This is a genomic window from Bacillus sp. ZY-1-1, from assembly GCF_003047165.1.
GTDB lineage: Bacteria > Bacillota > Bacilli > Bacillales > Bacillaceae > Bacillus > Bacillus velezensis.
In genome coordinates this window covers 2,923,802-2,980,348 of the sequence record NZ_CP027061.1, presented here as the reverse complement: position 1 = coordinate 2,980,348, position 56,547 = coordinate 2,923,802, and the positions used below count along the sequence as shown (strand labels likewise).

The 56,547-nt window shown below is 47.2% G+C and carries 61 protein-coding genes (1 of these 61 running past the window's edge); 32 read left to right on the top strand and 29 right to left on the bottom strand.

Annotated features, from left to right (window positions below):
- On the top strand, positions 1–407 hold the final stretch of the coding sequence (locus tag C5I45_RS14790) for a SpoVR family protein (RefSeq protein ID WP_014304700.1). Its footprint begins 1,000 nt before the window's first position; 407 of the gene's 1,407 nt are visible here — the last part of the coding sequence; the start codon falls outside the window, past its left edge; the stop codon is at positions 405–407.
- Positions 408–444: 37 nt separating this feature from the next.
- On the opposite strand, the gene C5I45_RS14785 is transcribed toward C5I45_RS14790, so the two are convergent.
- On the bottom strand, positions 445–1,824 hold the full coding sequence (locus C5I45_RS14785) for an alkaline phosphatase PhoA (RefSeq protein WP_024085066.1): 1,380 nt from the start codon (positions 1,822–1,824) through the stop codon (positions 445–447).
- 458 nt (positions 1,825–2,282) lie between these two features.
- Between C5I45_RS14785 and C5I45_RS14780 the strand changes: the two genes are divergently transcribed.
- On the top strand, positions 2,283–3,107 hold the full coding sequence (locus tag C5I45_RS14780; RefSeq protein ID WP_003155321.1) for a C40 family peptidase: 825 nt from the start codon (positions 2,283–2,285) through the stop codon (positions 3,105–3,107).
- A gap of 68 nt (positions 3,108–3,175) precedes the next feature.
- Here the strand turns inward: C5I45_RS14780 and C5I45_RS14775 are convergent, their stop codons facing one another.
- The gene (locus C5I45_RS14775) at positions 3,176–4,051 is read right to left on the bottom strand and encodes a transcriptional regulator CitR (RefSeq protein WP_003155320.1); all 876 of its coding nucleotides are present in this window, start codon (positions 4,049–4,051) and stop codon (positions 3,176–3,178) included.
- A gap of 109 nt (positions 4,052–4,160) precedes the next feature.
- Here C5I45_RS14775 and C5I45_RS14770 point away from each other — a divergent pair, with 109 nt between their 5' ends.
- From C5I45_RS14770 to C5I45_RS14755, 4 genes are all read left to right on the top strand, one after another.
- A complete protein-coding gene (locus tag C5I45_RS14770) occupies positions 4,161–5,264 on the top strand; it encodes a citrate synthase/methylcitrate synthase (RefSeq protein WP_052587328.1) in 1,104 nt (367 codons plus the stop codon).
- Between the two features lie 79 nt (positions 5,265–5,343).
- Positions 5,344–6,213, top strand: a complete 870-nt coding sequence (locus C5I45_RS14765) for an SDR family oxidoreductase (RefSeq protein WP_025852152.1) — start codon at positions 5,344–5,346, stop codon at positions 6,211–6,213.
- Between the two features lie 330 nt (positions 6,214–6,543).
- Complete coding sequence (locus C5I45_RS14760) at positions 6,544–7,947, top strand: branched-chain amino acid transporter BcaP (protein WP_014304702.1); 1,404 nt, start codon at positions 6,544–6,546, stop codon at positions 7,945–7,947.
- Between the two features lie 114 nt (positions 7,948–8,061).
- Entirely contained in the window at positions 8,062–9,417 is a 1,356-nt protein-coding gene (locus tag C5I45_RS14755; protein WP_014304703.1) for a sodium-dependent transporter, read from the top strand.
- 36 nt (positions 9,418–9,453) lie between these two features.
- Here C5I45_RS14755 and C5I45_RS14750 read toward each other — a convergent pair whose 3' ends face one another.
- Genes C5I45_RS14750 through sigM form a run of 3 tightly spaced genes read right to left on the bottom strand, consistent with a single transcriptional unit; the run spans position 9,454 to position 11,289 of the window.
- Positions 9,454–9,744: an anti-sigma-M factor gene (locus C5I45_RS14750; protein ID WP_003155315.1), complete on the bottom strand. Its 291-nt coding sequence runs from the start codon at positions 9,742–9,744 to the stop codon at positions 9,454–9,456.
- Positions 9,732–10,808, bottom strand: a complete 1,077-nt coding sequence (locus C5I45_RS14745) for an anti-sigma factor (protein ID WP_088005355.1) — start codon at positions 10,806–10,808, stop codon at positions 9,732–9,734. Before C5I45_RS14745 ends, C5I45_RS14750 begins: the two co-directional genes overlap by 13 nt.
- Complete coding sequence (gene sigM, locus C5I45_RS14740) at positions 10,798–11,289, bottom strand: RNA polymerase sigma factor SigM (protein ID WP_003155312.1); 492 nt, start codon at positions 11,287–11,289, stop codon at positions 10,798–10,800. Before sigM ends, C5I45_RS14745 begins: the two co-directional genes overlap by 11 nt.
- Before the next feature lie 238 nt (positions 11,290–11,527).
- On the opposite strand from sigM, the gene C5I45_RS14735 reads away from it, so the two are divergent.
- On the top strand, positions 11,528–12,127 hold the full coding sequence (locus C5I45_RS14735; protein ID WP_003155309.1) for a lysophospholipid acyltransferase family protein: 600 nt from the start codon (positions 11,528–11,530) through the stop codon (positions 12,125–12,127).
- A gap of 45 nt (positions 12,128–12,172) precedes the next feature.
- On the opposite strand, the gene C5I45_RS14730 is transcribed toward C5I45_RS14735, so the two are convergent.
- The gene (locus tag C5I45_RS14730) at positions 12,173–13,507 is read right to left on the bottom strand and encodes a hemolysin family protein (RefSeq protein ID WP_003155308.1); all 1,335 of its coding nucleotides are present in this window, start codon (positions 13,505–13,507) and stop codon (positions 12,173–12,175) included.
- A gap of 61 nt (positions 13,508–13,568) precedes the next feature.
- A complete protein-coding gene (locus tag C5I45_RS14725) occupies positions 13,569–13,994 on the bottom strand; it encodes a Cu(I)-responsive transcriptional regulator (protein ID WP_014304704.1) in 426 nt (141 codons plus the stop codon).
- Between the two features lie 179 nt (positions 13,995–14,173).
- On the opposite strand from C5I45_RS14725, the gene C5I45_RS14720 reads away from it, so the two are divergent.
- The 3 genes from C5I45_RS14720 to C5I45_RS14710 all read left to right on the top strand — a co-directional run bounded on the left by C5I45_RS14720 (position 14,174) and on the right by C5I45_RS14710 (position 18,253).
- Positions 14,174–15,358 carry a pyridoxal phosphate-dependent aminotransferase gene (locus tag C5I45_RS14720; protein WP_003155305.1) on the top strand — a complete coding sequence of 395 codons (1,185 nt, stop codon included), beginning with the start codon at positions 14,174–14,176 and terminating at the stop codon, positions 15,356–15,358.
- Between the two features lie 32 nt (positions 15,359–15,390).
- Complete coding sequence (locus C5I45_RS14715) at positions 15,391–16,635, top strand: beta-ketoacyl synthase N-terminal-like domain-containing protein (RefSeq protein WP_025852144.1); 1,245 nt, start codon at positions 15,391–15,393, stop codon at positions 16,633–16,635.
- A 229-nt stretch (positions 16,636–16,864) separates the two neighbouring features.
- Positions 16,865–18,253 (top strand): hemolysin family protein, encoded by a 1,389-nt coding sequence (locus C5I45_RS14710; RefSeq protein ID WP_003155303.1) that lies wholly within the window; start codon positions 16,865–16,867, stop codon positions 18,251–18,253.
- A gap of 13 nt (positions 18,254–18,266) precedes the next feature.
- On the opposite strand, the gene crcB is transcribed toward C5I45_RS14710, so the two are convergent.
- From crcB to C5I45_RS14695, 3 genes are read right to left on the bottom strand one after another with little or no spacing between them, the layout of a single operon-like run.
- A complete protein-coding gene (gene crcB, locus C5I45_RS14705; RefSeq protein WP_024085072.1) occupies positions 18,267–18,626 on the bottom strand; it encodes a fluoride efflux transporter CrcB in 360 nt (119 codons plus the stop codon).
- A 6-nt stretch (positions 18,627–18,632) separates the two neighbouring features.
- Complete coding sequence (locus C5I45_RS14700; protein WP_025852141.1) at positions 18,633–19,019, bottom strand: fluoride efflux transporter FluC; 387 nt, start codon at positions 19,017–19,019, stop codon at positions 18,633–18,635.
- Position 19,020: 1 nt separating this feature from the next.
- On the bottom strand, positions 19,021–19,737 hold the full coding sequence (locus C5I45_RS14695) for a glycerophosphodiester phosphodiesterase (protein ID WP_025852139.1): 717 nt from the start codon (positions 19,735–19,737) through the stop codon (positions 19,021–19,023).
- A gap of 169 nt (positions 19,738–19,906) precedes the next feature.
- Here C5I45_RS14695 and C5I45_RS14690 point away from each other — a divergent pair, with 169 nt between their 5' ends.
- The 3 genes from C5I45_RS14690 to C5I45_RS14680 all read left to right on the top strand — a co-directional run bounded on the left by C5I45_RS14690 (position 19,907) and on the right by C5I45_RS14680 (position 22,085).
- Positions 19,907–20,011 carry a YhdX family protein gene (locus tag C5I45_RS14690; protein WP_003155299.1) on the top strand — a complete coding sequence of 35 codons (105 nt, stop codon included), beginning with the start codon at positions 19,907–19,909 and terminating at the stop codon, positions 20,009–20,011.
- A gap of 163 nt (positions 20,012–20,174) precedes the next feature.
- Entirely contained in the window at positions 20,175–21,290 is a 1,116-nt protein-coding gene (locus tag C5I45_RS14685; RefSeq protein WP_003155296.1) for a mechanosensitive ion channel family protein, read from the top strand.
- 24 nt (positions 21,291–21,314) lie between these two features.
- Positions 21,315–22,085: an NAD-dependent protein deacylase gene (locus C5I45_RS14680; RefSeq protein WP_178091922.1), complete on the top strand. Its 771-nt coding sequence runs from the start codon at positions 21,315–21,317 to the stop codon at positions 22,083–22,085.
- A 33-nt stretch (positions 22,086–22,118) separates the two neighbouring features.
- Here C5I45_RS14680 and C5I45_RS14675 read toward each other — a convergent pair whose 3' ends face one another.
- A complete protein-coding gene (locus tag C5I45_RS14675) occupies positions 22,119–22,967 on the bottom strand; it encodes a polysaccharide deacetylase family protein (protein ID WP_014304711.1) in 849 nt (282 codons plus the stop codon).
- Between the two features lie 256 nt (positions 22,968–23,223).
- Between C5I45_RS14675 and dat the strand changes: the two genes are divergently transcribed.
- Entirely contained in the window at positions 23,224–24,075 is an 852-nt protein-coding gene (dat, locus tag C5I45_RS14670) for a D-amino-acid transaminase (protein ID WP_015388490.1), read from the top strand.
- Positions 24,076–24,117: 42 nt separating this feature from the next.
- Here the strand turns inward: dat and C5I45_RS14665 are convergent, their stop codons facing one another.
- Complete coding sequence (locus tag C5I45_RS14665; RefSeq protein WP_015388489.1) at positions 24,118–24,702, bottom strand: TetR/AcrR family transcriptional regulator; 585 nt, start codon at positions 24,700–24,702, stop codon at positions 24,118–24,120.
- 108 nt (positions 24,703–24,810) lie between these two features.
- Between C5I45_RS14665 and C5I45_RS14660 the strand changes: the two genes are divergently transcribed.
- Positions 24,811–25,362, top strand: coding sequence for a hypothetical protein (locus tag C5I45_RS14660; protein WP_107994473.1), 552 nt, complete (start codon positions 24,811–24,813; stop codon positions 25,360–25,362).
- Between the two features lie 38 nt (positions 25,363–25,400).
- Here C5I45_RS14660 and C5I45_RS14655 read toward each other — a convergent pair whose 3' ends face one another.
- Positions 25,401–25,901 (bottom strand): universal stress protein, encoded by a 501-nt coding sequence (locus C5I45_RS14655; protein ID WP_003155289.1) that lies wholly within the window; start codon positions 25,899–25,901, stop codon positions 25,401–25,403.
- 419 nt (positions 25,902–26,320) lie between these two features.
- On the opposite strand from C5I45_RS14655, the gene C5I45_RS14650 reads away from it, so the two are divergent.
- Positions 26,321–28,078 carry a multidrug ABC transporter ATP-binding protein BmrC gene (locus tag C5I45_RS14650; RefSeq protein WP_107994472.1) on the top strand — a complete coding sequence of 586 codons (1,758 nt, stop codon included), beginning with the start codon at positions 26,321–26,323 and terminating at the stop codon, positions 28,076–28,078.
- Positions 28,075–30,096, top strand: coding sequence for a multidrug resistance ABC transporter ATP-binding protein/permease BmrD (locus tag C5I45_RS14645; RefSeq protein WP_014304714.1), 2,022 nt, complete (start codon positions 28,075–28,077; stop codon positions 30,094–30,096). The genes C5I45_RS14650 and C5I45_RS14645 overlap by 4 nt, the downstream gene beginning before the upstream one ends.
- A gap of 38 nt (positions 30,097–30,134) precedes the next feature.
- Here the strand turns inward: C5I45_RS14645 and C5I45_RS14640 are convergent, their stop codons facing one another.
- The 6 genes from C5I45_RS14640 to C5I45_RS14615 all read right to left on the bottom strand — a co-directional run bounded on the left by C5I45_RS14640 (position 30,135) and on the right by C5I45_RS14615 (position 34,179).
- The gene (locus tag C5I45_RS14640; RefSeq protein WP_003155285.1) at positions 30,135–30,755 is read right to left on the bottom strand and encodes an NAD(P)-dependent oxidoreductase; all 621 of its coding nucleotides are present in this window, start codon (positions 30,753–30,755) and stop codon (positions 30,135–30,137) included.
- 28 nt (positions 30,756–30,783) lie between these two features.
- Positions 30,784–30,909 (bottom strand): hypothetical protein, encoded by a 126-nt coding sequence (locus C5I45_RS19970; RefSeq protein ID WP_003155283.1) that lies wholly within the window; start codon positions 30,907–30,909, stop codon positions 30,784–30,786.
- Positions 30,910–31,010: 101 nt separating this feature from the next.
- Complete coding sequence (locus C5I45_RS14635) at positions 31,011–31,217, bottom strand: alpha/beta-type small acid-soluble spore protein (protein ID WP_003155280.1); 207 nt, start codon at positions 31,215–31,217, stop codon at positions 31,011–31,013.
- A gap of 224 nt (positions 31,218–31,441) precedes the next feature.
- A complete protein-coding gene (locus tag C5I45_RS14625; RefSeq protein WP_107994471.1) occupies positions 31,442–31,657 on the bottom strand; it encodes a YheE family protein in 216 nt (71 codons plus the stop codon).
- 82 nt (positions 31,658–31,739) lie between these two features.
- Positions 31,740–33,098, bottom strand: a complete 1,359-nt coding sequence (locus tag C5I45_RS14620) for a YheC/YheD family endospore coat-associated protein (RefSeq protein ID WP_003155277.1) — start codon at positions 33,096–33,098, stop codon at positions 31,740–31,742.
- Positions 33,088–34,179 carry a YheC/YheD family endospore coat-associated protein gene (locus C5I45_RS14615; protein WP_014304716.1) on the bottom strand — a complete coding sequence of 364 codons (1,092 nt, stop codon included), beginning with the start codon at positions 34,177–34,179 and terminating at the stop codon, positions 33,088–33,090. Before C5I45_RS14615 ends, C5I45_RS14620 begins: the two co-directional genes overlap by 11 nt.
- Positions 34,180–34,416: 237 nt before the next feature.
- On the opposite strand from C5I45_RS14615, the gene C5I45_RS14610 reads away from it, so the two are divergent.
- Entirely contained in the window at positions 34,417–35,550 is a 1,134-nt protein-coding gene (locus C5I45_RS14610) for a DUF445 domain-containing protein (RefSeq protein WP_003155272.1), read from the top strand.
- A gap of 85 nt (positions 35,551–35,635) precedes the next feature.
- Entirely contained in the window at positions 35,636–35,986 is a 351-nt protein-coding gene (locus C5I45_RS14605) for a YlbF/YmcA family competence regulator (protein WP_003155271.1), read from the top strand.
- A 38-nt stretch (positions 35,987–36,024) separates the two neighbouring features.
- Here the strand turns inward: C5I45_RS14605 and C5I45_RS14600 are convergent, their stop codons facing one another.
- The gene (locus C5I45_RS14600; RefSeq protein WP_079891867.1) at positions 36,025–37,164 is read right to left on the bottom strand and encodes a DNA alkylation repair protein; all 1,140 of its coding nucleotides are present in this window, start codon (positions 37,162–37,164) and stop codon (positions 36,025–36,027) included.
- 383 nt (positions 37,165–37,547) lie between these two features.
- Between C5I45_RS14600 and C5I45_RS14595 the strand changes: the two genes are divergently transcribed.
- The 3 genes from C5I45_RS14595 (at position 37,548) to C5I45_RS14585 (ending at position 41,420) form a co-directional block, all read left to right on the top strand.
- Positions 37,548–38,414 carry a Cof-type HAD-IIB family hydrolase gene (locus tag C5I45_RS14595; RefSeq protein WP_003155269.1) on the top strand — a complete coding sequence of 289 codons (867 nt, stop codon included), beginning with the start codon at positions 37,548–37,550 and terminating at the stop codon, positions 38,412–38,414.
- Between the two features lie 112 nt (positions 38,415–38,526).
- The gene (locus C5I45_RS14590; protein ID WP_025852126.1) at positions 38,527–40,029 is read left to right on the top strand and encodes a coproporphyrinogen III oxidase; all 1,503 of its coding nucleotides are present in this window, start codon (positions 38,527–38,529) and stop codon (positions 40,027–40,029) included.
- A gap of 101 nt (positions 40,030–40,130) precedes the next feature.
- Entirely contained in the window at positions 40,131–41,420 is a 1,290-nt protein-coding gene (locus C5I45_RS14585; RefSeq protein WP_003155267.1) for a lysine N(6)-hydroxylase/L-ornithine N(5)-oxygenase family protein, read from the top strand.
- 24 nt (positions 41,421–41,444) lie between these two features.
- Here the strand turns inward: C5I45_RS14585 and C5I45_RS14580 are convergent, their stop codons facing one another.
- The 3 genes from C5I45_RS14580 to C5I45_RS14570 are packed head-to-tail and all read right to left on the bottom strand — an operon-like array spanning position 41,445 to position 43,545.
- Positions 41,445–42,659, bottom strand: a complete 1,215-nt coding sequence (locus C5I45_RS14580) for a cation:proton antiporter (RefSeq protein ID WP_025852122.1) — start codon at positions 42,657–42,659, stop codon at positions 41,445–41,447.
- Between the two features lie 7 nt (positions 42,660–42,666).
- Complete coding sequence (locus C5I45_RS14575) at positions 42,667–43,164, bottom strand: cation:proton antiporter regulatory subunit (protein ID WP_003155265.1); 498 nt, start codon at positions 43,162–43,164, stop codon at positions 42,667–42,669.
- Positions 43,165–43,191: 27 nt separating this feature from the next.
- A complete protein-coding gene (locus C5I45_RS14570; protein ID WP_003155264.1) occupies positions 43,192–43,545 on the bottom strand; it encodes a hypothetical protein in 354 nt (117 codons plus the stop codon).
- Positions 43,546–43,730: 185 nt separating this feature from the next.
- On the opposite strand from C5I45_RS14570, the gene C5I45_RS14565 reads away from it, so the two are divergent.
- Positions 43,731–44,498: an enoyl-CoA hydratase gene (locus C5I45_RS14565; RefSeq protein WP_007409232.1), complete on the top strand. Its 768-nt coding sequence runs from the start codon at positions 43,731–43,733 to the stop codon at positions 44,496–44,498.
- A 24-nt stretch (positions 44,499–44,522) separates the two neighbouring features.
- Here the strand turns inward: C5I45_RS14565 and C5I45_RS14560 are convergent, their stop codons facing one another.
- The gene (locus C5I45_RS14560; RefSeq protein WP_003155259.1) at positions 44,523–44,708 is read right to left on the bottom strand and encodes a YhzD family protein; all 186 of its coding nucleotides are present in this window, start codon (positions 44,706–44,708) and stop codon (positions 44,523–44,525) included.
- A 105-nt stretch (positions 44,709–44,813) separates the two neighbouring features.
- Here C5I45_RS14560 and C5I45_RS14555 point away from each other — a divergent pair, with 105 nt between their 5' ends.
- The 6 genes from C5I45_RS14555 to C5I45_RS14530 all read left to right on the top strand — a co-directional run bounded on the left by C5I45_RS14555 (position 44,814) and on the right by C5I45_RS14530 (position 52,535).
- A complete protein-coding gene (locus C5I45_RS14555) occupies positions 44,814–45,710 on the top strand; it encodes an ABC transporter ATP-binding protein (protein WP_003155257.1) in 897 nt (298 codons plus the stop codon).
- On the top strand, positions 45,703–46,962 hold the full coding sequence (locus C5I45_RS14550; protein ID WP_107994470.1) for an ABC transporter permease: 1,260 nt from the start codon (positions 45,703–45,705) through the stop codon (positions 46,960–46,962). The genes C5I45_RS14555 and C5I45_RS14550 overlap by 8 nt, the downstream gene beginning before the upstream one ends.
- A 110-nt stretch (positions 46,963–47,072) precedes the next feature.
- Positions 47,073–48,296, top strand: coding sequence for a metallophosphoesterase family protein (locus C5I45_RS14545; protein WP_107994469.1), 1,224 nt, complete (start codon positions 47,073–47,075; stop codon positions 48,294–48,296).
- The gene (locus C5I45_RS14540) at positions 48,293–51,175 is read left to right on the top strand and encodes an ATP-binding protein (protein ID WP_107994468.1); all 2,883 of its coding nucleotides are present in this window, start codon (positions 48,293–48,295) and stop codon (positions 51,173–51,175) included. The genes C5I45_RS14545 and C5I45_RS14540 overlap by 4 nt, the downstream gene beginning before the upstream one ends.
- Positions 51,176–51,248: 73 nt before the next feature.
- A complete protein-coding gene (yhaM, locus tag C5I45_RS14535; protein WP_003155251.1) occupies positions 51,249–52,193 on the top strand; it encodes a 3'-5' exoribonuclease YhaM in 945 nt (314 codons plus the stop codon).
- A gap of 114 nt (positions 52,194–52,307) precedes the next feature.
- Positions 52,308–52,535, top strand: a complete 228-nt coding sequence (locus tag C5I45_RS14530) for a sporulation YhaL family protein (RefSeq protein WP_014304727.1) — start codon at positions 52,308–52,310, stop codon at positions 52,533–52,535.
- Positions 52,536–52,574: 39 nt separating this feature from the next.
- On the opposite strand, the gene C5I45_RS14525 is transcribed toward C5I45_RS14530, so the two are convergent.
- Positions 52,575–53,426: a peptidylprolyl isomerase gene (locus C5I45_RS14525; protein WP_003155249.1), complete on the bottom strand. Its 852-nt coding sequence runs from the start codon at positions 53,424–53,426 to the stop codon at positions 52,575–52,577.
- A gap of 158 nt (positions 53,427–53,584) precedes the next feature.
- Between C5I45_RS14525 and yhzE1 the strand changes: the two genes are divergently transcribed.
- Positions 53,585–53,671 (top strand): sporulation protein YhzE1, encoded by an 87-nt coding sequence (gene yhzE1 / locus C5I45_RS14520; RefSeq protein WP_017417375.1) that lies wholly within the window; start codon positions 53,585–53,587, stop codon positions 53,669–53,671.
- 124 nt (positions 53,672–53,795) lie between these two features.
- Positions 53,796–53,882 carry a sporulation protein YhzE2 gene (gene yhzE2, locus C5I45_RS14515; protein ID WP_003155248.1) on the top strand — a complete coding sequence of 29 codons (87 nt, stop codon included), beginning with the start codon at positions 53,796–53,798 and terminating at the stop codon, positions 53,880–53,882.
- Positions 53,883–53,938: 56 nt separating this feature from the next.
- Here yhzE2 and C5I45_RS14510 read toward each other — a convergent pair whose 3' ends face one another.
- On the bottom strand, positions 53,939–54,157 hold the full coding sequence (locus C5I45_RS14510) for a hypothetical protein (protein ID WP_003155245.1): 219 nt from the start codon (positions 54,155–54,157) through the stop codon (positions 53,939–53,941).
- Between the two features lie 60 nt (positions 54,158–54,217).
- Positions 54,218–54,748 carry a DUF3267 domain-containing protein gene (locus C5I45_RS14505; protein WP_007409225.1) on the bottom strand — a complete coding sequence of 177 codons (531 nt, stop codon included), beginning with the start codon at positions 54,746–54,748 and terminating at the stop codon, positions 54,218–54,220.
- A 211-nt stretch (positions 54,749–54,959) separates the two neighbouring features.
- On the opposite strand from C5I45_RS14505, the gene C5I45_RS14495 reads away from it, so the two are divergent.
- Entirely contained in the window at positions 54,960–55,301 is a 342-nt protein-coding gene (locus C5I45_RS14495) for a YhaI family protein (protein WP_003155243.1), read from the top strand.
- Here C5I45_RS14495 and C5I45_RS14490 read toward each other — a convergent pair.
- Both C5I45_RS14490 and C5I45_RS14485 read right to left on the bottom strand, forming a co-directional pair.
- The gene (locus tag C5I45_RS14490) at positions 55,298–55,909 is read right to left on the bottom strand and encodes an HTH-type transcriptional regulator Hpr (protein WP_003155240.1); all 612 of its coding nucleotides are present in this window, start codon (positions 55,907–55,909) and stop codon (positions 55,298–55,300) included. The two genes, C5I45_RS14495 and C5I45_RS14490, sit on opposite strands and share 4 nt — an antisense overlap.
- 180 nt (positions 55,910–56,089) lie before the next feature.
- Positions 56,090–56,446: a YtxH domain-containing protein gene (locus C5I45_RS14485; protein ID WP_007409224.1), complete on the bottom strand. Its 357-nt coding sequence runs from the start codon at positions 56,444–56,446 to the stop codon at positions 56,090–56,092.
- Positions 56,447–56,547: the final 101 nt, after the last annotated feature.

Below are 56,547 nucleotides of genomic sequence, written 5' to 3'. Positions count from 1 at the left end.
AGAAAATGTTTGAGGTCAGGGAAATTGAATCGGATATATCATTTATCCGCAATTATTTGACGAAAGATCTCGTCATGCGCGAGGATTTGTATTTATTCCAAAAGCAGGGCAGGGACTATAAAGTGATCGACAAAGAATGGAAGGCCGTGCGCGACCAGCTCGTGAACATGCGGGTCAACGGGGGATTTCCTTATCTGACCGTCAATGACGGGGATTACCTGAAGAATAATGAGCTTTATATTAAACACTGGTATGAGGGAATTGAGCTTGATCTGAAATATTTGGAGAAAGTGCTGCCGTATCTGTACCAGCTGTGGGGCAGGAGCGTGCACATCGAATCTGTTCTTGAAGACAGAGAAGTGATGTTCTCGTATGACGGCAAAGGAGTGCACCGGAGATATCTGTAAAAGAAGAAAGGATGCGGGGAAATCCCCGCATCCTTTTTTATTTTCCGTGTTTCAGGATGTGAAAGATCTTTTTGGCCTGGTCCGTGTTGTTTAAAAGCCCCGTAAATGACTCTCTTCCCGGACCGTATGCGTAAACGGGAACTTCTTCGCCCGTATGATCGCCGGTTGTCCAGCCGCTGTTTGTTTTCGCATTAAAAAGCTTAATGATCGCTTTGTAGACGCTCTTGTCAGCATCCTGTTTTGCTGCCGTTTCGATCTGTTTAATTTCCGCTTTTGACCATTTCAGGTCTGTATAACGCGCAAGCACGGAAGATACGGATTTGCCCGCTTTGATTTGGTCAGCCATAAATGCCGGGGTTTTTTTGGCGGCAAGAATCGGTTCAACATGCCAGTTTTTATCGTCATTCGCGCCGATCGTCAATCCGCCGGTGGTATGATCAGCCGTGGCAACGACAAGCGTATGTTTGTCCTTTTTGGCAAATGCGATCGCTGCTTTATACGCTTTTTCAAAATCCTTCATTTCACTCATTGCGCCGACTATATCGTTGTCATGTCCCGCCCAGTCTATTTGGCTTCCTTCGACCATTAAGAAGAACCCTTTTTTATTTTTGTTCAGCCTGTCGATCGCCGCTGTTGTCATGTCTTCTAATGAAGGGACAGCGTTTGACCGGTCGATTGCTTTGTCGAGTCCGCCATCGGCAAACAGGCCGAGAACCTTCTTGTTACGGTCCTTTTTCAGCTCCTGTTTTGATGTCACGTAGCTGTATCCCGCTTTTTTGAAATCCTTTGTTACATTGCGGTCTTTACGGATAAAGTTTGATTTGCCGCCTCCGAGGAGCACATCGACTTTTTGTTTTCCGTTGATGCGGTCATCAAAGTAGCTGCTTGCGATCTCATCCATGTTCTTTCGGGATTTGTTATGGGCTCCGAATGCCGCAGGGGTGGCGTGGGCAATCTCCGAAGTTGCGACAAGTCCGGTGGATTTCCCTCTTTGTTTCGCTTCTTCGAGGACGGATTTGACCCGCTTTCCTTTTTTATCGACTCCGATCGCCGCGTTATACGTTTTCACGCCCGTGGCCATTGCCGTGCCAGCCGCCGCGGAATCGGTAATATTGGAATCAGGATCGTCAGGATAAGTCATCATCATACCGGCGAGATTGGGGTCGAATGCCGTCAGTTTCATCCCATCCGAAGGCTTTCCTTTGTTAATGACCGAACGGTAGGCGTTCATATAGGGTGCGCCCATTCCGTCGCCGACCATGAAGATGACGTTTCTGATCTCGTTTTTGTCAGGCTGTTTTTTTGCCGCAGCCTGTTCAGAGTGCTGAAACCCCGCGCCCGCAATCAGACCGGCTGTCAGCACGGATACGGCTGCCGCCGGCAGAAGTTTTGATCGAACCTGTTTAAATAGACTCATTCTCACTCGTCCTCCTTTAATCGTGTCTGCATGTCTAATGGTAGGGGGTGTTTGTAAAGAGCGCCTGTTCCTCCTGTAAATTTCAGGTGAAACATTGTTAGAAATGTAAATTCCGGTGTAACTTATGTTTTCAAGAAAGAGTGAAAACCATTCACTTTTTTGAAAAAGACGAGGATTTTTTTAACAAGGAGTTATTTGGAAAGTAAACTGCTTTGTTTTTCCAAAATACGAGGATCACAGGAAAAAAACATGACAAATTGACTCGTTTTTCGTCACGTTTGAAATAAAATTGAAATATTTAATACCCTTAAAAACTTTTTTCAAAAACGAATTAGTAAGAAATTTGTCACGGGAAGTCAAGTCTATTTCTAGTGGAAATTGAACCTTATAATAGGAAACAGATAAAAACTTTAAAAAAGAGACACATAAAATAGATAGAATCATTCAGGGAGGAAAATATGAAAAAGCAACTTGTTACAGCAACAACGGCAGTGGTTTTGGGGACGACTTTGTTTGCGGGCGCGGCGTCTGCGCAAACGATTAAGGTAAAAAAAGGCGATACATTATGGGGACTTTCAAATCGGTATGGAACGTCAATTAATTCCATTAAATCTGAGAACAAATTAAAATCGGATATCATTTACATCGGTCAGACGCTTTCGATCAACGGTAAATCATCTTCAGGTTCAAATTCGGGCAGCAAGTCATCATCGTCTACATATAAAGTCGTAAAAGGCGACAGCCTTTGGAAAATTGCGAATAAATATAAAATGACGGTAAACCAATTAAAAAGTTTAAACGGTTTAAAAACGGACCTGATCCGCATCGGACAAGTGCTTAAAGTAAAAGGATCAACTTCCGGTTCAGCGTCTTCAGGATCTTCGTCATCAAAGAAGCCTTCATCCAGCCATAATATTGCACAGACGAGCCTGAATGTAAACAAGCTGGTTTCTGATGCGCAATCTTTAATCGGCACGCCGTATGTATGGGGCGGAACAACGACTTCCGGCTTTGACTGCAGCGGATTTATCTGGTACCTGTTAAACAAACAGACGAGTGTCGGCAGAACAAGCACTGCGGGATACTGGAGCTCAATGAAGAGCGTATCCAGCCCGTCAAGAGGAGACTTCGTCTTCTTTACAACATATCAGGCCGGTCCTTCACACATGGGTGTATACATCGGAAACAACAAGTTCATCCATGCCGGTTCTGACGGCGTCACAACAAGTGATCTGAATAACAGCTACTGGAAACCGCGCTACCTGGGCGCGAAAAGATTCTAGCAGTGAGAGAAACCCGTTCATCCGAACGGGTTTTTTATTTAGACGGGGCAGAGCTCCATTTGTTTCACCTAAAAATGAAAATGTGATAAAAAATCTAAAAAGGTTTTCTTTTTTTCATTTTCATAGAGGGCGATGGCGTACGCGCCCGCGCTCGGCATCTGGGCGAATTCGCACGGAATTTCAATCATGCTGCCTGCGGCGAGTTCGGACCGTACCGCTGACAGCGGCAGAAATGAGACGCCCAGCCCCTCTTTAATAAATCGTTTCGTAATATGCGTCTGTGTCACCTTCATTGTCCTGACGAAAGGGAACTGTATTCTGACCTGGCGGAGCAAATCATCCCAATAGTCAGGATGGTTATGGGTCAAAAGCAGATATTGTCCGAACAGGTCTTTCACTTCATCCGCCTTCCCTGTCCCGGGTTTTCGGCCGGGTGGCGCGACGAGGACAACGGGGTCATTGTACAGGGGGAGGCAAGTGAGGGAAGATGATTGCACCTTTAAGCAGCTCAGTCCGATATCGGCTGAGCCGTTTCTGATTTGAGAGGCGATTTCTTCCGATTCGAAAATGGTGACCGTCATTTCGGTTTCTTTATTGTCCTCTGTATAACGCTTCATGACAGACGGGAGAACGGTGTCGGCGATAAGCGGCGAAACAGCGAGTGTCAGCGTGTGCGAGTAGCCCTGGCGCACCCTGTGCAGCTCCGCCATGCTGTTTTCATAGTCTTCCAAAAGTCTCATGGCAAACGGCACATATGCTTTTCCTTCTTCCGTCAATTGTATTTTCCGGCCGCTCCGCTGAAACAGCTTGCAGCTGATTTCTTTCTCTAATAATTTTATATGAACGGTGACGGTCGGCTGAGATAAAAAAAGCGTTTCCGCCGTTTTTCTGAAATTCTCGTATTTTGCCGCGGTGACGAAGGTGTGAAGCCATTTAAAATCCATAGATGCACTCCTCTGATTAAAAGTTTTAATTAATTCCCTTAAAAATATTCATTATTTTTTAAATATTATATTTACTATAATAACAGAAAGAGGATAAGGGGGAATGAAATTGATTTATCGTGGATTGAAAGGGATTACTTGTGCAGAAACGGCGATCAGCCACATTGACGGAGAAAAGGGGCATTTAATATATCGCGGCTATGACGCGAAGGATATCGCATTGCAATTCAGTTTTGAAGAAGCGGCGTATCTCATTTTGAACGGGGCGCTTCCTGATGAGCGGCAATTGCTTGCGTTTCAGGAAGAGCTTGCAGCCGAGCGCGGGCTTCCGAAACATTTGATCGGCTTACTGGAAACGCTTCCGGATAAAATGGACGACATGGCGGTGCTGAGAACGGCTGTTTCAGGTTTGGGCACAGATTCATTTACATATCCGCCCAAGCCGGAAGAAGCGATTAAACTGATTGCCGTCACACCGACGATTATTGCGTACAGATACCGCCGTAAACAAGGGCAGGAAGCGCTGTCACCCGAGGCGCGATACGGACACGTTGAAAACTATTTGTATATGCTGACAGGCAGGCAGCCGTCCGCAGCCCAAAAGAAAGCGCTTGAGACGTATATGATTCTGGCGATGGAACACGGGATGAATGCATCGACTTTTTCAGCGAGAGTCACGGTTTCGACTGAATCGGACTTAGTGTCTGCCGTCACTGCCGCACTGGGTACGATGAAAGGGCCGCTGCACGGAGGCGCGCCTTCAGGCGTCACGAAAATGCTTGAAGACATCGGGGAAAAAGAAAATGCAGAAGCGTATTTGACAGCGAAGCTTATGAGGGGAGAACGCCTGATGGGCTTCGGGCACAGGGTGTACAAAACAAAAGACCCGCGGGCGGAAGCGCTGCGCATAAAGGCTGAAGAAGTGGCGGGAAATGATCCGTCGCTTGACTTGGCGCTTTATGTGGAGAAGGAAGCCATCCGCTTGTTAGAGCAATATAAGCCCGGACGGAAGCTGTATACGAATGTGGAGTTTTACGCAGCGGCTGTGATGCAGGCCATTGATGTCGACAATGATTTATTTACGCCGACCTTTTCAGCAAGCAGAATGGCAGGCTGGTGCGCACATGTGCTTGAACAGTCCGCTGACAACATGATTTACAGACCGTCTGCGAAATACACCGGCGCTTTTCCCGAAACGGCTCAGCAGCTTTAATTACCGGCATATTTGTCCGTTTAACTCCCCGCACTGCGTGGTATCGTCTCAGTAATACCAATTGCAGGAGTGTGAGAATATGAATCCGATGGACAGACAGACGGAAGGACAAAAGCCGCAGGTGCAAAACCGCCAGCCCGGCATTGAGTCAGACATGGAGCCAAAACCGCTCTTGGAGGATCCGGATGTAAAAGGGTCGGGCAGATTAAAAGGAAAAGTCGCCGTTATTACGGGCGGAGACAGCGGCATCGGCGCAGCGGCTGCGATCGCTTACGCGAAGGAAGGGGCGGATCTTGCCATCCTGTACCTAGACGAACATGCCGATGCCGAGAGAACGAAAAAGCGTGCGAGAGAATACCAGGCCGATTGCCTGTTAATTCCGGGAGACGTCGGTGATGAGGCGCATTGTCAGAAGGCGGTCCGGCAAGTCTTAGATCACTACGGAAAAATAGATATTCTCGTTAATAATGCGGCTGAGCAGCATCCGCAAAACGGGATTCTTGATATTACGGCTGAACAGCTGGAGAAGACATTCCGTACAAACATGTTTTCCATGTTTCATATGACAAAAGCCGTGCTGCCTCATCTCAAAAGAGGGAGCGCCATCATTAATACAACGTCGATTACCGCTTATCAGGGAGACACATCATTGATCGACTATTCGTGCACGAAAGGCGGCATCGTTTCCTTTACGCGTTCAATGGCGATGTCATTGGCCGATCAGGGGATCAGAGTAAATGCGGTGGCACCCGGGCCGATCTGGACCGCCCTGATTCTGGCAACGTTTACTGAAGAAAAGGTGGAAAAGCACGGTCTGGACACTCCGATGGGAAGACCGGGACAGCCTGCGGAACACGCAGGAGCTTATGTGCTTCTGGCTTCAGACGAATCTTCCTATATGACTGGGCAGACCATTCACGTAAATGGAGGCAGGTTTATTTCAACATAATACGCAAGTCTTATCCCGCGCTTTTAAAAAGGGCGGGATTTTTATTTGATTACATATGAATACGATTTTAAAAAAATAGAAGCCGCCAGCTGAATTACTAATGTTAATATTTCACAGCGGAGAATCCGCTGATTTCTGTTTTATGAAAACTGAAATAATATATAGAATTTTCAAAAAAGTTATTTTCATTTTTATATTTTTCGCTATAATATGATGTAGGAGAAAGGAATGATGTGCTGAAACATTTCATGCGAAAAATAAGAATTTAGTCATTATTGCTATTGTTATCTGAATATTCTAACATATATTGATTTACAAGGAGTGAAGCAGATGAAGGGGAGCATATTCAGAAAGAAAAGCATTCAGGACCTGCTTGCCGCAACGGGCGGGGAAAAGTCGCTGAAAAGAGAGTTAGGGGCCTTTGATTTGACCCTTCTGGGGATAGGGGCCATCATCGGAACGGGAATTTTTGTATTAACCGGAACAGGTGCTGTCACGGCGGGGCCGGGGCTGACCGTTTCATTTGTCATCGCCGCTCTTGCGTGTTTATTTGCGGCTTTATCATATGCCGAATTTGCTTCAAGCGTCCCGGTTTCCGGTTCCGTCTACACGTTTACTTATGCGACACTGGGTGAACTTCTCGCATTTATCATCGGATGGGATTTAATCTTGGAATATATGCTCGCCGTCAGCGCGGTTTCGGTCGGCTGGTCCGGCTATTTTCAATCATTCTTGGCGGGCTTCGGCATTCATCTTCCGACTGCATTAACGGCCGCGCCGGGATCCATTAAAGGCACGGTCACATTCTTTAATCTCCCCGCATTTGTTATCGTGCTTGCGATTACATTCCTCCTCTACTTAGGCATTAAGGAATCGAAGCGGGTCAATAATATTATGGTCATTTTGAAGGTTCTGGTTGTTCTATTGTTTATCGCCGTTGCGGCCGTATATGTCAAACCTCACAACTGGCAGCCGTTTATACCGATGGGGTTCGGCGGTGTTTTCAGTGCCGCGGCACTCGTTTTCTTCTCTTTTATCGGTTTTGACGCCGTCTCTTCCGCCGCTGAAGAAACGAAAAATCCGGCGAAGGATCTGCCGAAAGGAATTATCTTTTCATTAATCGTCTGCACCGTGCTGTATGTGACCGTATCGGCGATTATGACGGGCGTCGTTCCGTTTGCCCGCTTTGAAGGCGTTGACCATCCCGTGTCTCTCGTCCTGCAGATGGCCGGACAGAATTGGGTGGCCGGGATTATTGATATCGGCGCAGTGTTGGGAATGACAACGGTGATGCTCGTCATGCTGTACGGCCAGACGAGGGTGATGTTTGCCATGTCCCGTGACGGTTTGGTGCCGGGGGCGCTTTCAAAAGTCCATCCGAAGCATAAAACGCCGCACGTGGTGACATGGGTGTTCGGCATCCTGTCGGCATTACTCGGCTCGCTCGTCCCGCTTGATGAGCTGGCGAAGCTGGTGAACATCGGCACGCTTGCCGCGTTTGTCCTGATTTCAGTGGCGGTTATCGTATTGAGAAAGAAACAGCCTGATCTGCCGAGAGCTTTTAAATGTCCGGGGGTTCCCTTTATTCCGATATTGTCCATTCTGTTCTGCGTATTTTTGATTATTAACCTTGGCGCCACCACCATATTCCGTTTCTTTATCTGGCTGATCATCGGTCTGGTGATTTATTTCTTATATTCGAGAAAGCATTCGAAATTAAACGGGGATTTGTAAGGAGCGGCACCCGCCGCTCCTTTTTATTTTTCGGAATAATGAAACATATTGAAATGGGCTTAAGTTATCGCAGTGAATAAGGGATAATATAGGGCGGAAGGGAAGTGGAAAGTCGTGTCTGACCAAAAAAGGGTTCAATGGGCCTCAAAAATAGGATTTATTATGGCCGCTGCCGGTTCGGCGATCGGCCTGGGAGCCATTTGGAAGTTCCCTTACGTAGCGGGTACGAACGGAGGAGGCGCTTTTTTTCTTGTATTCGTCCTCTTTACCGTGCTTTTAGGCTATCCGCTTTTGCTCGGTGAATTTATTTTCGGAAGACGGAGCCAGACAAATGCGATTGATGCCTACAAACAAGCCGCGCCGAAGTCGGTATGGCACCTCACGGGTTATGTGGGTGTGGCGGCCTGTTTTTTAGTTTTGTCTTTTTACAGTGTTGTCGGCGGGTGGATTTTGCTTTATGTGTTAAAAGCTGTTACGGGTTCTTTATCCGGGCTCACTCAGGAGCAGTACGGAACGGTTTTCGGGACGGTCATTGAAAATCCGATCCAGACTCTCGCCGCGCAGCTTGTATTTATGATCTTGACAGTGGCGGTCGTCGCAAAAGGCGTGCAGAAAGGGATTGAACGTGTCAGTGCGGTGCTGATGCCGGTTTTATTCGTGCTGTTTCTATTGCTTGTGTTGCGATCAGTCACGCTCGATCATGCCGTTGAGGGGATTAGGTTTTTATTGGTTCCGCACTTTGAAGATTTGACGCCGGAATCCATCCTATATGCTTTAGGACAGGCGTTCTTTACATTAACGCTCGGCGTTTCGGTCATGGTGACATACAGTTCGTATCTGCCGAAAACCCAAAACCTTCCGGGATCGGCAGGTTCCATTGTTGTGATGAATGTGCTCGTCACGCTGTTTGCGGGACTGGCCATTTTTCCGGCGGTTTTTTCGTTCGGATTTAAACCGGATGAAGGGCCTACACTGCTGTTTACCGTACTGCCGGCTGTGTTTGACCGGCTGCCGTTCGGCTCGCTGTTTTTTATCAGCTTTCTGGCGGTCTTTTTCTTTGCCGCGCTGACTTCGGCCTTTTCGATGGTGGAAATTATCGTAGCGACTGTCGGGAAAGGTGATGAAACGAAAAGGAAGAAGCTGTCGTGGACAAGCGGTCTGCTCATTTTCTTAGTCGGAATTCCGTCGTGTTTATCATACGGTGTGCTCGGTGATGTTCATTTGTTCGGAAAAACGTTTTTTGATCTAGCGGATTTCACAGTGAGCAATGTGCTGATTCCGCTCGGCGCTTTATTAATATCAATCTTCATCCCGCTGAAAATACCGAAGCGGGAGCTGTTCGCCGAGATGAAAAGCGGTTCCGCCATCGGCTATCGTTTCTTTCAGGTGTGGTATTTCCTTCTGAAATACCTCGTGCCGCTGGCTATCATCGTCGTATTGCTGCATTTAATCGGCGTTCTTTCATTTTAAAAAAACAGGCCCCCGTAAAAGGGCCTGTTTTTATGTTTAAAAACCGAATTGCAGATTCGTATCAACGGCAACGATCGTATATACACAAACAATGACGAAAAGGTTGAGGATGACACCGAGCAGTCCCGGGCCCGTCCGTCCTTTTTTAATAAACAGCTCAATGATGCCGAACGGCACGGCGGCCATCGCAAACGGCAGCATCTGATAAGAATAGAAAGTCACATTGCTGATGATTGCCACGTTCAAAAGCAGCAGCGACAAAATCGCGGTACCGACTGATATCCAGCCGAAAACATTATGCTCTTTAAAAATTCTTACCAATTCCATAATTCCACCTCACCGATGTTTGCTGCTTTTACTGTTTTATTTTTCAGCAGACGTTCGATTTCTTTTGTCGGCCCCGTCACGACAGAGCCGTATACGTTCATTCCGTGATGTTCAACATAGTCGATTCGGCTGCCAAGATTCATGTCTTTGCGTTTCGATATTGCATGCGCCCATTTTTTATGGCGGGACATAAATTCAAGGGCATTGATAAATTGTTCACGGTCTGTCTGTCCTTGCGTTTCGAAAGAGGACACCATCTTGGAATCTTTCCCGGGAAATCCTAACGGCTCGGCATAAGGACTGTCTTTCAGATTTTTCTCCGTTTCGACCGCGTTCCATAAAAACTTCACATCGTATTTTTTAAAAGTTGAATATACTTGAGAAGAAGGGTAGGCCCGGTCATAAGAAAGATAGACCTCCGCCACGCTTCCTTCAGGCAATTTTTTCAATGTCTGTCCGGCTTTGTCAATCGTGCGTTCCTTTAAGCCGGAAGGATGGGCAAAATAATGCTTTGCCTGTGCCGCGTCTAGATCATAGTAGTTAACGGCAGGCGATTTGACCGTATCTAAAAACATTTCAATCCGTTCTCCGCCGACGGATTTCGTTTTTGTGCCGATCTGCTTTTGCAGCGGAAACTCTGTATTCATTCCAAACAGCTTCACCTGGCTTTTCAGTCCGGAGGTATCGACGAGTACGTTCGGCATGGTGGTCGCCACCGTCACGGCTGCGGTTTCCATTAATTGATTGCCGGTGCTTTCTTTTCCTCCCAAACCGTAATAGAGGTAGCTTCCCAAAGTGCAAAGCGGCAAAATCATCAAGGTGGAGATGACGGCGAGAACTGAAATCCGCAAATACGATTTGCGTTTTCCGTATGACAAAATGGCCTTCTGTTTTTCCGGGCTGATGCCGACGTCCCATTCCCGGTCGTCCTGCATTTCGCTTTCAATCAACTCCTGATAGACTTCAAGCTTTTCCAGCTCTTCTTCAAAGGCGGCCATTTCCCGGTCGCTCATTTCTCCATTTTTGTATTGGTAAAAACGCTTTTTAAATTCTTCATTCATCATTAACACCTCTATTATAAAGTGCTTTCAGCCGCTGTCTGGCACGAAATAAAACACTTTTAAAATTAGCCTCTGAAATATTCATAATATGGGATGCTTCTTTGTAATTCAGTTCTTTTAAATAATACAGTGTTAAGGCCTCCCGATAATTGTCGGGAAGTTCGGACATATACCCTGTCAGCACTTCCTTGATTTCAATCTGATGAGCCGGGCTTTGAACAGCCGTCTGAAAAAGGCTCCCAATTAAGTCATCGGAAATGGTCACTTCCTTTTTATGTTTTCTGACATAATCTATAAACGCATTTCTCGCCACTTGAAAAAGCCATGGCTTTACTTTGCTGTGGTCGTAGGAGTGAATGTGTATGTATGCCCTCATAAAGGTTTCCTGCAGCAAATCTTCAGCGAGATGCTTGTCTTTTGTCATGGAGAGCAGGAACCGGTAAACATCATTCATATACATTTGGTAAATTTCATCGATCGTCACTGCCTTTTCTCCCCTCTATGTTATACACGCATAAGAAAGGTTTAAAGTTGCACGTTCCATGCAAACGGCTTAAATTCATTTTCACCTCATCAAACACCATTTCTCTATAGTACCCAAAATCCGTCATAAAAGATAGAGATCGGCGGAGGAAAAATATATTTATTAGTACCAGGTAATAAAAAATATTGTTATAATAGAGAGAGAACACTTTTGATCATTACAACAAAGGAAGTGCGTTATGTATAAGTTTTGTGCAAATGCCATCAAATTCATTCTTTCTCTGCGCGGAGGAGTCAAAGTATACAATAAAGAGAATCTTCCGTCTGATAAAGGATTCGTTATCGCGTGCACGCATGCGGGCTGGGTGGACGTCCTCACGCTCGGTGTCGGGATATTGCCCCATCAGATTCATTATATGGCGAAAAAAGAGCTGTTTCAGAAAAAGTGGATCGGAAGTTTTTTAAAGAAGATTCACGCGTTTCCGGTTGATCGTGAAAATCCGGGTCCGAGCAGCATTAAAACGCCGATTAAGCTTCTGAAGGAAGGGAAGATTGTCGGGATTTTTCCGAGCGGCACGAGAACTTCTGAAGACGTCCCGCTGAAAAGAGGGGCCGTGACCATCGCCCAAATGGGGAAAGCGCCGCTCGTTCCGGCCGCATATAAAGGGCCGTCTACTGGAAAAGCGCTGTTTAAAAAGGGAAAAATGCGGCTTATCATCGGCGAGCCGATTTTTTTGGAGGACTTTTCCGATCTTGCGCCGAAGGAGAGGCTTGCGGCCATGACAGAAGAGCTGAATGCCAGAATTAAAGAGCTTGAGAAAAAACTTGAACAACTGTAAAACGAAAAAAGCTTGCCGTCTGTATCAGACGCGCAAGCTTTTTTGTTATGCTTCTTTTTGTTCGGCGGTTTCCAGCAGTTCATCAAACGCCAGTTTTTTCACTTCGATATATGCGACGTGGTGGCCGTCAATTTCATTAATGATAAATTCACAGCCTTCTTCGATAATCGAGTCGTATTGTTCGACGTCGTATTTCTGGGTAAGGAACCAGCCGCCGATGGTGTCGACCTCGTCATTTTCCAAATGGATGCCGAGGAGTTCGTTCACTTGATCAATCAGGACCTTGCCGTCAAGCATGTAATGGCCGTCGCCGAGTTTGCGGATTTCATTGATTTCATCGATATCAAATTCATCACGGATTTCCCCGACGATTTCTTCAATAATGTCTTCAACGGTGACAAGCCCCGCGGTTCCGCCGTATTCATCCGACAGAATCGCCATATGAACCCGTTCCTTCTGCATTTTTACAAGCAGATCGTGAATCGGTGCCGACTCAATCACATGGATGATCGGATTGACAAAATCCGTAATCGGCGAGTCGACTGATACTTCGCCGCTGATGCAGGCGGTCAGCACTTCTTTAATGTTAATAACGCCGATAATATTATCTTTGTCACCCTCTTCGACAGGGTACCGGGTATATTTTTCAATCTGAATGATATCCATCATTTCAGAAATTTTGATATCATGCGGCAGACTGACGATTTCCGTACGCGGAATCATGATTTCTTTTGCAAGTCTGTCGTCAAATTCAAAGATTTTGTTCACATATTTAAATTCAGACTGGTTGATTTCACCGCTTTTATAGCTTTCCGATAAAATGATGCGCAGCTCTTCTTCAGAGTGGGCAAGCTCATTTTCAGACACCGTCTCCAGACCGAACGTCTTCGTTAAAAGACGGGCGGAGTTGTTCAGAAGCCAGATAAACGGGAACATGATGCGGTAAAACCAAATGAGCGGTTTCGAAAACAGCATTGAAACGGCTTCCGCTTTCTGGATGGCGACTGTTTTCGGCGCCAATTCTCCCACGACCACGTGTAAGAATGTAATGATCGCGTAGGCGAGAATAAATGAAATAATATGCGATAATGAGCTTGGTACGTTTATCTTTGTGAAAAGCGGGTGAAGCAAGCGTTCAATCGTTGATTCGCCTAAGACACCAAGACCGATGGAAGTCAATGTTATGCCGAGCTGGCACGCCGATAAATACTCATCTAAATGCGTGGTCACTTTTTTGACACCGATTGCGGCTTTATTTCCTTCTGCTATAAGCTGGTCAACCCGTGAGCCTCTGATTCTGATTATCGCAAACTCAGATGCTACGAAAAATGCCGTCAGCGCGATTAAAACCGCGACTAAAATCAAATTCACAATGTCCAATTAGAACCTTCACTCCTTTTGGGAAGATGAAGGTAACACCTCCTGTTAGTAAGATAATGGTTTAACTTAACAGCAGCATAAATGATTGAAGCACTGCAAGCTTTTCAGGAGCCAGCCTTTTTTTCAGCTGGGCGCGCTCCTCTGGTTCAAGCTTTTCAAACCGATTCAAGATCCCGGAGATGTTTTGATTCATGTGATCAATTTCCGATGCCAGATTTCCAACATCGTCAGGCAGGGCTGAAGAGGGAAACTGGTTCTCCAGTCGATCTTTTATATCAGACAGGGCCAATCGCTGCTTTTTACAAGCGACTATAAACTTTAACCGATTAAGTGCAAGTGTATCGTAGTAACGATAGTTCGAACAAGACCTGTCAGGCTTTAAAAGCCCGAGGTTTGTGTAGTAATCCACCGTGCGTTTCGTTACACCGGCAAGCTCTGCTAATTCACTGATGCGATAAGTCTCAGCCCCATCTAAATCCCTCCCCAACCATCACGTTATAGTTATGAGAATAGTTTAATATATGAAGGGGAGTTTGCACAAGTTTATTGTTTTCCGTCTTTCTCCTGAAACGGGGCGGCAGGCTGTCTGAAAAAGCGTTGACTGCGCCATGTAAATCTTTCATAATCATTGTAAATAGAAACGGCAGAAAAAGACAGAAGGGACAGATGACAGTGGCCGGTTTATCAAGGGAAGTGACACAGAACCTGGAGAAAGGTTCATGGATACGCAAACTATTTGATGAAGGCGCTCGGCTGAAAAAAGAGTTCGGCGCCGATAAGGTGTTTGACTTTTCAATAGGAAATCCGGTTGCGGAGCCGCCTGAAACGTTTAAAAAGGCGCTTTGCGAAGCGGCTGAAACAGGACGGCACGGATACATACAAAACCAAGGGCTTCCGGAGGCGAGAGAAAAGGTTGCCCGCTTTTTGTCAGAGCGGTTTCAGACCGAGATTTCCGCCAGGCATACAGTTATGACGGTCGGAGCCGGCGGGGCGCTGAATGTCGCGCTGAAGAGCATTTTAAACCCGGAGGAAGAAGTCATCCTTCTTTCGCCTTATTTTGCGGAATATAAAGCGTATGTTGAAAATTACCGCGGCAGACCCGTCATCTGCCCGCTGACTGACTCATTTGAGATTGATATTGAAGCGGTTAAAGGTGCGATCACACCCCGTACGAAAGGACTGATCGTTAATACGCCGCATAATCCGACGGGGACTGTGCTCAGCCAGAAAAACCTTAACGAATTAGGCGCCTTATTAAAAGAAGCCGAAGAGCGGAACGGCCAAAGCATATTTATTTTATTTGATGAACCGTACAGCCAGCTGATCTACGGAGAAGAGCAGGCGAATCCGTTTCAGGCGTATCACCGCGTGATTTTAGTCAGTTCGTTCAGTAAAGATCTCGGCATTGCGGGGGAAAGGCTCGGGTATATCGCGGCGGACGCCCAAATGCCTGAGGGCGATCTTCTGACGGATGCGTTCGTTTTCTGCAACCGGACGCTCGGCTTTGTGAACGCTCCGGTCATGATGCAGCGCGCCGTGGCGAAAATGGATGATCTTTCGATTGACGCTGAACCTTACAGAAAGCGGAGAGACCTTATGGTGGACATCCTCACAGAAGCCGGCTTCGAATTTGAAATGCCGAAAGGAGGCTTTTTCGTCTTTCCGAAATCACCGATTGAAGACGAGGTGGCGTTCTGTATGCATGCCGCACAGAAATACAGACTATTGATCGTACCCGGCAGCGGATTTGGAAAAAGCGGCTATTTCCGATTATCTTTCAGCGTGCCTTCGGAACAGATCAGACAGTCGCGCGATATTTTCAAAGCACTGTATCAAGATTTTTCTTCATAGCTTCCAATACATAAAGATGGGAGAACGGACAAATGTCGAGGAGAAATAATGGCACATCAGACATCAGCATTACAGGAATCGGAGTCTTAACCGCGGTCGGACAAGGCAAGGAGGCGTTTCTCGATGCGCTCATGGAGGGGCGGCACGCCTTTGATGTGATGAAACGTCCCGGCCGGCAGAAAGGCAGTTCGTTTATCGGCGCGGAGCTTAGCGAATTAACGCCGCCGGACGCGCTGTCGAAGCGCTTGTACCGAAGGGCCGCATTATCAGGAAAGACGGCGCTTATCGCTTTATATGAAGCGTGGCATGACGCTCAATTAGACGGCGCTGATCACAGCCGCACCGGTCTGATCATCGGCGGGTCGAATATGACGCAGCGCGAATTGCTGCAGGCCTTTGAGAAAAACGGTGAAACGCCGCAATTTGTAAATCCGACATACGGGCTTTCTTTTATGGATAGTGATTTGTCGGGGCTTTGTACGGAGCAATTCGGGATAAAAGGGCCGGCCTTTACGGTCGGCGGCGCGTCGGCAAGCGGCCAGGCGGCGGTTATCCAGGCTGCTCAAGGAATCAAAGGAGGCCTGTTTGACCGGTGCATCGTGATCGGGGCGCTGGCCGATCTGTCGTACATGGAGTGTCACGCTCTCCGTTCTTTGGGAGCGATGGGCACTGATACATACGCTGAACGGCCTGAAGCCGCCTGCCGCCCGTTTGACCGGCATACGGACGGGTTTATATTCGGAGAGGCGTGCGGGGCGATTGTGCTGGAGCGCGCTGAATCTGCCGAAGAGAGGGGCGCACGATCGTGGGCCGGCTTAAAGGGCTGGGGGATGGCTTCCGATGCGAACCGCAACCCGAATCCTTCAGCAGAGGGCGAAATGACGGTGATCCGCCAGGCGCTGGAGCGGGCCGGTCTTTCAGCGAAAGAGATCGATTACATCAACCCGCACGGCACCGGTTCGCCGATCGGAGATAAGACTGAATGCCGGGCGCTTTCTGAAAGCGGCCTGTCGCACGCGCGGATTAATGCGACAAAATCGATTACCGGACACGGTCTGAGTGCGGCCGGAACGGTGGAAATCATTGCTGTTCTCTTGCAAATGCGGGAAAACAAGCTTCATCCGATCCGAAACTTAACGGAGCCGATTGACGATTCATTTCAGTGGGTGACCGACGGGCCGAGCGTCCATACCGTACACCATGCGTTAAGCTTAAGCATGGGATTCGGGGGGATTAATACGGCGCTTTGTTTAGAAAATCATTTCCGAAGCAGATAACGGCAGCCTTCTTTTTGAAGGCTGTTTTTATATGATGAAAAATCTGAAAATGATGAAAGAATGGAGTTGTGATACAATAAACTATACAAATGACAATCATGCTTTGACTTAGGAGGTGGCAGGATGGGGCCCTCTGTGTAGTCAATCACCCATTTCGTTCCTCTCGCTTAAGAAAAAACGATGAAATCAGGAGGTGACGTCCTTATCCTTCAATTCGGGATAAGGTGAAATGGACGATATTGACAGTTTGATTTTAATCGGTGTGCTCATTGCGTTAACGGCATTTTTCGTGGCGAGTGAATTTGCGATCGTCAGAGTGAGGAGATCCAGAATCGATCAGCTCATCTCAGAAGGAAACAGACGGGCGGTGCTCGCAAAGCGTATCATTACGGATCTTGATGAGTATTTATCCGCCTCGCAGCTTGGCATTACACTCACATCCATCGGGCTCGGCGTACTGGGAGAGCCTGCATTTGAGCGGATGCTTCATCCTGTGTTTCAAGGTATGGGGCTGCCGGATTCAGCCGAGCATGTGATTGCTTTTGCTGCGGCGTACGGGCTGATTACGTTTTTACATGTCGTCGTCGGTGAGCTTGCGCCTAAAACGGTTGCGATTCAAAAAGCGGAAAAGCTGACGTTATGGATTGCCGGACCGCTTCGGTTATTTTACGTGTTCATGTTCCCGTTTATTTGGGTGCTGAACGGCTCCGCGAGAATTCTGACCGGTTTGGCCGGATTAAAGCCGGCATCTGAGCATGAAGGCTCCCACTCTGAAGAAGAGCTGCGGATCCTGCTGTCAGAAAGTTTAAAAAACGGTGAAATCAATCCGTCTGAATATACATTTGTGAATAAAATTTTTGATTTTGATAATCGGATCGCCAAGGAAATCATGATCCCGAGAAAAGAAATCGCGGCTGTTTCCACTGATATGGACGTGCCGGAAATGCTTGATATGATGCTGAAAGACAAATATACGCGCTGGCCCGTAACGGACGGGGACAAAGACAGTGTCATCGGCATGATCAATACGAAGCATCTCTTTTCAGATCTGCTGTTTATGACAGAAGATGAAAAAGCGGAAGTATCCATCATGTCTTACGTCCGCCCGGTGATTGAAGTCATCGAGACGATCCCGATACACGACCTGCTGATAAAAATGCAGAGAGAACGGATTCATTTGGCGATATTGTCTGATGAATACGGCGGAACGTCCGGTCTTGTGACGACCGAAGACATACTTGAAGAAATCGTCGGCGATATCAGAGACGAATTTGATGAGGACGAACAGCCGCAGATTCAAAAGCTGTCCGAACGCCATTATGTGCTGGACGGAAAGGTTCGGATCGATCAGGTGAATCATCTTCTCGGCGCAGAGATTGAAGAGGAAGTCGACACGATCGGCGGTCTTGTGCTGAAACGGAATATTGACATTTGTGCGGGTGAGTCGATACAAATCGGGGGATACACTGCCCTCATATTAGAAATGGACGGCCGGTTTATTAAACAGCTTGAACTCAAAGAAGAACAGGGCCGCCCGGGCGGTCAGGGGACAATAAACCGCCCGCTGCCCGTGCCGGAAACGGTCATGCTTCATAACGCAACCTTGAGCGAAAAATAAGCTCAAGGTTTTTTTAAATGGATATCATAACAAAGCCGCACCAGAACGCCAAAAGGCTTCCGGCTGCTGAAACAGCGATGTAGAGCAGGCTTTCCTTTATGCGGTTGTTCATCATCAGCTGCACGGCTTCAATACTGAAGGTGGAAAAGGTCGTAAACGCACCGAAAAAGCCCGTCGCGATGATGACGCCGGCAGAAGGATTATCCAGACCCAAGCCGGTGAATATGCCGAGGCCGAAGGAGCCGAGCAGGTTGACCGCAGCCATTCCAAGCGGAATCGGAAAACCTTTTGTTCTTTCTGAAATTGTCTTACCCAGCAGAGACCGTAATACCGCTCCGATACCCGCCGCGATAACCATCAGGACAATCGTCATGGCGTATCATGCCCCCCTTCCGGCTGCGTGAAGGGCAATCCGCCGTCCCAAAAAAATGCCGGCGTATGCAAAGGCAAGACCAGCGAATAAAGTCGCGGCAGCATAACAAAAAGCCGCTGCGGGAGACGATTGCAGCAGAAAAATGGTTTCTTTTGCGAAGGTTGACATCGTCGTGAAACCTCCGCAAAAACCGGTTCCTAAAAAGGCGGTCAAAAGAGGGCGTTTAGCCCGAATGATGAAATAACCCGTAATAAGACCGAGTAAAAGGCTTCCCGCCGCGTTTTCGAGGAAAGTGGCACCCGGGAAAGATCCGCTGTGAATGTGCGCGCTCATTTCAAAGCGGAGCAATGCGCCAAGCGCGCCTCCGATAAAAATTGCGATGTATTGTTTCATATCAGCCATCCTTAGAAATAATATCCGGAAAATCAGTTACAATGCCGTCAACTGCCATCATTTGCAGCTTTTCGGCGGTCTTGTGATTTCTGACCGTCCAGGCAAATACTTTCAGGCCGTGTTTGTGAGCGGTGGAAATCAAGAGCCGATTCAGGCGGGTATATTTAATATTGACATAATTTGCGGCTGATTTGTAAGCGGCCAGCTGGCTTTTTGAAAACATCCCGAAGCTGGGTCTTGCGATAACTGCAGTCGGAACGGACGGATACATGTCGTGAAAGGTCTGAATCGACTTGAGACTGAATGATTGAACGATAGGGTGAATGGAAAAGGTAAACCTGCTTAACAGCTGGCCGACTGCTTTTTCAAGACCGACTTGAGAAACGTGCCCTTTCAGTTCAATTAAAAATCCGATTTCAGAATGATAACGCTTCAGAACCTCTTCGAGCAGGGGAATCCGCTCCCCTTTAAACTCAGCCCCATACCAGCTGCCGGCGTCCAGAGACTGCAGCTTCTTCAGCGTAAAATCTTTTACAAAACCGGAGCCGTTCGTCGTCCGGTCGACTTTGTCATCATGGATGACGACAATCTGGCCGTCTTTTGTGAGCTGGACGTCAAGCTCAATGAAATCAGCGTTCATTTCGGCAGCGATATCAAATGCCGCAAATGTATTTTCGGGCGCGTAACCGGATGCGCCGCGATGAGCGATGGTATACAAGCTTGTCAGCTCCCCTCATGGGCATTTCTGTTATTATATCAGATTCGTATATGCACAGCGATTCAAACTGGTGAATGTGCAAAACAGTATTTTTTTGGAATAAAGATAGTGCTTTTTTCGGTTTACAATCCGCAGTGATGATTTATAATGGCAAAAAGGAGGCGAGATCATGGGAAAAGGGAGATTGAAAGTGGAAGAAAGAATTAAGGCCGAAACCGATGCTGAAATCCAAAAAGCGACTCTCCTGAAACAGACACAATCAAAGAAGAAATAGTGCCTGACCCTGTTGTATCTGGCTGAAAGATGAACGAATGTGTGAAAAACCCCGGCTGTGCTCTGAGGCCGGGGTTTTTCAGGCTGCCTAAAGACATTAAAACAAGCTGATGTCCGAATGTTTTAGTATAATAGATTTTCGACAAGACAAAGGAGCATATGCCATGATGACACAATTTCAGAGCTTTTTTACTCTTGACCATATTTTGCAGATCAGTATCAGCATCGGAATTTTAGCGGCTTTTCTCGTTTTGAGAAAACTGTTTGTCAAATACTTTTTTCAGCTCATTTACAAATTGGCGAACAAGCCGAAAACCGACATATTCAAACAGATTGCCGTAGCGTTTGACAAGCCGGCCAGATGGTTTTTCGTGGCGCTGGGTCTGTTTTTGGCGATTGAGTATTCGCCGTTTTTAGACGGGCAGATGGACATTGTCAAAAAAATGTACCGCTCTTTGATCATAGCGCTGATCGCCTGGGGGCTTTGCAATCTGACATCGGCGTCTTCGTTTTTATTTCATAAAGTCAATCAGCGCTTTGAGCTTGATATGGATGACATTTTGGCGCCGTTTTTATCCAAGGTGCTGCGCTTTGTCATTCTCGCGCTCAGCGTCAGTGTGATCGCGCAGGAATTCAATTATGATGTAAACGGGTTCGTGGCCGGACTCGGACTTGGCGGCTTGGCCTTCGCGCTTGCGGCTAAAGATACGATCAGCAATTTTTTCGGCGGCATTATCATCATTACGGAAAAGCCGTTTACGATCGGCGACTGGGTCGAGACGTCATCTGTGACGGGGGGCGTTGAAGATATCACATTCCGAAGCACAAGGTTCCGCACGGCGCAGGGGGCGCTTGTTACCGTACCCAATTCAACGCTGTCCATGGAAGCCATCACAAACTGGACGAGGATGACGAAGCGCCAGGTCACGTTTTCCGTTCGTGTTTCTTATGCGACGCCGATTGATCGTTTAGAGCGGTGCATCACAAGGCTCAGGGAAATGCTTCGTGAACATGAAGGCGTGCATGATGATACGATTATGGTTAACTTTGACGTGTTTGCGGACAGCTATTACAATCTGTTTTTCAACTTTTACACAAAGACCATCGTCTGGGCGGAAAGCCTGGACGTGCGGCAGGATATCAACCGCCGGATTATTGATATTTTTGCTGAGGAAGGCGTGGAGTTCGCCTATCCGGGCCAGAATGTATTCGTAAAACAGAAGAGCCACGATGATCCGGTTCATGTGAAGGATCATTCCGGAGAAAAAGAACGGGCATAACAGGCGCCGTTCTTTTTTCATGATATGATAAAAAGAAAAGGCGGTGGAAGAGTGGAAGCGTTTATAACATTGATCAATCAGGCTGAACGTATCCTGGTGCTGACGGGAGCGGGAATGAGCACGGAATCCGGCATTCCCGATTTTCGTTCGGCGGGCGGTATATGGACCGAAGACACCTCCAGAATGGAAGCGATGAGCAGGGAATACTTTGAACGCCGTCCGCGTGAATTCTGGCCTAAATTCAAACAGCTCTTTCAGATGAAAATGAGCGGAAGCTATGAGCCGAATGCCGGCCATACGTATTTGGCGGATCTTGAAAAGCGGGGAAAGCAGGTAGACATTTTCACGCAGAACATTGACGGACTGCATAAGAAAGCGGGAAGCAGCAGTGTCTATGAGCTTCACGGTTCAATTCAGACCGCCGCATGCCCCCGCTGCGGAGCGCGCTACGGGCTTTCTCATCTGCTGAAGGACGAAGTGCCGGAATGTACGGCCGAAATCGGTGATCATGCGGTATGCGGCACCGTATTAAAGACGGATGTCGTGCTGTTCGGCGATCTCGTTCAGCATTTTGAAACCCTTTATGAAAAGCTTGATAAAGCTGATCTTCTTCTTGTGATCGGCACTTCGCTTGAAGTGGCGCCGGCAAGGTTTGTCCCTGAGGATGCGGGCCGGATTCCCGGTTTGAAGCAAGTGATCATTAACCTAGAGCCGACATATTGCGACCATTTATTTGATCTTGTCATCCATGAGAAGATCGGTGAATTTGCAAAACGGATCAGCGCCGCGACATAAAAAAAGCCGGATCATATACAGATCCGGCTTTTCTTATTCATGGACGGGAATCATTTGATCCGTCAGAACATCAAAGGAGTAGCCCTGAGCTTTCAGTTTTTGGATCAGGCTCGGTAAAGCGTGCACCGTCGCAGGCAGATCGTGCATTAAAATGACATGCGGCCTGCTCGTATGAACGCTTTCCAAATATGCGAGCTGATTCAATACTTCCGGCACGTACCGCGCGTTTTTGTACTTCCAGTCTTCACTGTCTATCGTCCAGTCCCAGTACACGAATCCGTCTTTTTCGAGATTCTTAATCTGGGCATCCGTCAATGACGGTTTACTGCCGTAAGGCGTGCGGACAAGATCCGTTTTTACTCCAGTGATTGTCTCGAGCGTATCGCGTCCCTGCTGCATTTCGTTCAGCGGTGATGTCGGTGTTTGATAAAACAGGTGATTATCGTGCGTCACGCCGTGCAGGCCCAGCGCGATCCCTTCCTGCTTCGCTCTTTGCACGGAATGCTTATAGGCTTTCATCCGCGGTTCAAGCATAAAAAAAGTGGCCTTTGCGCCATTTGCCTTCAATACATTCAACAGCTGTTCAGTATATGGAGACGGCCCGTCGTCGAAGGTTAAATATACCGTTTTTTTCCCTGGGTCACGCTCTTTCTGCAAATGTTTCATTAAGACGTCGGGAGAATCATTTTTCAGCCGCAGGCTTTCTGCTTCATCCCGAAGCTGCCCGTTTGCGGTCACGGTGACCTGTTTGTTTTTTGCGGCCGAAGCGGAATATCCCATTATGACGATTACCAGAAGCAGTCCGCACAAAACTGCTAAACTCGTAAGTTTAAAAGCCAATGAAAACAGAGAAGGGGAAGCACCTTCTTTTGTGTTGCGCATAACAATCTCTCCAGTAGCATAAGTTTCTGCATAATGCCGATAACAGCGGAGGCTTGCGAAGTGCCATAAGTTAACAGCATATGTATGTCGAATCAAGTATACAGGAACAAAACTGGAAAAGACATAGAAAAGATGTCGAATAATAAGATTTTAAGAAAAAAATAAACTCCGCAGCCGGCTCGTTCAGTATGATAGAATAGTTGACAATAACAGCTGAGAATGCACATCACGGCAGATAACGATTAGGAGGGTTTACATGAAGACATTAGTAAACGGCCAGTTGATTGATCGTGAAGAAGCGGCAGTTGATATTGAGGACCGCGGATATCAATTCGGTGACGGTGTGTATGAGGTCATCAGAGTGTATAACGGCGCCTTATTCGGTCTGCGTGAGCATATCGTCCGTCTTTTCAGAAGCGCCGCAGAAATCGGCATCACCCTGCCGTTCTCCGCAGAGGACATAGAATGGGATCTGCAAAAGCTCGTACAGGAAAACAAACTCATTGACGGCGGGGTCTATATACAGACGACGAGAGGGAAGGCGCCGCGGAAGCACCAGTATGACGAAGGATTGGAGCCGCAGACGACGGCATACACCTTTTCAGTGAAAAAACCGGAAAATGAACAAAAAGCCGGAGCGCAGGCCATCACGGCGGAAGACAAACGCTGGCTGAGGTGTGACATTAAGAGTCTGAATTTACTGTATAATGTGATGATAAAACAAAAAGCCTATGAAGCAGGCGCTTATGAAGCCGTGCTGATAAGGGACGGGGCGGTCACGGAAGGAACCTCATCCAATGTATACGCCGTCATAAACGGCACCGTTCGGACGCATCCTGCAAATGAGCTGATTTTAAACGGCATTACGCGGATGAAACTGTTAGAGCTGATGAAAGAAAACGGGATTGAGGTGCGGGAGAAGGCTCTTACCGAAGAGGAACTCAGAGATGCGGATGAAATTTTCATCTCGTCAACCACGTCTGAATTAATCCCGATCGTAACCCTTGACGGAAAACCGGTCGGAAGCGGATCGCCGGGACCTGTAGCCAAAACGATTCAGGAGGCTTTTCAGTCGCACATTCAGCAGGAGCTCGGCGTTCAGTCATAAGCTGAAAAAAAGGCCGGAACACATCCGGCCTTTTTGCTCCAGTCAGATAAAAAGAGATTCGATATGCTGAACGAGTACACGGGAGATCTTCTCTTTTGAAAGACGATCAGGTTCAAGCATGGCATGCAGCGCCAATCCGTCGGCGATAGCGTACATTTTCTCCGCTTCGGTTTCTTTATCAAGATTCGGTTTCAGAAGCTTATTTTCATCCAGCCAGTCAATCAGGCCGCGGATATATGCCAAGATCCCGTCCTGCTGGGGTTGAAACTCTTCTCCCTTATGTCTGGCATAAGCTGTGAAAGCGAACCACACCTCCATTTCAGCCATCGTTTCTTCATCTGTCGGGATAATTTCAAGCATCAGACGCACCGCTTTTTCTTTCGGCGGCAGATCTTTCATGGCAACTTCGTTAATTCTGGCGGCCGCTTTTTCTTTTACGAGTGTCATTGCATACCCTAAAAGCTCATCCTGGGTGGTGAAATAGTGCCTCAGCGCGCCTAAAGAAAGACCCGCTTCTTGGGCGATGTTTCTCACTGTCGCTCCTTCCATTCCCCGCTCCAAAATCGTCCGCCAAGTGGCTTCGGCTATTTGTTTTCTTCTTTTTTCATGATCGATTATTTTAGGCATGGTTCCAGTGTAACAGGAAATATTTTTTCTTGCAATTTTGTGATACAGTTGTATTAAATAAAAAGCAGTGATACAATGCATTTTAGAAAACGATAAGGGGGAACCGGATTGAACGCGATTGCTTGGTTGATTGTCATTTGTGAGGCTGCTTTTTGGGCGGCTGTCATCTTCGGATTGGCGGCGCGCTATATATTCAGGCGGCAAAAGCTCGGAATGTTTTTTTTCGCTCTCATTCCTATATTGGATGCCGTACTGTTTCTGGCGGCCGCAGCTGATTTATACAGAGGGGCGGCGGCGACTATGGCGCATGCAGTGGCGGCCGTTTATATCGGAGTGTCTGTCGCCTTCGGAAAAAGCATGATTCAGTGGGCGGATGAGCGGTTCCGCTATTATGTGGTAAAGGAAGGGGCAAAACCGGTCAAGCGGTACGGACTGGATTATGCCAAACATTATGCAAAAGGATGGGGAAGACATGTATTAGCATTTGTCATCGGCGGCATTCTTTTAGCCGGAACGGTATTTCTCATTCAGGACGCTTCCCGCACCGAAGCGCTCAGCGGACTGTTAAAGGGCTGGTCTGTCGTATTGTGCATCGATTTTTTGATCATGGCGAGTTTTTTTGTAATGCCGAAAAAAAGAAGAAACAGCCGGGAGCTGTAAAAAAAGCAGCTTTTGATTAAGCTGCTTTACAGAAAGAATTATTTTACGATCAGCACGGGAATATCGGATTTCGATGACAGTTTTTCACTGACGCTTCCGAATAAAAGTTTTTTCAGCCTGTTCTGGTCCCGGCTCCCCATGACGATCAAATCCGCCGATATACGGTCGGCATGCTCGATAATGGCATCAGCGGGATCACCTTCTAAAATGTCGATATCCCCGTCAATCTGGCTGTCGTTCATCAGCATTCTCGCTTCCGCAACGATTTCTTCTGTACGGTCTTCATAAATCATCGGATCAGGGGAGATTCTTTCCGCCTGGAGCGGGTCAGGAACGCTTGCAATCCCGCCGCCGATATACGTTGCCCCGGCTCCCGGCCTCGGGGGATCAACAATCGTCTGGGTATCTTTTGCATTGTGGGAATGTACGACCGTTAAATCCGCGTGGAACGTTTTTGAAAGGTCTATGGCTTTTTGAAGCGCTTTTTTACTATCATCACTTCCGTCAAAAGCTGCTATCAACCGGTCTGCGTGAAACATCAGCCTCATCCTTTCAGTAAAAAAGGTTTGTTTTACAATACCCGTGCGGCAGAAATGTAAAACCGCATTGACAAAAAAAGGATTTATTTATATGATGAAGGAACAATATAGGAAAAAGGAGGTATGGATCATGTCAAAACTAAAGCTTGTCAACTCATCTTCAGCTGAATACCGGCGTGACTTCCATACAGCTTCCGTTTTCTGAACATTTGCTTAAAAACGGGGCAGTCGCGCATAAACGGCGGGTCTGTACCTTATTTATAATAATAAGAGGCATGGAGCTGAGGCTTCATGTCTTTTTTTATACAAAAAAATGAAAGAAAGACAGGTGTGATGCATGTGGCGGCATTAGCGAAAACAATGAAAAACAATCCGGAAAAGCTTGAGGGCGGCTGATTGATGAAAGGGGATGACGGTATTTGTTTACTGTATTAAAAAAGCTCGCGTGGTTTTTTAAAGCCTATTGGCTGCGCTATACGACAGCGATTGTTCTGTTATTGATTGTGAATGTCATTGAGATGTTTCCGCCTAAACTTCTCGGTAATGCGATAGACGATATGAAGGCGGGCGTGTTTACGAAAAGCGGGATGCTGTTTTACATATGTGTTTTTCTCGCATTAACGGCAGCCGTCTATTTACTGTCTTATTTTTGGATGTATCAGCTTTTCGGCGGGGCGAATGTCATGGAGAAAATTCTCCGGTCAAAACTGATGGGAAGGCTTCTTCAAATGTCACCGCCGTTTTACGAGAAATACAGAACGGGCGATTTAATGGCGCGGGGGACAAATGACCTGCAGGCCGTCAGTATGACGACGGGCTTCGGGGTCTTAACGCTCGTTGATTCGACGATGTATATGCTGACGATATTTTTGACAATGGGGCTTCTCATCAGCTGGAAGCTGACATTTGCCGCGATTATTCCGCTGCCGATAATGGCGGCTGCGGTCAGCCTGTACGGAAAAAAGATCCATGAGCGGTTTACGGAAGCGCAGGATGCTTTCGGATCATTAAATGACAAGGTGCTGGAGTCGGTATCCGGCGTCCGGGTCATCCGGGCATTTGTGCAGGAAAAAAATGATGTCAGCCGGTTCGGTGATATGACGGCGGATGTATATGAGAAAAATATGAAAGTGGCGTTTATCGATTCACTTTTTGAACCGACTGTGAAACTTCTCGTCGGCCTCAGCTATCTCATAGGTCTCGGCTACGGCGCTTATCTCGTTTTTCAAAACCGGCTGACGCTGGGAGAGCTGGTATCGTTTAACGTGTACCTCGGAATGATGATCTGGCCGATGTTTGCGATCGGAGAATTAATCAATATCATGCAGCGCGGCAATGCCTCCTTGGATCGTGTCAATGAGACGCTTTCCTATGAGCCTGACGTGATCGGGCCCAAGCGCCCCGCCGGCATCAAGGAGCCCGGGCGTCTTGTTTTTGAACAAGTGACTTTCACGTATCCGAGCGGAGCGGGACCGGCGGTTTCCGATGTATCTTTTTCCGTAGAAAAAGGGCAGACACTCGGCATCGTCGGGAAGACGGGAAGCGGAAAGACGACGATCATTAAGCAGCTGCTGCGTGAATATCCGCCCGGTGCGGGAGAGGTCACGTTTACAGGCGTTCCGATTCAGGAGATCCCGCTTGAGGAGCTCCGCGGGTGGATCGGCTATGTGCCGCAGGATCATATTTTATTTTCTAAGACTGTAAAGGAGAATCTGCTTTACGGACGGCAGGATGCAAACGAAGAGGAAATCGGCGGCGCGCTGAAAGATGCGCATTTTGAAAACGATATCGGCATGCTTTCCGACGGGCTTGAGACGCTTGTCGGCGAGAAGGGCGTAGCGCTCTCGGGCGGACAAAAGCAGCGCATCTCAATTGCGAGAGCGCTTTTGACCGATCCTGATATTCTCATATTAGATGATTCGCTTTCTGCCGTAGACGCGAAAACGGAAGCCGCCATCATTGACAGCATCCGTAAAAAACGGCGGCATAAAACAACGATTATCACCACCCACCGGCTCTCGGCAGTTGAATACGCAGATCTCATTCTCGTTATGGACGAAGGCCGGGTGTCTGAAAGAGGCACGCACCGGGAGCTATTGGCGCAGAACGGCTGGTATCGAAAACAATATGAGAGGCAGCAGCTGTCCTCTCTTGAAGAAGGGGGGACGGGCGCATGAAGACCGGGAGAAGATTATGGAATTACGCGCTTCAATATAAGAAGCTGCTGATATGGGCGGTCGTCCTGCTCATTATTGCGGTCGGCACTGAGCTGACCGGTCCGTTTATCGGAAAAAAAATGATTGATGACCACATTCTCGGCATTGAAAAAACATGGGTTAAAGCCTCTGCGGACGATCCGGGCGCCGTCAGGTTCCGGGGGCATGATTATGTCAGGGAGGACCGGCTCAAACCGGGGGCGGATAAAACCGGAGAGGCGCACATTTATCAAGTCGGTGCGGGCTACTATTTTGTTGACCGTCCCGTCAGTTTTGACGGAAACCGTTCGGTGTCTGACGGCCGGCTGACAATATCAAACGGTAAAGAAAGCAGGTCATATCCCGCCATTACGTTATCGAGACAGGAGATTTTTGAATTTTACCGTCCGGAAATTAAAGGATTGCTGACGTTGACCGCCATTTATGCGGGATTGCTCATGTTTTCCGTATGTTTTCATTACGGTCAGCATTATCTGCTGCAGATGGGAGCGAACCGGATCATACAGCGCATGAGGCAGGATGTATTTTCACACATTCAGAAAATGCCGATCCGCTACTTTGATAATCTGCCTGCCGGAAAAGTCGTGGCCCGTATTACGAATGACACAGAAGCGGTGAGGGATTTATATGTAACGGTGCTGTCGACATTTATCACAAGCGGCGTTTATATGCTCGGCATTTTTACGGCGCTGTTTATGCTTGACGTCAGGCTGGCCGCCGTTTGCCTTCTGATTATTCCGATTTTAATGATCTGGTCGGTTGTGTACCGCAAATACGCATCCGTCTTCAATCAAAAAATCCGTTCCATTAACAGTGACATCAATGCGAAAATGAATGAGTCCATTCAAGGAATGCCGATTATTCAGGCGTTCCGCCGCGAGAAGGAAACGATGAAGGAATTTGAAGAATTGAATGAAGCTCATTTCCGCTACAAAAACAAAATGCTGTCCTTAAATTCCCTCATGTCCCACAGTCTTGTCAATGTGTTGCGCAATCTGGCGTTTGTCGGGCTGATCTGGTATTTCGGAGGCGCGAGTCTGAGTGCGGCCGGAATTGTTTCGATCGGTGTTTTATATGCATTTGTTGATTATTTAAACCGTTTGTTCCAGCCGGTTACGGGGATTGTCAACCAATTTTCGAAGCTTGAATTGGCCCGTGTCTCTGCCGCCAGAGTATTCGAGCTTTTACAGGAGGAGGAAACGGAAGAAGAAGGCGCTCCCGCAGACAGAAAGGCGGAAGGGACAGTGGAATTCCGCGATGTTTCTTTTGGATATCGAAAGGGAGAAGAGGTGCTGAAACACATCAGCTTTACAGCTGAAAAAGGGGAGACGGTCGCCCTCGTCGGCCATACAGGGTCCGGCAAAAGCTCCATCCTGAATCTTCTGTTCCGTTTTTATGATGCCCAAAAAGGGGATATCCTGCTGGACGGTAAAAGCATATACAGCATGTCAAGGCAGGAGCTGAGGTCGCATATGGGCATTGTGCTGCAAGACCCGTATCTTTTCTCGGGCACGATCGGCTCCAATGTGACACTCGATGATCAGCGTATTTCTCTGGAGCAGGCGGAAGAAGCGCTTCGCCAAGTCGGCGCCGCAAGCCTTCTGCAATCTTTGCCGAAGGGCATCAGAGAGCCCGTCACCGAAAAAGGCGGCACACTGTCCTCAGGCCAGCGTCAGCTGATTTCTTTTGCAAGAGCGCTTGTGTTTGATCCGGCCATTTTAATTTTGGATGAGGCGACGGCGCACATTGATACCGAAACAGAAGCAGTCATTCAAAAAGCGCTGCAAGTGGTTCAAGAAGGGCGCACGACATTTATTATCGCCCATCGGCTTTCCACGATCAGACACGCAGACCAGATTCTCGTGCTGGAAAAGGGCCGCATCATTGAAAAGGGAAGCCATGACGAATTAATGGCGCAAAAGGGGCAGTACCATCAAATGTATGAATTACAGAAAGGAACGGCGAAATCCGCGGTGTAATCGGAAAGGGTGAATCAAAAGATTCGCCCTTTTTTCATTCAGTAAGCCAGTCCTACCCGTTTTCTGACAAACTGCGGGCTGATCAACTCGCGGTACAGAAAATGCGCCGTGTCTCCGACTGTGATTTCGGCGCCGTCTTCAGGAAGGCGATCCTGTTCGAACCGGTAAACTCCGGCAGCGTCTCCGTCAGGAAGGTAGGTAGGGCAGATGATCGTCCAGTCAAGATCCTCTGCCAGCAGCATCTCGTATACGCGGGCGTGTTCCTTTGCGGCTCTTGTTGATTTTCGTTTTGATTCTGCCGATTCAAAACGGTATTGATCAGGCATAAGCCGTGATTGAAGGATACCCGCGGTGCCGATCGTAATCAGACGCTGAACATGATGCCGTTTCATGCCGTCTATTATATGGGTCATAGCGGCTGAAAGGGTATCGTCACCGTCCGTGCCGAGACAGCTCACGACTGTGTCCGCTTTGGAAATCAATCGGCTGACATCTTCCCGCCGTCTCGCATTCCCTGTTATGATCTGTTTTTCAGGAATGGGAAGGACTGTTCCGGCTGATCTGACAAGAGCGAATATTTCCATGTGTCCATGTTTCTGCGCTTCTTTTATAAAAGCCTGTCCGACTCTTCCCGTTGCTCCGAGTAAAGCGATGTTCATGTAAAAAACCTCCTCGCCGCTCATTATATCATTCAAAGCAGCGGGGAAAAGAATGCCTGTGAATAAACGGGAAATGGTGGGCAACATATTCATTGACCAAAGAAACACTTACGAACTGAAACAGCTCCCAATTGACTGAGGCAATGAATGACATGTTTTCCCTCCTTTTTTCCTAGGGTATGTGGAATAGGAAAAAAGGGTGACGGCATAAAAGAAGACGCGGTATCCCGCGCCTTCTGTAAGCCATTTATTGAGTTATTGTACGCCTTGGCCGCCCATGTTCTGCTGTGCGAAAGATACTAAACGTTTCGTGATTTCTCCTCCGACAGAACCGTTTGCACGAGAAGTTGTTTCTCCGCCAAGGTTTACGCCGAACTCAGAAGCAATTTCGTATTTCATTTGGTCGATTGCTTGAGCAGCGCCGGGTACTAATAGTTGGTTTGAAGAGTTGTTGTTTGCCATTTGTATGATCTCCTTTATTAAGTAGTATGGTTGGGTTTGCTGGAATTGCACCAGCCGATGATTTTCGGAATGAAAACCATTGCCAGCTCGGCTTCACCCAATGCTGTTTGCCGCTTTGTACTACGTATTATGGTGAATCAAACGGCATCTCATTCGGAAAACCGGGTGGTAAATAGCGGAAGGAAAAAGAAAAGCCCAGCCTGATGCGGCTGAGCTTTTAGCTTTCAGTCATATATGTGATAAAGCATTAATTCGTGCAGCTCTTTTACGAGAGCCGGCTCTTTTTTTCCCGGATGTGTGTGTCCCCATTCAATGTCACCGGACTTATGGTAAATCCCTTCGTAATGCGTACCCTGCCAGTAAAATGAAATCCGCCATCCGGGCAGTTTCTCTTTTTTGAATAACGGTTTCCAGCTGAAGTGCGAAATCATGACGTTCACGCTCCTTGTAGGAAATGTTGATCTTGTTCATTGTAGCTCATCATTCTGTGCCTGTCCCGGGTAAAACCAAAAAAAGACAGCCTCACCGCCAAAGTTTTTCCGGGGCGGTGATGGACCGTTCTGATAAATAGGACGCGTATTCAAAATTTCTCCGTTTTGTCAGGTAATCGACCGATCTCAGCTTCGGATGGGAAAAAATGCTGCGCCCGGGGCGGGAATTGGCTTCAAACATCCAAACTTTCCCTGAATGATCGACGCCGAGGTCAAAACCGATTTCGCCGATAAAACCTTCAATGTGCTCATTTAACACGCGGCTGACCGCCAAGGCGGCTTTTGAAAGTTTCCGCATCATGCCGACTCTCTCTCTCGGATCGCCGTATAATTCAGCTAACGTCCTGACTTCTCCGCCGGTTGCCAGATGCGTCGTGATGCTGTTTTCACCGGAAATTTTTGCTGCAATGGCCGTCACTGTCCATTTCCCCTCGGCGTTTTTATTCGTGTGCACCCTGAAATCGACGGGGCGTCCATCCAGCCGGATCAGGTCAATGCCTTGCTGAATTAAAAATGCGGACGGGTCATTGTTTTCTTTAAATGATTTCATGAAGGATGCCGCATCTGAATACTCTGCCGTCACCACCGTTTTTTCCTCATTCGTGTGTTTGACAGATAAGCCGGCATCTGTTTTTTCCACCCTGTAAATCCCCGTTCCGAGTGCGCCGTCTGCAGGTTTGATATAGACGGTGTCAAATGTGTTGCATAACGTCTCTAACGCCTCTGCATTCGGGTGCAGGACAGATTTTGGCAGGAGTGAAGCGGTGAGGCTGTTTTTTTCCAGAAGCTTATGAATGTCCCATTTATTAAAGAATTGCGGATTAAACCACGGAATCTGATAGTCATTCATCAGCCTCTGTTTTGTCTGCTGTAAAAGCGGAACTCCTTCCGTTTTTCGGCTCGGGAGCCTGTCATATACGACATTCGGAAGCGGGACGGACGTCCGTTTCCAGCTGTTTTCTTTATAAATCAGCGCTTGGACGGTGCCTTCTTCCCAGTTGATCTGATGAGCTCCGAAAACGAAACAATATCCGTTCGCCTGTTCATGAAGTGAGAGCATCTTGGAAAAGAAGGCTGTACGGTCTCTTAACGGGCGGGACGGCGATGATGTGAAACCGGCTGTGAAAACGCCGATCAGCGGTCCGATGTGCACCGTCTGGCCGTGTATGAGAAAGTCAGCCCGGCTTTTATACGGTATCAACAGCTCCTCAAACAAATCTTCAGAAAGGAGCGCGCTTTTTTCAAGTGATTGAGAAAAGGCTACACGGCATTTAACAACCTTGGTCCCGAAGGCAGCGGATAAAAGCCCTTCCCGTTTCATGGAAGAGGGGAGAAACAGCGTATTTTTGCTTTTTTTATCGATGCCGACAATCATCCCTTTATGATTCACGCGGTAATACTCCTTTCCTGCTGTCCTGTGACTGAAGTTCGCGGAAGCGTCTCAGCGGACCCGTATACAAATCCTCTTTTGCCTCCGGAGCCACGCTTAAAATAGCTTTCCGTCCCGGCTTTGAATTGACATCCAAAAGCCAGATGCGTCCGTCTTTGGCATAACAAATATCGAGCCCCAGCTCAAACAGCGGTCCGAACCGTTCATCAAGGAAATAAGGAACGGATTGGGTGATCGAAAAGACATCATCCAATAAAACGGCCTGCTGCTTTCTCGGAATTTCCTCAAACCATGTGTCAAACTTAATCGGTTCTGATCCTCCGGGCAAATGAGATAAAAGACCGTTCTGATAACCCCTTCTGACCGCTTTTCCGACCGTTTCCCAAACGCCTGACTCCGTTTTGCGCATGAAAATGCGGATGTCGCACGGATGCCGTTCTTTATCCTGGATATTTAAGTAGGATTGAAGCAAATAGCGGTGCTGCAGCACTTTTTTGCACCAAGACTTAAAAGACACGTGATTGGAAAATGATTTTGTTTGTTTGTTTTTTCCGATATAGTAAGTGGCGGTAATTGATTTTTTGCCTGTTTCAAGCAGGATGATGCCTCTGCCTCCCGCGCCGAAAGCGGGCTTAAGTATACATGCTTTTTCCTTGGCTAAGTATAATTGCACCTGTTCATAGCGGCTGACTTCGGCCGTTTCAGGAATATAGGGACTGATCAGATGATGCTTTTGGAGCGCATCTGTAACCGTCCATTTATCAGGAAGCCCCCGCCCGATAAATTCCGTTTTCGGATATTTTTTCAGCCATTCGACGATCGGTTTGGCTTTTTGCGCTTCAGCGGATTTTCCGTAAAAACAGCGGTCGTAAATATATTCGGGAATATCGATTTCCGTTTCGTTCCACTTTCCGCTTTGCGGGTGATAGACGAGCGCTTTCACGCGCAAAGAATCCGGAAATATATCAAACGGTGTAAAGCGGGCTAAGCGCACATTATATTGAGGCGCTCTTTCAGCCAATTCCCCGGCGTAATCTTCTTCGTGCCGGCGGGATACAGACATAAAACCGAGTGTTGTCATATTACTACTCCCCCTTTATTCAAAAAGCCGCTGATGGAACGGCCCTTCCATCCAATAAATATGCTAAGCGCATCATAAAAGATGATCTACTGTAAAGAGTACGAAACAGCATCTTGCCTTATTCCTCACAAACAACAATTCAGGTTCTTCATTTGCCCGCATGCCCGCCAGCCTCTATAATACGAATAGATATATCATCAAGAAAATAGAACATAAGATGGAGGCAGAAGAAAAGGAATGGGCATAGCAGGAACGTTTCTATTTATGATCGTGATCGGAGCCGCGATCGGCGCGGTGACGAATCATCTTGCCATTCAGATGTTATTTCGTCCGTACCGGCCGTATTACCTGTTCGGAAAACGGGTTCCGTTTACGCCGGGGCTGATCCCGAAAAGACGGGATGAATTGGCAAAACAAATGGGGCTCATGGTGACGAACCACCTTTTAACCCCGGAAGGAATAAAAAAGCGGCTTTTATCAGATAACGTTAAAAACCAGGCGCTTCTTTTCGCCGAACAATTCACGCAAAAAATGGCCGCTTCCGAAATGACGGTGCACGAAGCTTTGGCCGCCGCGGGCATTCGGAATCCGCAGGAAAAGACGGATGCCTGGATTGACCGTTTTACCGATGAAAAGCTTTCGGACCTGTACCGGAAATATGAGCACCGCGCCATCAAAGACTGGCTTCCTGATGAGCTGCAGGAAAAGCTGGATGAAAAAATCCCGCTGGCCGCAGATTATATCCTGAAGCGTAGCATTGATTATTTTGAGAGCGAAGAAGGGAAAGACAGACTCGGAAATATGATTGACGACTTTTTGAATTCCCGGGGGATGCTCGGCGGCATGGTGCAGATGTTCCTCGGCAATTCAAGCTTGGCAGACCGTGTGCTGCCTGAGCTGTTAAAGTTTTTGCGCAATGAGGAAACGAAAAAGCTTCTGGCTGATCTGCTTTCTCAAGAATGGGGCAAGCTCAAATCTTATACACTTTATGAGGCCGATGAAAAGTGGAATGCGAAAGATCTGCTGTTCAGCATGAAAAAGCGGGCTTTGGCCGCACTTCAAACCGCGCCCTTTTTCGAATGCCGGCTCGGTGACATCATCTCCCGTTATGAAGGGGAGATTACGGGGACGTACGCGCCGAAGCTGCTTGATGCGGCACTCGGCAGTATTGCCGCTCATTTGGAGGATGTGCTGAAACGGCTGCGTCTTGAGGAAGTGGTCAAAGAGCAGGTTGATCAGTTTCCCGTTGAACGGCTGGAAGAAATGGTGCTGTCGATTTCCAAGAGAGAATTTAAGATGATAACGTATTTAGGCGGTCTGCTCGGCGGGATAATCGGAGCAATTCAGGCTTTGTTTGTCATTCTTTTCTAAGGAAAACATACGCCGATGATGAAAGTCGCTCCGCAGTCTGTTATAGTGGAGTGGTATGTCCGAAAGGAAGAAAGGAGCGGTTACTATGGCAGTTCATTTTTATGATGCAGCATATGATCTTGAAAAAGCTTTGCGAAACAGTGATGAATACAGCCGTCTGAGAGGGCTTTATGATCAAGTAAACGCAGATGAATCCGCAAAACGCATGTTTGATAACTTCCGCAATGTACAGATGCAGCTGCAGCAGAAACAGATGTCAGGTGAAGAAATCACTCAGGAAGAGGTAGAGCAGGCACAAAAAACGGTTGCTCTCGTACAGCAGCATGAATTGATTTCTCAGCTGATGGAAGCGGAACAGCGCATGAGCATGCTGATCGGCGAGTTAAACAAAATCATTATGAAACCTCTTGAAGAGCTTTACGGCAGCCCGCAATAAGCTCCACACCCCTCCATCTATGAAATGGAGGGGTTTTTTTATTCAACAGAAAAATCAAGCGAACCTTTTACCGTTCCGTTAATGATGACAGAAAGAGTGTGAATTCCCCGATAATGCTTGCGGGTGGTTAAATCTTTAAGGGAATGATGTTTGCTGAAGGCTTTTACGTCTCCGTTATCCATGGCGGACTCCGACATCTTAAACACCTTGCGGCTGCGGTGCCCCCTTTTCTTTACAAAATCAATCGCGTATTCAACCCTGACTTTTTGCCGGGCGGCTGAGCGGATCTGAAAAGAAAAATGTATGCTTGTTCCGATGGCGGCCGTTTCCGAATTCAGTGTAAAACGTTCCAATGAAATCCGGGAGGCGTCTTCAAACCCGAAAATCGCAAGCGCCTGTTTGTCTCCTCTTTTTAACAGTGTCCTGCAGGCGTGCTTCAAAATCCAATCCGTGTGCGGACAGCTTCCGAACCGCTCGGCTGCGGTCTGTGCCAGAAGATCCGGATGGGTTTTGGAGATGTCATTCAGGTTATTCGCCACGCTTTTTCTGACATATAACGAGTCATCCTGCATCAAGCGGTCCAGAACAGGGAGAATCGGAGAAGGATCTTCAAGAAGAGCCGGAATGGAGATTCCCCACGGCAGGCGCGGTCTTGAGCCCTCGCTGGCAAGCCTTCTGACATGTTCGTCCGGATGCTCCGTCCAGGAAAGGAACTCTTTGAACATCCGCTCCCGGTCAAGCCTGATATACGGGCGGACCGCAAATTCGGAAGTGGAAAAACGAGTGAAAAACTGAAGCGCCTTCATTGATTCTTCCCAGTGATCCGTTCCGTACTGTTGGACATAATCGGGAAAAATAATCCCGGCGAGCCCTGTGAAATGGGGAGCTGTCTCATATAAGACGTCAAGCGCCCGTATGTAATCCTTCGGCAGTGTTTCATATAAAGAGTCTGTGATCCGGCGCATCCGCTGTTTTAACGTCAGTCCGGGCCAATCTTCCTGAAATATCAGCGCCCGGCACTTGTCCCGCTCAAAAGCCGGATACGCCGATTTGACTCTGTGCAGAAGTGCTTCTGCAAATTCTTCGTTATAAATATCTTTTAATAGAGACATGACAGTCACCGCTTTTTTTCTTTTATTATATGCGAATATACGTTCCCTTTCAACTTTATCATACATTCAGCACAGATATTTCCCCTGATTTTTTTAGTTAAAAAAACCCTTGTTTTTTAACAATATTATTGAGATAATAACTCTGAAAGCGCCTACACTTACAGATGATCTAAGGATACGGTCGCCTATACTGCCTGGTATGTTAAGGGGTAGCAACAGAGAGTAAGTGAAACGAGCGCATCAACGGTCAAATAAGGGGTTCCTGATATATTTCGTTAATAGAAATGCACATTGGGGAGAAGGCAGCAAATCGATCGTATCCCAACAAAACGACAGTTCAAAGTCTGCTTGAGGCAGGCTTTTTTGCTGCGGAGAAAAGGTTGTTCTAAACAAAGAGACAGGGTCATATCCTAATGACAAGTACAGTCATCAAGGAGGGGGACTTCTCTGTGTCAAAACAAATGCTGGCGTTAAATATAGACGGAGCGCTTCTTCGCTCCAACGGCAAACTTCATCAGACGACAAAGGATGCCATCGAATACGTCAAGAAAAAAGGGATTTACGTCACACTGGTCACAAACCGCCATTTTCGCTCCGCTCAAAAAGTGGCGAAAATATTAAAGCTGAATGCAAAATTGATTACCCACAGCGGCGCATACATTTCTGAAAAAATAGATGAGCCGTTTTTTGAAAAGAAAATATCAGAAGATCACACGTTTAATATCGTTCAGGTGCTCGAAAGCTATCAATGCAATATCCGGCTTCTTCACGAAAAATATTCGATCGGTAACAAGAAGAAAGTGAACTCCAATCTGGTCGGGAAAACGATGATTCATCCGTCCGACCCGATCTTTTATCCGGTGCAGTTTGTCGAATCATTAAGTGACCTGCTCCTTGATGAGCCGGTTTCAGCGCCCGTCATTGAAGTGCATGCTGAAGATGGCCTGCAGGCTGATATAACGGATACGATAATGAAAGCATTCCCGGCCGTCGATGTGATCCGCGTCAACGGAGAAAAACTGAACATCGTGCCTAAAGGGGTTTCAAAAGAAAGCGGACTTTCGATGGTCGCCGCTGATCTCGGGCTTTCAATGGAAGAGGTTGTGGCTATCGGCCATCAGGAAGATGATCTGCCGATGATCGAGCTGGCCGGTCTCGGCGTCGCGATGGGGAATGCCTCAAATGAATTAAAAAGAAAAGCGGACTGGGTGACAAGGTCAAATGATGAACAGGGAGTCGCCTATATGATTAAGGAATATTTCCGCATGCAGCACCGCAAAGGCTTTCTCGATAAGTTCCATATGAAACGGCCGTAATCAAGAGCCGCAGACGCGAAAGGCCGGTCTGCGGCTTTTTCGCGGATTGATTTTAGCCTGTTCTTTCTGTACACTAAAGAAAGTTTTGAATCTGAAAAATAAGGTGATCACATTGCAAATAAAAATAGACGGCATAACGGATGACAGGCTGCACCGTCCGCTGCAAAACATCGCGAATTTATTTTTTGAAGAGTGTGTTCTTGCGTACGGCGAAACGGAGGAACCCTCTGATCTCGTCATCTCACTTACCATTTCTCAAGATGCAGACAGCGTGTCGGTATCCGGAGAAATCAAAGGAACCGGCGAAAAGGAACATCACACGAAACCGCTTCTTGCCGGATGGAGCGAAAAAGAAGTATTTAAACAGGTGAAAAACACGCTGTCATATGTCTACTTAAATCTTCTTCAATCGCATACGGGTATGACACAAAAATGGGGAATCTTAACCGGCATCAGGCCTACTAAACTTCTTCATAAAAAGCTGCAGAGCGGCCTGACAAAAGAAGAGGCGCATGCCGATCTGAAAAAAGATTATCTGATCCATGATGAAAAAATCAATCTGATGCAGGAGATTGTCGACCGTCAGCTCGCTGCGGTTCCCGATCTGTACCGGGTCAAAGATGAAGTCAGCATATATATCGGCATCCCGTTCTGCCCGACAAAATGCGCCTACTGCACGTTTCCGGCTTATGCCATTCAAGGACAGGCGGGAAGAGTCGGCTCCTTTTTATGGGGGCTTCACTATGAAATGCAGAAAATCGGAGAATGGCTGAAGCGGCATGATATCAAAGTGACGACCATTTATTTCGGCGGCGGCACGCCGACAAGCATTACCGCTGAAGAAATGGATCTTTTATATGAAGAAATGGTCCGCTCTTTCCCGGATGTCGCGAATATCAGGGAGATTACCGTTGAAGCGGGCCGTCCCGACACGATTACGGAGGAAAAGCTTGCCGTTTTAAATAAGTATAAGATTGACAGAATCAGCATCAACCCGCAATCTTATGAAAACGAAACGCTTAAGGCCATCGGCAGACACCATACCGTTGAAGAAACCATCGAAAAATACCATCTTTCCCGCAAACACGGCATGAATAATATCAACATGGACCTGATCATCGGTCTGCCGGGAGAAGGGACGGCTGAGTTCAGGCACAGTCTTGAAGAAACGGAAAAGCTCATGCCTGAATCTTTGACCGTTCATACGCTTTCTTTTAAACGGGCGTCAGAAATGACGAGAAACAAGCATAAGTATAAAGTTGCCGACAGACAGGAAGTGTCCCGCATGATGGATGACGCCGTCCGCTGGACAAAAGAGCACGGCTATACGCCGTACTACTTGTACCGGCAGAAAAACATTCTCGGAAACCTTGAAAATGTCGGCTACTCCTTCCCGGGTCAGGAAAGCATCTACAACATTATGATTATGGAAGAAGTGCAGACGATTATCGGTATCGGCTGCGGCGCGGCAAGCAAATTCATTCATCCGGAAACCGGAAAAATCACGCACTTCGCCAATCCGAAAGACCCGAAATCATATAATGACCGATTCGAGCATTATACAGAAGAGAAAATCAAATACTTAGATGAGATGTTCGTCAAATCTGCATTATAATATCAAAAACGGCACGGAATCAGCGTGCCGTTTTTTTATGTTTAACCGTCTGTAAAAACGGGAAAAGATCATCAGACTGTTATTCGCAAGAGGTGCATAATATGTATGATGTCATAGGAGCGGGAATCGGGCCGTTTAATTTAGGGCTTGCCGCATTGTTAGAGGATATACCCGGAACAGACGCTCTTTTTTTCGATAAAAAGAAAGAATTTGCGTGGCATCCCGGTCTATTAATTAAAGGAACGGATTTACAGGTGGCGTTTCTGGCGGACCTGGTCACGCTCGCCGATCCGAAAAGCCGCTACACGTTTTTAAACTTTCTCCATGAACATGACCGGCTGTACCGGTTTTATACGTTTAATGAATTTGATATTCCGAGACGGGAATTTAACGACTATTTAAGCTGGGCGGCTTCAGAAATCAAATCATGCCGTTTCGGCTCAGAGGTAATCGGCGTGAAAAATGCCGGCGGACATTATGAAGTCAGCGTCAAGAACATTGAGGACGGAAGCATCAGTGTCTATCAGACGAAGCATTTCGTCATGGGGACGGGGTCTGAACCGCTTATTCCCGCAGAGATTGATGACGGAGCGCGTCAGGACACGATGGTCAGCACGGAATATTTGTTCCGGAAAGACGAGCTCGCCGGCGCCGAATCAATTACGGTGGTCGGCTCCGGACAGAGCGCCGCGGAGATCTTTTCTGACTTATTGCATGATGAACAATACCGGCGCAGCCGGCTGCAATGGGTGACACGCTCCGCCGGATTTCGAGAATTGGAAACCGCCAAGCTCGGGCAGGAAATGTTTACACCTGATTATGTGGAATATTTTAACCGCCTGCCTTTTAAAGAACGGCTGAACACACTCCCTGAGCTGGACGGACTGCGCCACGGCATTGATTCTGACACACTTGCCGCCATTTACGACGCCCTGTATCACAGATCGATCAGCGGAGGTTCGCCTGACGTGTATATTCAGCCGATGGCGGAGCTTGAAAAAATTGAAAAGCAAAACGGGCGCTGCGTACTGAGCTTTCATCAATGGCAGATGGATGAAACTTTTACGGCCGATTCAGAAAAAGTGATATTGGCGACCGGCTTTAAACCTCATATTCCGGAATGGTTTACGGCAATCGCCCCCGATATCGAATGGGAGGATGAGAAACGGTTTAAAGTGACGGCCGATTCCCGTCTTGTCTTTAAGGACGACAGGCGGCATCATTTTTTCACATTAACGAATCTTGATCATGCTCACGGAACGGGCGCTACGAATTTGAAGCTGTCTGTTTACAGAAACCAAAAAATCATCAATACCATTCTGGGAAAAGAGCATTTCTCCATTAATAAAAAAACGGCTTTTCAGCAATTTCTTCCCGCTCAAAAAAACTGACCTCTTATGAAGAGGTCAGTTTTTTTATGATTTCTGCGGCTTCTTTTCAGGCGTCTTCCATTTGAATACGCTGTTCAGCAGGAGATATATCCGCTTCGATTCTTTCGTGAGCAAAGGGCCGAAGATGGCCAGTATCAAAACATATAAGGCGGCGAAAGGTTTAAGTGAAGCGGACAGGCCGCCGGCGATGCCGAGATTTGCGACGATAATGGAGAATTCGCCGCGGGACACAATGGTCAGCCCGATATTGGACGATGCTTTATGAGAAAGCCCCGCCCGGCGCCCGGCGATCATGCCGGCGATAAAGTTTCCGGCAATCGTCAGCAGAACGGCGCCGAGGGCAAGCCATACCGCATCTCCGAGTGAAAACGGATCAATGCTGAGGCCGAAGCTGAAGAAAAACATGGCGCCGAAAAAGTCACGGAACGGCACGACAAGATGCTCAATCCTGTCAGAATGGGCCGTCTCCGAAAACACGAGCCCGAGCAAGAGCGCGCCGATCGCTTCAGCGACATGAATCGTTTCGGAAAAGCCGGCAATGAAAAAGAGCGCGGCGAAAATGACGATGACAAATACCTCGTTTGAACGGATATCAAGCAGCTTGTTCAGCAGAGGCGGCAATTTCCGGGCGGCAATGAAAAACAGCAGCATATAGCCGAAAGCGATCACGATTGACATCAGCGCGCCCCCGACAGACGTCGCGTCTCCCAGAACAAGCCCGGAAACGACGGATAAGTAAACCGCCAGAAAGATATCCTCAAACATAATGATGCCGAGAATCAGCTCCGTTTCCGGATTGGCCGTGCGCTTTAAGTCGACAAGCACCTTTGCGACAATGGCGCTGGATGATATCGTGATGACGCCCGCCAATACAAGCACTTCCAAAAAGGAAAAGCCCGTGATAAATCCGTAGATCAGCCCTAAACTGAAATTAATCAGAATATAAATCGTTCCGCCGGCGGCGATTGAACGTCCGGATTTGACTAATTTTCCGACCGAGAATTCAAGCCCGAGGTAAAAGAGGAGGAACAGGACGCCCATCCGTCCGAAAAATTCAATCACTTCCCGGCTTTCGATAAACGTCAGATCAATGATGCCCGCCTGGGGCGCGTGCGGCCCGACAAGCATTCCTAAAATGATCAGGAAGGGGATGATCGAGAATTTAATTTTATTGGCGATGACACTCGCAATGGCCACAAGAACTAACGCCGTACCGACTTCAAATACGAGATGGTTCATAAACAGATCACACTCCGTCTCTGGAGAGGAAGTCTTGGATCAGTTTTTTCAGATGCTTTCTTTCACCTGAGAGGACGAGTGTATCGTTTGCTTCAAGGAGCGAATCAGCCCCCGGGTTTAAAAACTTTTTCTGGTCATGCTTTATGATGGCGATAACCGTCACGTCATAGTTTTGGCGCACATCCAGTTCGCCGAGCGTCCGCCCTGCCGCTTTTGCCCCTTTTTCAACTTTAAACCATTCGATAATCAGATCGCTGAACGCCATTTCAATCGATTCAAGCGCCTGCGGTTTGTACACCATCCCGCCGATAATCGCGGCAATCTGTCTTGCTTCCGCATCATCAAGTGAAATGCTTGCCAGAAGCTCATCAGGGTCGCGGTCATCAAATCTGTAAATTTCCCGCCTGCCGTCATCATGAATGATGATCGTCATTTTTTCATGATTTCTCGTTTCGATTTCGAATTTTTTCCCGATGCCGGGCAGATCGTTTTCTTTAATATTCATAAAAAATCCCTCCGGAATATACTGTTTTTACACCGTAAGTACAGATTGGTAATGAGAAATGGTCTGCTGCCGGAGGTAATTTGACTGGTATTGTATCGGAATGGCGCATGTCCTTTCCAGTGTGGAATCAATGAATTGATCAAGAGGTTTGACAGATAACAGGGAGATCATCCGGGATAACGCACCGTATCCTTTTGACAGGCCTTGCGGAGCGGTTTTGGTTTGAACCGGCTTCTTTGCCGATTCCGTTTCCTGCGGGTAGACCGAAATTTGTACATGGCTGTCTGTTTCTGTCACCAATTGGGAAGGAAGAGCGACATCCGAAGGGGGGAACAGCACCATAAAAAAGCTCAGTAACAAGCTGAGTATCACATATTTCATTATCGGTGTTTTTCCCCCCTTTTTGTTTTGTATATCAATTTCACTATATAAAAATGTATGTTCAGTTTCAAATGATATGCATTTTTCGGTATCTGTTGACCTTGAAAAATAAAGGAGTTTCGCTTCGGGGGAAGGAATATATCATTTGAACAAAATATGTAAGCGGATTCAAGGAGGGAGTAAACATGCAGTATATTCGTTATGAAGAAAAGGGAAAGATCGCAGAGATTGTGCTGAACCGTCCTGACAGTTACAACGCGCTGAATGAACAAATGCTCCGGGAATTGGAAAATGCATGCGTTATGGCAGCCGACAGCGAAGCGCTTATCGTCCTCTTGCGGGGGGAAGGCCGGGGATTTTCCGCGGGCGGTGATATCCAGATGATGACGTCGGATCATGATTCGGGAGAATATGAACGGCTCATGAAAATGATTGAATCCATTACGCTGACGCTCTATGATATGAAAAAAATTGTGATAGCCGCCATCCACGGAGCCGCGGCGGGGCTCGGGCTGAGTTTCGCGCTGTGCGCCGATGTGGTGCTCGCCGAAGAAAACGCCCGACTCGCGATGAATTTCATCGGCATCGGATTGGTTCCCGACGGAGGAGGCCATTATTTATTAATGAGACGCGTCGGTGAGATCGAAGCGAAAAAACTGATTTGGAGCGGTGAAAAATTGCCGGCTGAAAAAGCGGTGCGGCTCAAGCTTGCCGACGGGCTGTTCAGCGGCGGCCCTGCGGAGGGGGCACAACCGTATATCGACCGATTGCTGCATGCGCCGCTGTCAGCGATGATTGAAACGAAGGCTATTTATCAGAGCCTCCATATCAGCCGGTTAAAAGACGTTTTATCTCTTGAACGAAAGGCCCAGGAAAATATGAGAAAAACGGATGATCATAAAGAGGGCATCCGCGCCTTTTTAGAAAAACGGACGCCGCAATTTAACCGGTAAAATACAGAAGCCGGAAAGCTTCTGTTATCTGTGGAATAAAATCAGCTTTCCGGCTTCATTTACCAAGCGGTGAGTACTGTTCTCAAGCTTTTTTTCCTTTAACAAAGCCTCTCCGGCGGCCTTCGCCTCCGCCTCATTATCTGCTTCGATCCGTTCATCCAGCAGCGTTTCTCCCGACGCATGGAATGCGGTCAATACATATTGTCCCATCATGTCACCCCCTTTATAGAATGATATTCTGATAAAGAATTTAAAATCCTCCATTAATTTTTACCCATTATTAGTATATAATGGGTCAAGGAAGGAGTTGGATTCGTGCTTACAATTGAAAATGTAACGAAAACATTCGGCAGCTTTACCGCTGTTGACAATTTGAACCTGCAAATACCTGAAAGGGAAATGTTCGGGCTGCTCGGCGCAAACGGCGCGGGAAAAACGACGACCTTTCGGATGATTTTAGGTCTTTTAAGCCTGACTGACGGGCATATCACCTGGAAAGGGAAGCCGGTCAATTATTCCATCAGTGAAAAAATCGGCTATCTCCCGGAAGAACGGGGGCTGTATCCGAAAGTGAAGGTGAGTGACCAGCTTGTCTATCTGGCGAGATTAAAAGGAATGAGCAAAAAAGAGGCGGAAAAAGAGCTCATGACATGGCTCGAGCGCTTCGGCATTACAGATTACAAGAATAAGAAAGTCGAAGAGCTGTCAAAAGGAAACCAGCAGAAAATCCAGTTCATTTCGGCCGTCCTGCATAAGCCTGAACTGCTGATTCTCGATGAACCTTTCAGCGGTCTTGATCCGGTGAATGTCGAGCTGCTGAAAGAAGCGGTTATTTCTTTGAAAAACAGCGGCGTTTCCATCGTTTTTTCAAGCCACCGAATGGAGCATGTGGAAGAACTTTGCGAGAATTTGTGCATTCTCCAGAAGGGAAAACCCGTCGTTCAAGGCAATCTGAAAGACATTAAGCGGTCTTTCGGCAAAAAAAATGTCACCGTTCATTCAGATGATGACCTCAGCTTTTTAAAAACGCATGAAGGTGTCGTGAAATGGAAGGAAACAAATGACGGAATCAGACTGCAGGTCGCGAATGAACCGGTTTCGCAGGATATTTTCCGGGCGCTGCAAGGGAAAGGTTTTATACGGAAGTTCGAATTGGAAGAGCCGTCACTGCATGATATTTTTATAGAAAAGGTGGGGGCCGTATATGAATAAATTTTGGATTATGCTGTTTCATACATATAAAAACAAAATCGCAACAAAGTCATTCATTATTTCGACCGCCATTACCGTTTTATTAGTATTAGCGGTGACCAACCTGCAATCGATTATTTCCGTGTTTCAATCGGATGACGGCAAGCAGCAAATCGCGGTGATTGATGAAACGGGCGGGCTGTACCCGGCGTTTGCAAAACAGCTTAAAGCGGCGGATACAGACAATGATCTGCAGGCAATGGAGACGAAGGAGTCCGAAAAAGATGCCGTAAAGCGTGTCAAAGACGGTGAATGGGACGGACTGTTTATCATCAGACAGGATCAAAAAGGAACGATAACGGGAGCATACAAGGCGCTGACCATTTCTGATGAATCAGCGTATAAACTGCTCAAGCAGGCTTTAACCCAGACGAAAACCGCTGTCGAAACCGCCAAGCTCGGCATTTCGGCAGAAAAAGTCAGCAGCCTCTACACTCCGCCGGAAGTCAGCAAAGACGCGCTGGAAAAAGGGGCGAAATCTGAGGAAGAGCTCGGTCAGGTAATGGGGCTTGTATACATCATGCTGTTTGTCATCTACTTCTCAGTTATCATGTACGCAAGCATGATTGCGATGGAAGTGGCGACGGAAAAATCGTCCCGCGTCATGGAAATTTTAATTTCAAGCATGCCGCCGATTCAGCAGATGTTTGCCAAACTGTTCGGTATCGCGCTCGTGGGGATCACACAGTTTGCGGTGCTGATTGCAGCGGGTTATCTCTCACTGAAGTTGAACCCTCAAAATGATGCGTCGTCGCCGATCAGTGTATTCCTCAATTTTACGGATGTTCCCGTCTCGACGATAGTCTATGCCGTCATTTTCTATTTGCTCGGCTATTTTCTTTACGCGACGCTTGCCGCGTTTCTCGGCAGTGTTGTCAGCCGGATAGAGGACGTACAGCAGACGATTCAGCCGATGGTTTTTTTGGTCGTGGCAGGTTTTATGATCGCCATGTTCGGCATCGGCAATCCTGACGCCGGTTTTATTACCGTTACATCTTACATTCCGTTTTTCACGCCGATGATTATGTTTTTACGCGTCGGGATGCTCGATATCCCGTTTTGGCAGGCTGCGGCCGGAATCACCCTGACACTGGTCACTATTGTGATCTTTGCGGCGGTCGGCGCGAAAATTTACAAAGGCGGCGTATTGATTTACGGAAACGCCAGCGGATTCAAAGCGATCAAACAAGCGCTGCGCATCTCCAAAAAATAAATGAAACAGCCCGGAACAGCCGGGCTGTTTTTTTATTTTGCAGAACGTGCATTCGTATAAAAACGGTGCTAAAATAAGGGTAATTCAATCTGCAGAAAGGGGAGGGCGAGATGGCTGATCTGACGTTTATTCATGCCGCTGACCTGCATCTGGACAGCCCGTTTTACGGCATTTCGAATCTGCCTGAACCGGTATATGCGCGTATTAAAGAAAGCACATTTCACAGCGTCCGCCGTCTGACGGACGGGGCACTCCGGGAGCAGGCAGATTTCGTGCTGCTTTCGGGGGATCTGTTTGACGAAGCCAACAGAAGTTTAAAAGCCCAGCTGTTTTTGAGAAAACAGTTTACGAGATTACAGGAAGCGGGTATCCAAGTGTTCGTCATATTCGGCAACCATGATCATTTGGGTGGTAAGTGGACGCCGATTGAATGGCCGGAAAATGTACATATATTCACCTCGGGTACACCGGAGGAAAAGTCTTTCTTTAAAAACGGAGAGCTTGCGGCAAGCATATACGGATGCAGCTATCAGGAAAGAAGCGTAACGGTCAATCAGGCGGCCCGTTACCGGAAAATGACCGGCGCGCCTTATCATATCGGCATGCTCCACGGCATGTTATCAGGAGCGGAAGGGCATGACCCGTACTGCCCGTTTACGAAAGAAGACCTTGAAAAAAGCGGCATGGATTACTGGGCGCTCGGACACATTCATAAACGGCAGGTTCTGTCCGCCCAGCATCCCGCCGTTATTTACCCCGGGAATATTCAAGCCCGGCATTTAAAAGAAACCGGGCCTAAGGGATATTATCTCGTCCGGGCGGCAAACGGTGAGATGTCTTGGGAATTCAAAGAAGCGCATGATGTGTTATGGGAGGAAATTGATCTTGATATCTCAGGAGCTGAACATATGACTTCACTTCTGAAAGCCGCATCGGATACATTCTCCGGCTTGCGCGCGGCGGGCCGCCCGGCATGTGTCAGGCTGGTGCTTCGCGGCGCGGCGCCCCGCTTTTGGACGGAGGCGCCCGCAGGCATCGCAGAGGAGTTTCTTTCCGCTTTACAGGAGGAAGAGGCCGAAGAGGAATGTTTCGTCTGGCCGCTAGCGCTTGAGGATCGGACGGATGAAACAGACAGCGTGCCGCCCGATCCGTTTTTTAAAGGGCTGCTTCAGGACATAGAACAATGCGCGGACATGAGCGGTGTATTTGAAGCCCTTGAGCGTCATCCCGTATATCGGCGTCAGATCACTTCATTTACAGATGAAGAGATACTGGATATTAAGCGGCAGGCTCAAGCCGTTTTAAGACGCCAGATGAAGGAGCTTCAGCGATGAAAATAACGGCAATGCATATTTACCAATACGGAAAATTTTCCGACCGAAGTTTTCAGCTGTCAGATTCTCCCGTGCAAGTGATCTACGGATTAAATGAAGCGGGCAAAACAACATTGATGTCCTTCATCAAAAGCGTGCTGTTCGGTTTTCCGAAATCAAAAAAATACGAACCGAAAAACGGCGGGGTTTACGGCGGCACTGTGGAATTGAAGCATGGCGATCACGGTGCCGTCAAAATCGAACGGACAAAAGGCGCTGCCGAAAAAGTCAGAGTGTATACGGCTTCAGGCGAAATCAAGGACGGAGAATGGCTCAAACAGCTTCTTTCCGATACAGATCGGGCGCTGTACGAGGCGATCTATTCGTTCGATGTATTCGGACTGCAGGAGATTCAAGCTTTTAACCGGGACAAAATCGGCGAGTTTCTCCTGTATTCGAGCTTATTCGGGTCGGAAGCGGCGGCAAAGCTTGACGGGCGGCTGGCAAAAGAACTTGACAGGATGTATAAGCCGAACGGGCGGAACCCCCGCTTAAATCAGGAGTTGGATACATTAAAGCGGCTCAGCGCCCAGCTGAAACAGGCGGAAGCTGCGGAAGCGGGCTATCACAGCCTTCTGGAAGAGAAAAAAAGCGCCGGCGGCCGTTTGCAGGATGCCGAAGCACGATTGAAAGACATAACTGAAGAAATCAAAACAGTAAAATCGGCGATAGAAGCAAAGCCGCTCGCAGACAAAAAAACAGCCTTGGAAAGCGAACTTTCTTCTTATCCGGATGCATTGAAGCAATTCCCGAAGGACGGGATGCATCAGCTTGAAAAATACGAATCGCATCTCCATCCGAAAGCTGCCCGTCTTGAGGGACTTCGGGCAAAAGCGGCTGAACTCAGGCGGCAGGCTGAGCTGCTCGCTCCAAATGAGGACTTGCTGCAAACAGAGCGGCAGCTGCAGGAGCTTTCCGGCGAGCAGCATATGTACGAATCGCGCGGCGAACAGCTTGCCGCCATCCAATCACAGATCCGGCAGACATCTGCCCGCGTTTCGTCAGGATTACAGCAGCTCGGAAGACATGAGGAAGACGGCATTCTTTCACTGAACACCGATTATGAATATGAATGGCGGCTGCAGGAAGCCGTGCAGAGCGCCGGACAGGCAAGAGAAAGAAAGACACAGCTTGATGCGATTTTCGAACAAGCGCGGCTGGAGCTGGAAGAAGCCGAACGAAAACATGCCTTGACGTCGGAAAACATTTTGGACCCCGCTGTCAGGAAAGAAAAAGAAGCCGCTTTACAATCATATAAGCAAACGGCTGATACAGAAGGAAACGAATGGCAGGCACATGTACAGCAGCTGGAAAAACAGCGCGCCAAACAAAAAAAGCTCTTTCTCGGTGCGGGCATTCTGTTCATTGCGATTTTCGCTATGTTAAAGGAATGGCTGCCCGCCGCCCTTTTTACCGGCGCTCTGCTGCTGTATATGCTGTCCGGCATGCAAAAACCGCTGCCGTCAGAAAGAGGAGGGGCCGGTCACAAGAAAAAGAAGCCGACGATCTCCAAAGAAGCGGCTGACCTTCTGCAGGAAGAGCTTTGGCGTGACGGCCGGCACCGGCAGCAGCTGATTGCGGATCAAGCCGTGCTTGAACAGAAAGAAGCGGCATATGAAAGAGTCATCCGCCAATATGAAGAATGGGAGGCGGAAATGGCGCCGTCTGAAAAACAGGCGGAACTTTTTATGAAGGAACTGGGTTTTTCAGGAAGTCCTTCCCATCTTCTTGACGCATATCATGTGATGAAAGATGTCAAAAAAGAAATCCTTAATAAGCATGAGCTGACCATTGAAGCGGGCCGGCTGCAAAAGCTGCAAAGAGCATTTGAGGACCGGGTCAAAAAGCTGAGTCCTTCAGACGGAAGGGAGCTGTCCGTAAAAGAAAGACTGCGCGTTTTGCTGGTACAGGCGGAACGGGCCCGTGAGGAAGCAAAACGAAAGCAGGCGCTCGAAACGGATCTGCTGCATGCACAAGAGCAAATGCGTGAATTAAACGAAGAAGTCCATTACTACGAACAGCAGGTCAAACAGCTTTTCATGGCGGCAGGCGCAAAAAATCGCGAACACTTTTGTGAACTCGCCAGACTGAATGAAAGCCGCCGGGAAACAGAGCGGCAGCTGCGCGAAATCAAAACGCACTTGTCCGGCATAGGCGGAAAACTGCTTGAGCCGTATATGAGCCGCACAGTGTCCGAACTTGAACATACAGTCGTTCAGAAGGAAACAGAGAAAAAAACGCTTGAGGAAAAAAGCGCGCAGCTCCGTGAGAAAACCGCTTTATTAACGGTGAAACAAGAGCAGCTGGAGTCCTCGGGGCTTGTATCCGATTTAAAACAGCAGACAGAAATGCAGAAGGAGCGCGTGAAAAAAACCGCTAAAGAGTGGGCCGCATTACAGACGGTCAGACACATCATCAGGGAAAAAATGGAGCGGCATAAAAAAGTGACGCTTCCCCGTCTGTTAGAAACCGCCGGTGCATTATACGGACCGCTTACGGACGGACGTTACCATAAATTGTATTTCTCCGAGGCGGATGATTCCATTATGGTCATGCGGAAAGACGGAACTGTGTTTTCAGCAGGCGAACTGTCACAGGCGGCATGCGAGCAGCTTTATGCGGCGATCCGTTTTGCCCTTGCGTCAGAGAGGGAATCTGCGGTATCACTTCCGTTTTTACTTGATGACAGTTTTGTCCATTTTGACAGGCAGCGGCTGGAGCGGCTGTTTGATGTGCTGAATCAGCTTTCAGAAGGCGGGCGGCAGATACTTTATTTCACCTGCCATGAGCATGTCAGCCGGTCTTTTCACAGCGGACAAGTCATGCGGCTCCTGTCATAAAAGAGTTTATTTTCAAAAAAGAGGTATGTGCTATACTGGTATTATGTAAGATATGGAGGGAGCTTTTAATAGAATGGCAAAAGGTATTATGCTGCACGAGGTCGGCGAGCAGGTCGATCAATACTTTCTGATTAAATCTTCGACTAAGGGAATCGCAAGCAACGGAAAACCATTCCTGACGTTAATGCTGCAGGACCAATCGGGAGATATCGAAGCGAAGTTGTGGGATGCCAAGCCGACTGATGAAGTAACGTACGCGGCGCAGACGATCGTGAAGGTGATCGGAGATGTCCATCACTATCGCGGACGAAACCAGCTTAAGCTGAGAAACATCCGGCCGGCCGGCGAGAACGAAAATGTCAGCATTGATGATTTTCTGGAAACGGCGCCGATTCCGAAAAATGAAATGATGGAAACCGTCACTCAATACATTTTTGAAATGAAAAATCCAAATATCCAGCGGATCACAAGACATCTGGTCAAAAAATATGCGGCTGAGTTTATGGATTACCCGGCGGCGGCTAAAAACCACCATGAGTTCGTCTCCGGGCTCGCGTATCATGTAGTGTCCATGCTGAACCTGGCAAAAGCGATTGCCGATCTGTATCCGTCTCTTGACCGGGATTTACTGTATGCCGGAGTCATTCTGCATGATCTCGGCAAAGTAAAAGAGCTTTCAGGCCCCGTCTCCACGACGTACACCGTGGAAGGGAATCTGCTCGGGCACATTTCGATCATGGTGACAGAGCTTTCAAAAGCAGCCGAAGAGCTTCAGATTGACGCTGAAGAAGTGCTGATTCTGAAGCATTTGATTTTAAGCCATCACGGAAAAGCGGAATGGGGAAGCCCGAAACCGCCGATGGTGAAAGAAGCGGAAATTCTGCACTACATTGACAATCTGGATGCAAAAATGATCATGATGGACAGAGCGCTGGAACGGGTGAAGCCGGGCGAATACACAGAGCGTGTATTTGCGCTGGAAAACCGTTCTTTCTACAAACCGACGTTCCATCAATAAGATAAAAAGGCCGATTCTCTATGATCGGTCTTTTTTACGTTCAGCTCTCATAACTTGTCTTTATCAAGCATAGCTTAGAATAAAGACTCTGGGTGAAAAAGGGAGGAAACCGACGTGCTATTTTTTCCTTGGTGGGTATACCTTTGCATTATCGGAATTATTTTCAGCGCCTATAAGCTTTTCACAACAGCTAAAGAAGAGGAAAAGCTTGACCAGTCGTTTATTGAAAAAGAAGGAAGGGTGTATATTGAACGGATGGAACAGGAACGCGAGCGCCGTATGGCGGCGCCCGCAAGTGAAAACACGGATGCAGAAGAAAACTCCAATCATTCCATCGCATAAAAAAACTGTGCGGCTCGCCGAGAGCCCGCACAGTTTTTTTTATTTAGATTCAGAAGAAGTTGAAGTGTTAAACGTGTCTTTTAAGTCTTTGTCTTCCACTTTTACGTCAGCTTTTTTCATGACTTTTTGAATTGCCGCCTGTACAGCTGAGTTGTCGTTTAATTTCTGTTTAAGAACTTCTTCTTTCAATTCTTTTTTCATGTCATCATATTTGCCGCGTTCTTCTGTCTTTTTGATGATATGATAACCGAATTTTGTTTTGACCGGATCGCTGACTTGTCCGACTTTCAGACCGAATGCAGCTTTGCTGAATGTTTCATCCATTGACTTTTTATCGAACCAGCCAAGGTCGCCGCCGTTGTCTTTTGAGTTGTCAGTTGAATATTCTTTCGCAAGCGTTTCAAACTTCTCGCCTTTTTTCAGTTTTTTCTCCACTTCATCAGCTGTCTTTTTGTCAGCGACAAGAATGTGGCTCGCGCGGATTTTACCTTTTAAGCCGTCGTAATATTCTTTCGTATCAGCGTCAGTCACTTTGATGTTGTCTTTCGCCGCTTTTTGTGCAAGCAGTTCGTACTTCACCTGATCTTTCAGGTAATCTTCGCCGTACTGCTGTTTAAGGGCGCTGTACTGATCGCCGAGCTGCGTTTTGTACTCTTTCAGCTTGTTATCGATTTCTTTATCCGATACTTTGTATTTTTTTGCTAATACTTTTTCTTGTACGAGCTGTGTCAGCACACTTGCTCCCGCGGTTTTTTTCATATTCGTGTAGAGTTCGCCTTTTGTTACATTTCCGGCATCCGTCTTGGCAATCACGTCGTTGTCGCCGCTGCTGCAAGCGCTGAGAGCCAGGACGCTCGTTGCCGTAATAGCTGCTATCGCGATTTTCTTCATTCCTTTAAACACTCCTAATCATCCAAATTAAATTGCATATGCGTATCATAACATATTGTGGCTTTCTGTAAAAAGATTTTAAATAAAGGGCATTCGTCTAGTCAAACTTTTTCCTGATACATACAAATATATTGATCATGAAAAGGAGGTAATGAACCATGGGCGGAGGATATTCAAACGGTTTCGCACTGCTCGTAGTACTGTTCATATTGCTTATCATCGTAGGTGCAGCTTACATTTGTTAAGCGAAACGGATCGCTTTTTCTAAAAGCGGTCCGTTTTCTTACCCGGGCGCCTAATCGTTTCAGAAGTAAATTGCATATGATGTAATTGGAAAAATAAAACGTTTTGTAGGAGGTGCTTTTGGAGATGGGTGAAGTATTTGCAGGCGGTTTTGCATTATTGGTTGTTCTGTTCATCTTATTGATCATCATCGGCGCTTCTTGGCTTTATTAAGAAAAAAATATGGCTGTCGGGGGTCAGACCTCCGTCAGCCATATTTTTTTGCCTGTTTACACAGTAAAGGAGATCTCGACGAATGAAGAGATCAGTAAAATTAAAATAGATACATTAATAAAACGGAATACCTTATCCTGCCGGTCTTCAGGAATCTCTCTGACAAGGCATAATGTATTTGTGAGCCTGTTTATGAAATAAAGAATAAACAGGGCAGCCACGATAAAATAGAATAAAATGATGGGAGATTCCCCCTCTCTCTGAACTGCTCCCATATTACATTACCAAATATTTATTAAAAAAGATAGAATGTAACCTGAAAAATCAGCGGGATATCAAGACTCCGGCACTTTTTTTACTAAAATATCAAAACCGTCGGATTCCTGGTCAATCAGACATGATTTGGGCGCTTTGACCAGGTGCAGCGCAAACAGAAGATCAGGCAGGCAATAACCCGCATGAATGCTCGAAATCATATAAAAGTAATGAGCGTGTCTCGGAAATGCCAGTCCGGCATAAAACAATAGCGGCGTAATGAATAAAAACGGGCTGATCGTAGAAATCAGCATCGTCGTTTTCGGTATGCCTTTCCATGTCGGCATCCGCAAGAAGTACATTTTCATTTCCTTTTTTCTTTTTTTACAGATCATCGGCAGGACATGTATGACTTTATGTACAAATAAAGTAACAACGAGCAGAACACAAAAAGCAAACACGTGCCCGTCACTTAAACTGATATTCGGACGCAGCAGCCCGAATGCCAAGAAGTTGCATATAAAAAACAGGATCATAAAACCTACAGCAGTCAATAATAAACGAACCGCACCATAATCTTTGATCAGATTAATGGTTTTCCAGCAATTCATCAGAGTCATCCTTCCGTACAAAGATGGAATACAATCTCAAAATAATTTACTCTCTTCAGGAGAAAAAATCAATCCTTTTTTAAAGAAAAAAAATAACCCCGGAAAGGGAAGAACAGAAGAGCTCGGTGAAACATGGAAATGTACGGTTTAACCTTTCTTCTCCATTCATTATCAGCTAAAATAAGATTAAAGATAGAAAGAAGTGAAACGGATGGATTCAATGGATCAGCGTATCGGGCGTTTAGAATATTACATACAATTGCTGGTGAAAACGGTGGATATGGATAAGTACCCTTTTTATGCGATGATGATTGAAAAAGGGCTGACCGAAGAAGAAGGAGAAGAGGTCGGGCGGATCTGCCGCGAATTGGAGGACGAGCTGGAGTCGCAAAAAGCGCAAGGCTTTGTGACGTTTGACAAGCTCCTTGCGCTTTTTGCGGGACAGCTGAACGAAAAATTAGATGTTCATGAAACGATTTTTGCTCTGTATGAGCAGGGGCTTTATACAGCGCTGATGGAAGAATTTATTGAGATAATGAAGCACTTTGATTAACTGTTGATCGGTTCCAGCTCTTCAGCCGTTTCATGGACAGCCGATTCGTCCGTTTTTTTCTTCAGCCTTCCGTCTTCACTATCAAAATCATTGTTTATGTTTGTCAATGATTTCTCGAATATCTCCATAAAATCTTCGCCGTAAATGTGGCGGATGACACAGGTTAATTCTTCAACTTCCGGAAACTTCCCGAATAAGTGGTAGATCGGCTGTGAGCCTTTAAACACCGCGTTTCTAGACGGGTCAAACTCCTCAAGCAGGCTTTCGAATACATTTTCCCCTTCTTCTGTTAACTGAATGTACGTGTTCCGTTTATCATTCAGCCGCTTGGAAAATTTCAGATATCCCCGTTCTTCAAGCTTTTTTGAAAAGTTAAATGCAGTTGATACGTGCATAACGCCGAATTTGGCGATTTCTGAAATAGAAGCTCCTTTAAGCTGATAGGCAATCCATAATATATGATGCTCATTAATATTAAGGTCGTACGGCTTCAGCCAATTCTGCCAGTCTTTCTCGATAGATTTCCAGAGTGCTTTGGACAGCTGCGCCATTTTTTGGGTATAGATTAAAGCTTCTTTTAGATCGTAAGGCGGTTCAACACGATTCAATACAGATCACCTGCTTCACATTTTCTTTTCCTCTATTATGCCAATAAAATAAAGATTAATAAAGATGAAAATTTAAGAATTTTATAATAAATTCTTAATCCGTTGCTGTGAAAGGCTTTAAACCGCAAAAAAAAAGTGCGGAACGCAATATGCCCGCACTTTTTTTGGTTGTATAGGATATTAGTTTTGTAAGGTTTTCTCCAGCTGTCTGATTTTCTCTTCAATATCAGCGATTTCCTTTTGAAGATCCTGCTGGTGCGGCTTGATTTCCTCCTGCCACCTTTTAATGCTGGTCTGAAGCTCTCCGCCTACGTCTTTAATGACTTCTGCGCTTTCTTTCGCCGTTTGGACAAGCTGGTCTTTAAGCGCCATTCCGTCTTTTTTTAACCGTTTGATTGTGTCCTCAATTGAATTGCAATTCGCTTTGATTTTGCCCCGCAGCTCTTTTCCGGATGAAGGAGCCGAAAGTAACACCGCTGCGCCTCCGATCAATCCGCCTACGAAAAGGCCTGTTAAAAGGGAACGTCCGTCAGCCATTTAAAATCACCCCGTTTTTTTTCTCATAACTTTTATCATTTTTGTTCAGAAGAATAAACTTCTATACATAGCTTGCTTTATTTTAGCATATTTTTTAAGGG

Bases quoted from the DNA above. Each gene is read 5' to 3' on its own strand.
- yhzE2 (WP_003155248.1), top strand. From the start codon at position 53,796: ATGGGTGAAGTATTTGCAGGCGGTTTTGCATTATTGGTTGTTCTGTTC.
- C5I45_RS14745 (WP_088005355.1), bottom strand. From the start codon at position 10,808: ATGATGAATGAAGAATTTAAAAAGCGTTTTTACCAATACAAAAATGGA.
- C5I45_RS14640 (WP_003155285.1), bottom strand. From the start codon at position 30,755: ATGAACATCGCTTTACTCGGAGCAACGGGAAGAGTCGGACAGGCTTTT.
- C5I45_RS14675 (WP_014304711.1), bottom strand. From the start codon at position 22,967: ATGCGCAACACAAAAGAAGGTGCTTCCCCTTCTCTGTTTTCATTGGCT.
- yhzE1 (WP_017417375.1), top strand. From the start codon at position 53,585: ATGGGCGGAGGATATTCAAACGGTTTCGCACTGCTCGTAGTACTGTTC.
- C5I45_RS14510 (WP_003155245.1), bottom strand. From the start codon at position 54,157: ATGGGAGCAGTTCAGAGAGAGGGGGAATCTCCCATCATTTTATTCTAT.
- C5I45_RS14700 (WP_025852141.1), bottom strand. From the start codon at position 19,019: ATGAAACAATACATCGCAATTTTTATCGGAGGCGCGCTTGGCGCATTG.
- C5I45_RS14485 (WP_007409224.1), bottom strand. From the start codon at position 56,446: ATGGCTGACGGACGTTCCCTTTTAACAGGCCTTTTCGTAGGCGGATTG.
- C5I45_RS14505 (WP_007409225.1), bottom strand. From the start codon at position 54,748: ATGAATTGCTGGAAAACCATTAATCTGATCAAAGATTATGGTGCGGTT.
- C5I45_RS14785 (WP_024085066.1), bottom strand. From the start codon at position 1,824: ATGAGTCTATTTAAACAGGTTCGATCAAAACTTCTGCCGGCGGCAGCC.
- C5I45_RS14600 (WP_079891867.1), bottom strand. From the start codon at position 37,164: ATGTATGATAAAGTTGAAAGGGAACGTATATTCGCATATAATAAAAGA.
- C5I45_RS14685 (WP_003155296.1), top strand. From the start codon at position 20,175: ATGATGACACAATTTCAGAGCTTTTTTACTCTTGACCATATTTTGCAG.
- C5I45_RS14655 (WP_003155289.1), bottom strand. From the start codon at position 25,901: ATGTTTCACGCAGACCGGTTGATAGCAGCTTTTGACGGAAGTGATGAT.
- C5I45_RS14665 (WP_015388489.1), bottom strand. From the start codon at position 24,702: ATGCCTAAAATAATCGATCATGAAAAAAGAAGAAAACAAATAGCCGAA.
- C5I45_RS14720 (WP_003155305.1), top strand. From the start codon at position 14,174: ATGACAGTGGCCGGTTTATCAAGGGAAGTGACACAGAACCTGGAGAAA.
- C5I45_RS14780 (WP_003155321.1), top strand. From the start codon at position 2,283: ATGAAAAAGCAACTTGTTACAGCAACAACGGCAGTGGTTTTGGGGACG.
- C5I45_RS14775 (WP_003155320.1), bottom strand. From the start codon at position 4,051: ATGGATTTTAAATGGCTTCACACCTTCGTCACCGCGGCAAAATACGAG.
- C5I45_RS14760 (WP_014304702.1), top strand. From the start codon at position 6,544: ATGAAGGGGAGCATATTCAGAAAGAAAAGCATTCAGGACCTGCTTGCC.
- C5I45_RS14715 (WP_025852144.1), top strand. From the start codon at position 15,391: ATGTCGAGGAGAAATAATGGCACATCAGACATCAGCATTACAGGAATC.
- C5I45_RS14550 (WP_107994470.1), top strand. From the start codon at position 45,703: ATGAATAAATTTTGGATTATGCTGTTTCATACATATAAAAACAAAATC.
- C5I45_RS14610 (WP_003155272.1), top strand. From the start codon at position 34,417: ATGGGCATAGCAGGAACGTTTCTATTTATGATCGTGATCGGAGCCGCG.
- crcB (WP_024085072.1), bottom strand. From the start codon at position 18,626: ATGACGATTGTCCTGATGGTTATCGCGGCGGGTATCGGAGCGGTATTA.
- C5I45_RS14635 (WP_003155280.1), bottom strand. From the start codon at position 31,217: ATGGCAAACAACAACTCTTCAAACCAACTATTAGTACCCGGCGCTGCT.
- C5I45_RS14605 (WP_003155271.1), top strand. From the start codon at position 35,636: ATGGCAGTTCATTTTTATGATGCAGCATATGATCTTGAAAAAGCTTTG.
- C5I45_RS14580 (WP_025852122.1), bottom strand. From the start codon at position 42,659: ATGAACCATCTCGTATTTGAAGTCGGTACGGCGTTAGTTCTTGTGGCC.
- C5I45_RS14615 (WP_014304716.1), bottom strand. From the start codon at position 34,179: ATGACAACACTCGGTTTTATGTCTGTATCCCGCCGGCACGAAGAAGAT.
- C5I45_RS14560 (WP_003155259.1), bottom strand. From the start codon at position 44,708: ATGGGACAATATGTATTGACCGCATTCCATGCGTCGGGAGAAACGCTG.
- C5I45_RS14765 (WP_025852152.1), top strand. From the start codon at position 5,344: ATGAATCCGATGGACAGACAGACGGAAGGACAAAAGCCGCAGGTGCAA.
- C5I45_RS14585 (WP_003155267.1), top strand. From the start codon at position 40,131: ATGTATGATGTCATAGGAGCGGGAATCGGGCCGTTTAATTTAGGGCTT.
- C5I45_RS14495 (WP_003155243.1), top strand. From the start codon at position 54,960: ATGGATTCAATGGATCAGCGTATCGGGCGTTTAGAATATTACATACAA.
- C5I45_RS14575 (WP_003155265.1), bottom strand. From the start codon at position 43,164: ATGAATATTAAAGAAAACGATCTGCCCGGCATCGGGAAAAAATTCGAA.
- C5I45_RS14680 (WP_178091922.1), top strand. From the start codon at position 21,315: ATGATAAAAAGAAAAGGCGGTGGAAGAGTGGAAGCGTTTATAACATTG.
- C5I45_RS14540 (WP_107994468.1), top strand. From the start codon at position 48,293: ATGAAAATAACGGCAATGCATATTTACCAATACGGAAAATTTTCCGAC.
- C5I45_RS14750 (WP_003155315.1), bottom strand. From the start codon at position 9,744: ATGGAATTGGTAAGAATTTTTAAAGAGCATAATGTTTTCGGCTGGATA.
- C5I45_RS14735 (WP_003155309.1), top strand. From the start codon at position 11,528: ATGTATAAGTTTTGTGCAAATGCCATCAAATTCATTCTTTCTCTGCGC.
- yhaM (WP_003155251.1), top strand. From the start codon at position 51,249: ATGGCAAAAGGTATTATGCTGCACGAGGTCGGCGAGCAGGTCGATCAA.
- C5I45_RS14645 (WP_014304714.1), top strand. From the start codon at position 28,075: ATGAAGACCGGGAGAAGATTATGGAATTACGCGCTTCAATATAAGAAG.
- C5I45_RS14690 (WP_003155299.1), top strand. From the start codon at position 19,907: ATGGGAAAAGGGAGATTGAAAGTGGAAGAAAGAATTAAGGCCGAAACC.
- dat (WP_015388490.1), top strand. From the start codon at position 23,224: ATGAAGACATTAGTAAACGGCCAGTTGATTGATCGTGAAGAAGCGGCA.
- C5I45_RS14525 (WP_003155249.1), bottom strand. From the start codon at position 53,426: ATGAAGAAAATCGCGATAGCAGCTATTACGGCAACGAGCGTCCTGGCT.
- C5I45_RS14565 (WP_007409232.1), top strand. From the start codon at position 43,731: ATGCAGTATATTCGTTATGAAGAAAAGGGAAAGATCGCAGAGATTGTG.
- C5I45_RS14710 (WP_003155303.1), top strand. From the start codon at position 16,865: ATGGACGATATTGACAGTTTGATTTTAATCGGTGTGCTCATTGCGTTA.
- C5I45_RS14570 (WP_003155264.1), bottom strand. From the start codon at position 43,545: ATGAAATATGTGATACTCAGCTTGTTACTGAGCTTTTTTATGGTGCTG.
- C5I45_RS14545 (WP_107994469.1), top strand. From the start codon at position 47,073: ATGGCTGATCTGACGTTTATTCATGCCGCTGACCTGCATCTGGACAGC.
- C5I45_RS19970 (WP_003155283.1), bottom strand. From the start codon at position 30,909: ATGTCATTCATTGCCTCAGTCAATTGGGAGCTGTTTCAGTTCGTAAGT.